Origin of the sequence: Oribacterium sp. WCC10 (genome assembly GCF_900113415.1) — a bacterium.
Classification (GTDB): Bacteria; Bacillota; Clostridia; order Lachnospirales; family Lachnospiraceae; genus Oribacterium.
Genome location: NZ_FOPH01000014.1, coordinates 57,672 through 99,450 on the forward strand (window position 1 = coordinate 57,672; position 41,779 = coordinate 99,450).

52 protein-coding genes, 14 tRNA genes and 1 pseudogene (1 of these 67 running past the window's edge) are annotated in these 41,779 nt (G+C 39.6%); 62 read left to right on the top strand and 5 right to left on the bottom strand.

Going from position 1 to position 41,779, the window contains the following annotated elements; translation table 11 throughout:
- Positions 1-659, top strand: partial view of an oxidoreductase gene (locus BM294_RS10765; RefSeq protein ID WP_242944514.1) — the 3' portion only. It extends 1,273 nt beyond the left edge of the window; the window shows 659 of its 1,932 coding nt (coding positions 1,274-1,932); its start codon lies off the left edge, out of view; the stop codon is at positions 657-659.
- Between the two features lie 187 nt (positions 660-846).
- Positions 847-1,137 carry a hypothetical protein gene (locus BM294_RS10770; protein WP_091208055.1) on the top strand — a complete coding sequence of 97 codons (291 nt, stop codon included), beginning with the start codon at positions 847-849 and terminating at the stop codon, positions 1,135-1,137.
- 49 nt (positions 1,138-1,186) lie between these two features.
- Here the strand turns inward: BM294_RS10770 and BM294_RS10775 are convergent, their stop codons facing one another.
- Both BM294_RS10775 and BM294_RS10780 read right to left on the bottom strand, forming a co-directional pair.
- Positions 1,187-1,900 carry a GntR family transcriptional regulator gene (locus BM294_RS10775; protein ID WP_091208057.1) on the bottom strand — a complete coding sequence of 238 codons (714 nt, stop codon included), beginning with the start codon at positions 1,898-1,900 and terminating at the stop codon, positions 1,187-1,189.
- A 14-nt stretch (positions 1,901-1,914) separates the two neighbouring features.
- Positions 1,915-3,114 carry an enolase C-terminal domain-like protein gene (locus BM294_RS10780; protein ID WP_091208060.1) on the bottom strand — a complete coding sequence of 400 codons (1,200 nt, stop codon included), beginning with the start codon at positions 3,112-3,114 and terminating at the stop codon, positions 1,915-1,917.
- A 337-nt stretch (positions 3,115-3,451) separates the two neighbouring features.
- Between BM294_RS10780 and BM294_RS10785 the strand changes: the two genes are divergently transcribed.
- From BM294_RS10785 to BM294_RS11000, 46 genes and pseudogenes are all read left to right on the top strand, one after another.
- Positions 3,452-4,846 carry a PTS transporter subunit EIIC gene (locus BM294_RS10785; protein ID WP_091208063.1) on the top strand — a complete coding sequence of 465 codons (1,395 nt, stop codon included), beginning with the start codon at positions 3,452-3,454 and terminating at the stop codon, positions 4,844-4,846.
- Positions 4,847-5,244: 398 nt separating this feature from the next.
- Positions 5,245-5,883 carry a hypothetical protein gene (locus tag BM294_RS10790; RefSeq protein WP_091208067.1) on the top strand — a complete coding sequence of 213 codons (639 nt, stop codon included), beginning with the start codon at positions 5,245-5,247 and terminating at the stop codon, positions 5,881-5,883.
- Between the two features lie 42 nt (positions 5,884-5,925).
- Positions 5,926-6,282 (top strand): helix-turn-helix domain-containing protein, encoded by a 357-nt coding sequence (locus BM294_RS10795; RefSeq protein WP_091208070.1) that lies wholly within the window; start codon positions 5,926-5,928, stop codon positions 6,280-6,282.
- Positions 6,279-7,028: a hypothetical protein gene (locus BM294_RS10800; RefSeq protein ID WP_091208072.1), complete on the top strand. Its 750-nt coding sequence runs from the start codon at positions 6,279-6,281 to the stop codon at positions 7,026-7,028. Before BM294_RS10795 ends, BM294_RS10800 begins: the two co-directional genes overlap by 4 nt.
- A gap of 16 nt (positions 7,029-7,044) precedes the next feature.
- Positions 7,045-7,746 carry a metallophosphoesterase gene (locus BM294_RS10805; protein WP_091208074.1) on the top strand — a complete coding sequence of 234 codons (702 nt, stop codon included), beginning with the start codon at positions 7,045-7,047 and terminating at the stop codon, positions 7,744-7,746.
- 11 nt (positions 7,747-7,757) lie between these two features.
- Entirely contained in the window at positions 7,758-8,372 is a 615-nt protein-coding gene (locus BM294_RS10810; protein WP_091208077.1) for a metallophosphoesterase, read from the top strand.
- 450 nt (positions 8,373-8,822) lie between these two features.
- The gene (locus tag BM294_RS16460; protein ID WP_255407196.1) at positions 8,823-8,957 is read left to right on the top strand and encodes a hypothetical protein; all 135 of its coding nucleotides are present in this window, start codon (positions 8,823-8,825) and stop codon (positions 8,955-8,957) included.
- 99 nt (positions 8,958-9,056) lie between these two features.
- Positions 9,057-9,389 (top strand): hypothetical protein, encoded by a 333-nt coding sequence (locus tag BM294_RS16340; protein WP_242944509.1) that lies wholly within the window; start codon positions 9,057-9,059, stop codon positions 9,387-9,389.
- A 426-nt stretch (positions 9,390-9,815) separates the two neighbouring features.
- Positions 9,816-10,460, top strand: coding sequence for a hypothetical protein (locus BM294_RS10830; protein WP_031553910.1), 645 nt, complete (start codon positions 9,816-9,818; stop codon positions 10,458-10,460).
- A 78-nt stretch (positions 10,461-10,538) separates the two neighbouring features.
- Entirely contained in the window at positions 10,539-10,901 is a 363-nt protein-coding gene (locus tag BM294_RS10835; RefSeq protein WP_091208085.1) for a hypothetical protein, read from the top strand.
- 420 nt (positions 10,902-11,321) lie between these two features.
- A complete protein-coding gene (locus tag BM294_RS16830; protein WP_442950781.1) occupies positions 11,322-11,414 on the top strand; it encodes a hypothetical protein in 93 nt (30 codons plus the stop codon).
- Positions 11,415-11,418: 4 nt separating this feature from the next.
- On the top strand, positions 11,419-11,616 hold the full coding sequence (locus tag BM294_RS16835; protein ID WP_031553902.1) for a hypothetical protein: 198 nt from the start codon (positions 11,419-11,421) through the stop codon (positions 11,614-11,616).
- A complete protein-coding gene (locus BM294_RS10845; protein ID WP_091208091.1) occupies positions 11,597-12,172 on the top strand; it encodes a hypothetical protein in 576 nt (191 codons plus the stop codon). The genes BM294_RS16835 and BM294_RS10845 overlap by 20 nt, the downstream gene beginning before the upstream one ends.
- A gap of 663 nt (positions 12,173-12,835) precedes the next feature.
- Positions 12,836-12,919, top strand: a tRNA-Ser gene (locus BM294_RS10850).
- Between the two features lie 4 nt (positions 12,920-12,923).
- Positions 12,924-12,995 (top strand) — tRNA-Trp (locus BM294_RS10855).
- A 4-nt stretch (positions 12,996-12,999) separates the two neighbouring features.
- Positions 13,000-13,081, top strand: a tRNA-Leu gene (locus BM294_RS10860).
- A gap of 56 nt (positions 13,082-13,137) precedes the next feature.
- On the top strand, positions 13,138-13,368 hold the full coding sequence (locus BM294_RS10865; protein ID WP_026509198.1) for a helix-turn-helix domain-containing protein: 231 nt from the start codon (positions 13,138-13,140) through the stop codon (positions 13,366-13,368).
- 38 nt (positions 13,369-13,406) lie between these two features.
- Positions 13,407-13,480, top strand: a tRNA-Glu gene (locus BM294_RS10870).
- 4 nt (positions 13,481-13,484) lie between these two features.
- Positions 13,485-13,558 (top strand) — tRNA-Glu (locus tag BM294_RS10875).
- Positions 13,559-13,562: 4 nt separating this feature from the next.
- A tRNA-Tyr gene (locus BM294_RS15935) sits at positions 13,563-13,646 on the top strand.
- Between the two features lie 5 nt (positions 13,647-13,651).
- Positions 13,652-13,740 (top strand) — tRNA-Ser (locus tag BM294_RS10880).
- A gap of 4 nt (positions 13,741-13,744) precedes the next feature.
- Positions 13,745-13,827, top strand: a tRNA-Tyr gene (locus BM294_RS10885).
- 346 nt (positions 13,828-14,173) lie between these two features.
- Positions 14,174-14,395, top strand: a complete 222-nt coding sequence (locus tag BM294_RS10890) for a helix-turn-helix domain-containing protein (RefSeq protein ID WP_027206587.1) — start codon at positions 14,174-14,176, stop codon at positions 14,393-14,395.
- 10 nt (positions 14,396-14,405) lie between these two features.
- Positions 14,406-14,476 (top strand) — tRNA-Gln (locus BM294_RS15940).
- A 4-nt stretch (positions 14,477-14,480) separates the two neighbouring features.
- Positions 14,481-14,552: transfer RNA gene (locus tag BM294_RS10895), tRNA-Cys, on the top strand.
- Positions 14,553-14,556: 4 nt separating this feature from the next.
- A tRNA-Phe gene (locus BM294_RS10900) sits at positions 14,557-14,628 on the top strand.
- Positions 14,629-14,632: 4 nt separating this feature from the next.
- Positions 14,633-14,704 (top strand) — tRNA-Lys (locus tag BM294_RS10905).
- Positions 14,705-14,708: 4 nt separating this feature from the next.
- Positions 14,709-14,781 (top strand) — tRNA-Lys (locus BM294_RS10910).
- A 4-nt stretch (positions 14,782-14,785) separates the two neighbouring features.
- Positions 14,786-14,858 (top strand) — tRNA-Gln (locus BM294_RS10915).
- 150 nt (positions 14,859-15,008) lie between these two features.
- Positions 15,009-16,055 (top strand): RNA ligase (ATP), encoded by a 1,047-nt coding sequence (locus BM294_RS10920; protein WP_031553881.1) that lies wholly within the window; start codon positions 15,009-15,011, stop codon positions 16,053-16,055.
- A gap of 18 nt (positions 16,056-16,073) precedes the next feature.
- Complete coding sequence (locus BM294_RS10925; RefSeq protein WP_091208093.1) at positions 16,074-16,661, top strand: metallophosphoesterase; 588 nt, start codon at positions 16,074-16,076, stop codon at positions 16,659-16,661.
- A complete protein-coding gene (locus BM294_RS10930) occupies positions 16,658-17,233 on the top strand; it encodes an RNA ligase (RefSeq protein WP_091208096.1) in 576 nt (191 codons plus the stop codon). Before BM294_RS10925 ends, BM294_RS10930 begins: the two co-directional genes overlap by 4 nt.
- 42 nt (positions 17,234-17,275) lie before the next feature.
- The gene (locus BM294_RS10935) at positions 17,276-17,764 is read left to right on the top strand and encodes a hypothetical protein (protein ID WP_091208098.1); all 489 of its coding nucleotides are present in this window, start codon (positions 17,276-17,278) and stop codon (positions 17,762-17,764) included.
- Positions 17,765-17,804: 40 nt separating this feature from the next.
- Complete coding sequence (locus tag BM294_RS10940; protein WP_175494645.1) at positions 17,805-18,716, top strand: AAA family ATPase; 912 nt, start codon at positions 17,805-17,807, stop codon at positions 18,714-18,716.
- 392 nt (positions 18,717-19,108) lie between these two features.
- Positions 19,109-20,200: pseudogene (locus BM294_RS16710) on the top strand (PDDEXK nuclease domain-containing protein).
- Positions 20,201-20,301: 101 nt separating this feature from the next.
- Entirely contained in the window at positions 20,302-21,291 is a 990-nt protein-coding gene (locus tag BM294_RS10955; protein ID WP_091208106.1) for a YdcF family protein, read from the top strand.
- A 44-nt stretch (positions 21,292-21,335) separates the two neighbouring features.
- A complete protein-coding gene (locus BM294_RS10960; protein WP_242944510.1) occupies positions 21,336-21,824 on the top strand; it encodes an HD domain-containing protein in 489 nt (162 codons plus the stop codon).
- A gap of 30 nt (positions 21,825-21,854) precedes the next feature.
- A complete protein-coding gene (locus BM294_RS10965) occupies positions 21,855-22,610 on the top strand; it encodes a DUF6429 family protein (RefSeq protein ID WP_175494646.1) in 756 nt (251 codons plus the stop codon).
- Between the two features lie 37 nt (positions 22,611-22,647).
- Positions 22,648-22,932 carry an L-2-amino-thiazoline-4-carboxylic acid hydrolase gene (locus tag BM294_RS10970; protein WP_091208110.1) on the top strand — a complete coding sequence of 95 codons (285 nt, stop codon included), beginning with the start codon at positions 22,648-22,650 and terminating at the stop codon, positions 22,930-22,932.
- 28 nt (positions 22,933-22,960) lie between these two features.
- Complete coding sequence (locus BM294_RS16355) at positions 22,961-23,203, top strand: hypothetical protein (protein WP_242944511.1); 243 nt, start codon at positions 22,961-22,963, stop codon at positions 23,201-23,203.
- Between the two features lie 260 nt (positions 23,204-23,463).
- A complete protein-coding gene (locus BM294_RS10980; RefSeq protein WP_036611181.1) occupies positions 23,464-23,874 on the top strand; it encodes a peptide deformylase in 411 nt (136 codons plus the stop codon).
- Positions 23,875-23,927: 53 nt separating this feature from the next.
- Positions 23,928-24,266, top strand: a complete 339-nt coding sequence (locus tag BM294_RS10985; protein WP_036611179.1) for an arsenate reductase family protein — start codon at positions 23,928-23,930, stop codon at positions 24,264-24,266.
- 96 nt (positions 24,267-24,362) lie between these two features.
- Positions 24,363-25,598, top strand: a complete 1,236-nt coding sequence (locus tag BM294_RS10990) for an RNA-guided endonuclease InsQ/TnpB family protein (RefSeq protein WP_091208113.1) — start codon at positions 24,363-24,365, stop codon at positions 25,596-25,598.
- Positions 25,599-25,741: 143 nt separating this feature from the next.
- Complete coding sequence (locus BM294_RS16585) at positions 25,742-26,761, top strand: NUDIX hydrolase (RefSeq protein WP_330389863.1); 1,020 nt, start codon at positions 25,742-25,744, stop codon at positions 26,759-26,761.
- A 160-nt stretch (positions 26,762-26,921) separates the two neighbouring features.
- The gene (locus BM294_RS15950; RefSeq protein WP_175494647.1) at positions 26,922-27,083 is read left to right on the top strand and encodes a hypothetical protein; all 162 of its coding nucleotides are present in this window, start codon (positions 26,922-26,924) and stop codon (positions 27,081-27,083) included.
- A gap of 131 nt (positions 27,084-27,214) precedes the next feature.
- Positions 27,215-28,831, top strand: coding sequence for a sensor domain-containing diguanylate cyclase (locus tag BM294_RS11000; RefSeq protein ID WP_091208116.1), 1,617 nt, complete (start codon positions 27,215-27,217; stop codon positions 28,829-28,831).
- Positions 28,832-28,918: 87 nt separating this feature from the next.
- On the opposite strand, the gene BM294_RS11005 is transcribed toward BM294_RS11000, so the two are convergent.
- Entirely contained in the window at positions 28,919-29,317 is a 399-nt protein-coding gene (locus BM294_RS11005; RefSeq protein WP_091208119.1) for a helix-turn-helix transcriptional regulator, read from the bottom strand.
- A gap of 414 nt (positions 29,318-29,731) precedes the next feature.
- A complete protein-coding gene (locus BM294_RS11015; RefSeq protein ID WP_031555611.1) occupies positions 29,732-30,079 on the bottom strand; it encodes a winged helix-turn-helix transcriptional regulator in 348 nt (115 codons plus the stop codon).
- 119 nt (positions 30,080-30,198) lie between these two features.
- Here BM294_RS11015 and BM294_RS11020 point away from each other — a divergent pair, with 119 nt between their 5' ends.
- The 9 genes from BM294_RS11020 to BM294_RS11060 all read left to right on the top strand — a co-directional run bounded on the left by BM294_RS11020 (position 30,199) and on the right by BM294_RS11060 (position 37,923).
- Entirely contained in the window at positions 30,199-30,894 is a 696-nt protein-coding gene (locus tag BM294_RS11020) for an AzlC family ABC transporter permease (RefSeq protein WP_091208124.1), read from the top strand.
- The gene (locus BM294_RS11025) at positions 30,887-31,210 is read left to right on the top strand and encodes a branched-chain amino acid transporter permease (RefSeq protein WP_031555616.1); all 324 of its coding nucleotides are present in this window, start codon (positions 30,887-30,889) and stop codon (positions 31,208-31,210) included. Before BM294_RS11020 ends, BM294_RS11025 begins: the two co-directional genes overlap by 8 nt.
- Before the next feature lie 168 nt (positions 31,211-31,378).
- Positions 31,379-31,894 carry a hypothetical protein gene (locus tag BM294_RS11030; protein WP_091208127.1) on the top strand — a complete coding sequence of 172 codons (516 nt, stop codon included), beginning with the start codon at positions 31,379-31,381 and terminating at the stop codon, positions 31,892-31,894.
- A gap of 66 nt (positions 31,895-31,960) precedes the next feature.
- Entirely contained in the window at positions 31,961-32,413 is a 453-nt protein-coding gene (locus BM294_RS11035; RefSeq protein ID WP_036612234.1) for a DUF4869 domain-containing protein, read from the top strand.
- Positions 32,385-32,804, top strand: a complete 420-nt coding sequence (locus BM294_RS11040) for an ATPase (protein WP_175494648.1) — start codon at positions 32,385-32,387, stop codon at positions 32,802-32,804. Before BM294_RS11035 ends, BM294_RS11040 begins: the two co-directional genes overlap by 29 nt.
- A 3-nt stretch (positions 32,805-32,807) precedes the next feature.
- Complete coding sequence (locus BM294_RS11045; protein ID WP_242944512.1) at positions 32,808-33,293, top strand: hypothetical protein; 486 nt, start codon at positions 32,808-32,810, stop codon at positions 33,291-33,293.
- 417 nt (positions 33,294-33,710) lie between these two features.
- Positions 33,711-34,031 (top strand): class I SAM-dependent methyltransferase, encoded by a 321-nt coding sequence (locus BM294_RS11050; RefSeq protein WP_091208130.1) that lies wholly within the window; start codon positions 33,711-33,713, stop codon positions 34,029-34,031.
- Positions 34,032-34,118: 87 nt separating this feature from the next.
- On the top strand, positions 34,119-36,362 hold the full coding sequence (gene recD2, locus BM294_RS11055) for an SF1B family DNA helicase RecD2 (RefSeq protein WP_091208133.1): 2,244 nt from the start codon (positions 34,119-34,121) through the stop codon (positions 36,360-36,362).
- Positions 36,363-36,939: 577 nt separating this feature from the next.
- Positions 36,940-37,923 carry an alpha/beta fold hydrolase gene (locus BM294_RS11060; protein WP_091208135.1) on the top strand — a complete coding sequence of 328 codons (984 nt, stop codon included), beginning with the start codon at positions 36,940-36,942 and terminating at the stop codon, positions 37,921-37,923.
- Positions 37,924-38,267: 344 nt separating this feature from the next.
- Here the strand turns inward: BM294_RS11060 and BM294_RS11065 are convergent, their stop codons facing one another.
- Positions 38,268-38,537 carry a YbbN family protein gene (locus BM294_RS11065; protein WP_091208138.1) on the bottom strand — a complete coding sequence of 90 codons (270 nt, stop codon included), beginning with the start codon at positions 38,535-38,537 and terminating at the stop codon, positions 38,268-38,270.
- A gap of 517 nt (positions 38,538-39,054) precedes the next feature.
- Here BM294_RS11065 and BM294_RS15955 point away from each other — a divergent pair.
- From BM294_RS15955 to BM294_RS11090, 5 genes are all read left to right on the top strand, one after another.
- Positions 39,055-39,282, top strand: a complete 228-nt coding sequence (locus BM294_RS15955) for a hypothetical protein (RefSeq protein WP_175494637.1) — start codon at positions 39,055-39,057, stop codon at positions 39,280-39,282.
- Between the two features lie 32 nt (positions 39,283-39,314).
- Positions 39,315-39,584: a hypothetical protein gene (locus tag BM294_RS11070; RefSeq protein WP_242944513.1), complete on the top strand. Its 270-nt coding sequence runs from the start codon at positions 39,315-39,317 to the stop codon at positions 39,582-39,584.
- Entirely contained in the window at positions 39,577-39,810 is a 234-nt protein-coding gene (locus BM294_RS11075) for a hypothetical protein (protein ID WP_091208141.1), read from the top strand. The genes BM294_RS11070 and BM294_RS11075 overlap by 8 nt, the downstream gene beginning before the upstream one ends.
- A gap of 208 nt (positions 39,811-40,018) precedes the next feature.
- On the top strand, positions 40,019-40,408 hold the full coding sequence (locus BM294_RS11080) for a hypothetical protein (RefSeq protein ID WP_139225877.1): 390 nt from the start codon (positions 40,019-40,021) through the stop codon (positions 40,406-40,408).
- Positions 40,409-41,366: 958 nt separating this feature from the next.
- Positions 41,367-41,779 (top strand): hypothetical protein (locus BM294_RS11090; RefSeq protein ID WP_207648058.1); only part of this gene is annotated, 413 nt, incomplete at its 3' end.

Sequence of the window (41,779 nt, forward strand, 5' to 3'; positions counted from 1 at the left end):
TCCCGCCCGGAAAAGGCGAGCTCTCCACTTTCGTATCTTCACTGCGCAAGAGTCTCATTGATTTGAAGGTTCCGGTCAATATGGGAGTAGAGGTCACTGAGGAAATGATCCGTGACGAGAAGCCGGATGCAGTCATTGTTGCAACAGGCGCGAAGCCGCTTACACCTCCGATCAAGGGAATGGACGGCAGCAATGTCGTGAATGCGGAAGACGTACTCTTAGGTAAGAAAGATGTCAAGCCCGGTCCGGTCGTCGTCTGCGGCGGCGGCGAAGTTGGCGGAGAGACAGCGCACTTCCTGACCCAGTCCTGCCAGGACATCACACTGATCGAGATGCGCGATGACATCCTGGTCGATATGTTCCCGCTGATGAAGATGCAGCTGATGGAGTACATCAGAGACGCAGGCATCAAAGTATTGACCGGTGCAAAGGTCGCAGAGATCACGGAAGACAGTGTAAGCTACACAGATTCCAAGGGAACTCTCCACAGTGTACCTGCTTCGACTGTAGTATCTGCATTCGGATATAAGGCATACAATCCGCTTGAGGAAGCGGCAAAGAAATACTGCGACAATGTCAAAGTTGTTGGATGTGCTGTAAAAGCCGGCAACGCGCTGGTTGCTGTCAGAGAAGGTTATGAGGCCGCATTGGCTTTATAATATACCGTCATCATATGAAAAGCCCGGGGTCCGACCCCGGGCTTTTTGACCTCTGGGGTAATTTGTCCACATATTCATATGCTAGCGTAAAGTTTTTGTAGGTTTAAGAAAATAGAAAAGAGAACGATCTCGAATAAGTGATAAAGTTATTGCGACGAAACAAAACTTTAGGTAGGAGATCGTTCTCATGTTTAACAGTATACAGCAGTTTGAAAGTGAAGGCATTAAAAATCTTAGAAAGGCTTATGAAATATTTAAAGGTAGACATCAGACTTTAGATGAAATTGAAGCATATGTTTACAACCAAATTGAAATCACAAAGGACTGCTATAAACTTGGAAAAAATCTTATTTATGACTGGAAAAACATGGCGGTTTCGCAATCAGAAGATGAGTTTGAAAGACATTCGAAAATCTACTTTATTGTAAACGGAATATCAATGATGAAGGGAAGGTACATTAAAAAATACTCCCTCTAAGTAGAACAAGGCCCTAATTAGTTCTCTTGTATACTGGGGAGGGAGCATATCATTTTCTGCGTCCTTTATAAACTTCCTTATTGAACGGAATGACATAAGTACATTCATAGTGAATGGCACTTATATTCGAGTAGATATAAATAGTTCCGTCTTTCAATATTCCTCGACTTGTAATGGACATTGCAGGGGTATTTTTCTTGCAGTTCAACAGTTCTGATTCCTGCTTAGACAGTAGTGTGGGATGGTAAGCTGTCATGTAATGAGATATCTTGAATCCTTTTTTCAAGACATAGTTCTGGATAGAATCCTCTATAGTCTCGCGATTCAGATCCGGAAATAGTTTTACAGGCATATAACTTGTCTCAATCTGTGATATCTCATAATTTACGATTCTTATTCTTTGAAATTGCCATATCTTATCATCGGGAGACAAGTTAAATATGCTTCCGAGTTCAGTGCCGGCAACGATCTCGTTCAGAAAAAGCATCCTGGAACTAAGCTCACGATATGACACTTCAGTAAGAGAGTTATATACCATAGGATTATCCAAAGCCTTATCGCGAATATAGATACCATCACCCTGTATGGCAGTAACAAGTCCAATGTTTTGAAGCTGCTTCATGACCTTTTGAACAGTGAACCGGGAAACGTGATAAGAACTTGCCAGATCACGCTGAGTTGGCAACTTGTTATCTGAAAACTGTTTTTGATATATCTTGCTTATAAGATCTGTTAGGATAAAAGCTGTTTTTCCGGAACGCATATATCTCCTGTATTTTAAGGGGTGACCAGAGTTCCGTCGGGGATACGACTCTGTGTCCATTCATGGGGTCTGTATGTAACTGGGTGATGCAGGATTTCTTCTTCGTCAATATCTACACCTATTCCGGGGGCATCGATAGGATAAAAATATCCATTTCTTGCTTCATTATAACCCGGAAAGGCTTTCTTTGTTGAGTCCTTAAGCTCAATATTCTCCTGAATTGCCACATTGTGCAGATGGATATTAAGATGCGTATTTACCGCAACTCCAATAGGTGTGATGTCAGAAGGCGTATGCCAGGCGATTCGGATTCCGAAAGAATCACATAATGCAGCAAGCTTCAATGCAGGGGTAATGCCTCCGAGTTGTGAAACATGGCATCGCAGGAAATCAATGCTTCTACTTTGAATAAGCCCTTTCCACTCCATAGGATTATTAAATAATTCTCCTGTTGCGATAGGTGTTGAGCACTGACTTCTAAGCATTTGAAGCCATTCGTTCTGATCTGGTGGCAGAAGGTCTTCAATAAAGTAAGGATGATACTGTTCTACTTCTTTAGCAAATCTTATAGCCTGATCCGGAAAAAGACGTTCATGAACATCATGAAGTATATGGAAACTTTCTCCATACTTTTCACGAATCTTTGCAAACATATGAAGGGTTTTTCTTATATAGTCATATTGGTCAAAATATGTTCCTGAAATAGGGTCCTCCGGAGTATGAAGTGCATCCGGAATGCCACCATAAAAACCTAACTGGCAGCGTATGTGATTATAACCTTCAGATCTGATACGATCTATTTCCGAATACAGGTCTTCGAGATTATCTGCAACAGCATGTGTATAGGCAGGAATCGCCGTACGGGATTTTCCTCCGAAAAGCTGGTAAAGAGGCATATCCGCGAGTTTTCCTTTTACATCCCAAAGAGCCATATCTATACCGGCTATTGCATTATTTATTACAGGACCGTTTCTCCAATAAGCATTTACCATCATAAGGTGCCACAGATCTTCTATATCATTAGCGTCGCGACCTATGAGAATGGGCTTTAAATATTCATCTACCACAGTTTTTACTGCCAGAGGTCTCTGCTGGAATGTGGCACATCCTACTCCGTATACGTCTTTGTCTGTCATTATCTTAACACAGACCAGATTATGTCTATCAGGTCTTGTGATATAACAAATGATGTCTTTTATTATTGTGGGTCTCATCACTTTCTCCTTTTCTCGGCAATATCAGTCTGTTGATATTTTAATTTGCAAACTGACATAACGATTGTCGGTGGAGTATCTCCACGCCTTGATTGTAGACCTATTAAAGCATCCAGAAATGTTTAAAGTCAATGTGGCTTGTAAAAAGCTGTATATATCAAAAAATAACAATCCAATTCGTTTGAAAAGGTATAAAAAACCACGATTTTAAGCCGCTTTTAGATTCTATCGGCCTGAAAATGGGCAGATTTACAAACACTTTCTGCTATGTTACGATTCAGAACATAAAACAAAGCACGTGCAATGGTAAAACATGAGAACAGGAGTAAACTTCACAATGGAAAAGAAGGAAGTAGTGCAGAAAATCGTCGACTATGTCGGCGGTAAAGAAAATATCGTTAATGCATGGCATTGCATGACCAGATTGCGTTTTGACCTAAAAGACAGATCACGTGTTAATGAAAAAGCCATCAAAGACCTTGAAGGTATTATGGGTGTTCAATATGCTAAAGAACAGTTGCAGATAGTGATAGGAACAAGTGTACATAAGTACTACGACATACTGATGCAGATGCTGGATCTTTCAGAAAATACGATCCCTTCAAAGGATGAAAAAGCAGAGAAGAAAGATTTTATAACCTGGTTTATGGATATGGTATCAGGTGTCTTTGGTCCCATAGTTCCGGCTATAGCAGGTGCCGGAATGATCAAAGGTCTTATGGGAGGTCTGGTTGCTCTTGGAGTGATAACCAATACAACGGATACATATAAGATAGTTGATATGCTGGCAAGTGGTGTATTTACATATCTGCCTTTCTTTATTGCAGCATCAGCGGCAAAGAAATTTAAAACCAATCAGTATCTTGCAGTAGCTATGGCATCTATTATCATGTATCCAACAATGATAGATGCAGCTAAAGCCGGTGAGATCAGTAATTTCATGTTTGGAGGGGTGCTTCCGATTCCTGTATTCAATTACAGTGGTTCAGTTATTCCAATCATTTTTGGCGTTCTTGCCATGAGCTTTATTCACAAGAACGTAGATAAAATTGTTCCCGAAGCAGCAAGAACAGTAGTTACTCCAACATTAACAATCCTTATCTCCGGATTCTTTACCCTGGCTGTTATAGGACCTGTTGGCATCTACTTTGGTAAGGCTCTTGCTTTTGTACTAGATGGACTTTTCGGTATTTCCCCTGTCTTGGCCGGAATCATCATGGGACTTATTCGTCCGGTATCCATTCTTACAGGAATGCATCATGCCATGACTCCTATTGCATTGGAAAACTTTGCAACAAAAGGTTATGACATGCTTATGCCTATGATGTTCATCGCGAATCTTTCAATAGTTGGTGCCGCACTTGGCTGTTACTTTAAAGAATCCACTCAGAAGGATAAAGCTATTGTCCTTTCAGCCGTACTCTCAGGAATCCTCGGAATCACTGAACCTGCTTTGTTTGGTGTTCTCACAAAATATAAGAAAGGATTTCTTGCAGCGACCATAGCAAGTACGGTAGGAAGTGCATTTATCGGAGCATTTGGTGTAAGACTTTTCGGATACATCACTTCCAGTATTTTCAGTATTCCTGCATATATCGGACCGTATTTTATATATGCAGCTATAGGCTGGATAATTGCTTTCGGTCTTTCATTCACATTGTCCTATATCTTTGTAGTTAAGATGGATTCAAGTTCAAAAAAAGCTTTAGGGAATGTATCTAATGCCGCCTGAACATTCCCGAAGGGATAGGAATAAAGGCGGTACTATATCTGGAATTAACAGAAAAGCTGTGAAGTAAATGATTACTCATTTTTTCACAGCTTTTTTGTTGTGAAAGTAAAGATAGATAAGTGAATTAGATGCTTATCAATTACTTTCCAGGATAGCGGGGGAGGTAGAGCATCCGCTTCATACGCGGAAGGTTATGGGATCCCTCGCAGAGCTCGGAGTCGCAAGCATGGCATCCCACGGATGCCTGCTACCCGTTCCTGGGACTATTATTTAATCATTTTGATAGAGCGATTTTCTAATTTATCAACCACGGGTTTATATACAATGGAATTAATCTCCAATACAATATATATGAGAAAAGGGCATAAGTTTATTGATTACATGGTATAAGAAGCGAAATGAATATTGAAAAAACAGGAAAAACATGCATTGAGAAAAAGTATAAAGGTTTTGAGAAGCCGGTTGATAAGATAAAACGATGGAAACGCAATATTAGGTTTATTTTTCAGCGTGTAAAGTATGGCTATTGTGATTCCGATGTATGGAGCATTGATTACTGGTTTTTGATGGTGATGCCTGGGATGCTGAAACAATTGAAAGACACAACTCATAGCTATCCGGATTTTTGCGGAAACACTTCACATGCATTGTTTGGTACAGGTAGATCAGACAATGTTGATAATGCAGGTATGAAGAAATGGGATGACATCTTGTCGGAAATGATATTTCTTTTGAATGAATCGAATGAGGATACCTGTACTAAGAAAAACAAATATGAAGAGGATTATCATAAGGCATATCAGGAATTTAGAGAAAAATATGGGAAGCATGGACAAAAACTAAGAACAGAGGATGAAATTGCCAGGGAGAAACAAGAGGGCTTGTACAGGTTGTATCATCCAGGAGATGTGCCTGAATATAAAGAGATAGAAGACCGATATTTTGAAGAAAGTAGGAAACTTGACCAATATAGAGACGAATGCAAGGACAGAGCTATTGATATGTTTAAAGAATGGTTTTGGGACCTTTGGGATTGATGAAAAGATTACATTCATAGTAGGCATAGAGGGAAAATATTTATGGATGAAGGATATGAAAAAATAATGGAAATCATTGAAATGAATAGATTTCGGCAGAGACTGGGACTATTGGATTACATAGCATGCTGGGAAGAACCTGACAGGGTAAAAGGACTTGACATTGAAGCTACAAAGAATAGGGTGTGCGATCTGATTAAATCAAAGGGATTAAAAGACAAGACTATTGCTGATAAATTGGGTATTACTCCACAGGCAGTTAATAAATGGCGCCATAAAGGATCATTTTTTGTGATTGAAAACCTTTATGTTCTCAGCGGTCTCTTGGGTGTAAGTGTTGATAATCTTTTAGTCCCTGTGGCCGTAAAGAAATGGGAAGTTTTGATTGAGAAAAGATGAGAGATAAGAATAGAATATGGCCATTTTTAAACAAAATAGCAGAAGAATGGGAGAAACAGCCGGGTCTTAGATTCGGTCAATTTGTGATGGATGTGATTCCTGATCAGGATAAACTGTGGAATTGTGAAGAAAGCGAATTTTTAAGGCGTCTTGATGTTTTTGCCAATAGAGCAAGCACAGCAGATAATAATCGTCCTGTGATGACGAAGGATCTTAACACATTTGACAATACACCAAGAAAGATCAGATGCATAGGAAGGAAGCATGATTTTCTTGGCGATGGTAATTATTTTACTGAGGAAGAACTGGAGATTGGCAAGGAATATACTATAGTACCTCATGGCGGACGACATGATGGGATGTTCATTCACATAAAGGAGCATCCCAGGCACACAGGATACCCATATTATCTATTTGAAGAGCTTGAGCCCTATGATGAGGAAATCGGGAAGACTACCGCGCTGCTTGGTCTTATGAAATCTCTTGACGAGGCGGAAGAATCCATAAGAGAAGGGAAACTATATTCCGAAGAAGAGGTGTGGCAGGAATTTGAAAAAGTAATAGAAGGTAAAGATGAAGCAAGGGATCCTGCAAGAATAGAAGTATGCCTAAAAGCTATTTCAAACGTATGGAAAAAGCATCCGGATATGAGGCTTGGACAAATCCTGCAGTACGCGCTGGGGGATTCTGATCTGTGGGATGTAAAGGATCTTGATATTAGTGAAGCACTGAAACAGATGGAATAATTGGAGATTTTTTGAAATGAGCAGAGTACTTGTGATTCCTGATGTACATCTAAAGCCATGGATTTTTGATGTGGCTGATAGAGTTGATGAGAACAGCTACGACGACATCGTAATACTCGGGGACCTGGTAGATGACTGGGGGAAAGGAAATGATTTAGACGCATATAAAGAGACGCTGGATCGTGCTGCTGAATTTGGCAAAGAGCATGATCAGTCATTGTGGTGCTATGGTAATCACGATGTATCTTATCTTTGGGATGCCATGGAATCGGGATATTCTGTCCAGGCAAGGATAACTGCTATTGAAGGCATTACCAGACTGGAACGTGTTCTTGAAGAACGTTATAGATTTGTCCATAAAATTGATGATGTGCTATTCAGTCATGCCGGTCTTACGGAGAGTTTTGTTTTCCAAACCTGCGGATATCATATGAAAGAGATTGATGATATTCTTGCAAGGATTAACCGTATGGGTAAGCAGGAACTGTGGAGGGATAATTCACCGATCTGGGCAAGACCTCAGGCTGATTTTTACAGAATGTTCAGGGACAATCTGTTTTACCATGTTGTGGGACATACACCGGTAGAAGAACCTCTTGACTTGGGAGAAGTGTTGACTTTGGATCTTTTCTCGACTTACTCAAATGGGGATCCTTTCGGGAATCAGAAACTTTACATCGTTGATACTCTGACGAGGAAATTCGAAGAGGCAAAGTAGGGACTGATACGATGATATATTTTACTGCAGATATGCATTTTGGACATAGGGCAATAATAACAATGCAGAACAGACCATTTGAATCTGTTGAGGAAATGGATAAAGTTCTTTTGCAGAATTATAATGCTGTTGTCCAAAAAGATGACACTGTATATATCCTTGGAGATATCTGTCATCATATGAAAATCGAAGACGCTGATAATTTGATAAAGAAGCTGAATGGAAAGAAATATCTTATTCGAGGTAACCATGATAAGAATTATGATCCGCGACTTTTTGCAGATATTCAGGATTTTATGAAAATCTCTGTAGATGGGAAAGCTTTTTCTTTAATGCATTATCCGATGTTATCTTGGCCTAAAAAGGGTAGCGGAGGTTACCATCTCCATGGACATATCCATGCACGTATGGAGTACAACGAGACTAATAGGTCTGATGGACAGAGAAGATATGATGTTGGTGTAGATGCCAATAACTTTTTCCCGGTATCAGCTAAGCAGATTGTGAGTTTTTTTGAAGAACAAAGTACTGACGAATTTTCTATATCTAGGAACACGTTAAATGTGATGGATGCTGCAATTTCTAATCTAAATGAAGGCAAAGTTTCAGAACGGATAGAAATTTGATGTTTCGTGATTTTGTAAAACAAGCTTTACATTTCATATTACAGGTGCTGATTTAGGTTCATAGGAAGTGCCTGTCCTATTTATTTTGATGCAAAACATCAATGTAAATATGTGGTCGCTTCCTTTTTTGTTAAACAGATTTAGTGATGAGATAGAAAGGCAAGGTAGAAAGCTTTCAATGAAACAGATGATGATTTCTAATTTGACATTCACAACCGCGACAAAGGCGTATGGCTTTACAGCAGATACGTTTGTTATTGGTGCGCAAATTTCAGGATCATCAGAATCAACATGGGGAATAGAAAAATATATCAGGACAGATGACAAAGTCCGATGTTAGAGGTTAATAGTGGCATCGGAATAAACTGTAGATTTTTGGGATCTGTCCGTGTTGGATAGTGGATGCTGGATCATTTGCTGGATTTTTGTGGTTATGAGAAGGTTCTAACTTTGTATAAACAGGTTTGCAGAACATTTGTCTATAGGTATCCGGAATGTATTAAAGATTATATAAAGCTTTATTTTGAGTTCTATGAACCGGAAAAGCTAAAAGACATTACAGGCGAAGATCCTGATGAGGAATAAAAAGACATTTTTTGAACCAGAGGTTTAGCGACAATAGCTTCTGCGTTGACTAGAATCATATTATCAGATGTAAACACATGAGCAATGGAGGGTATTGTTATGGCAAAGATGACATCAGCATTTGCAAATAAGGTTTTGAGAAGGCTTAACGATGAGAAGGACTTCTATCTAAGTAAAGAGCAGGAAGGACAGGTCTATGTGGCTTCACTTGATGAAGAACCTGTGATTCCTGACTATGATTATTCAGAAGTTTCTACCAAGATTGCTGAGATTGACGAAAAGATAGTAAAGATCAAGCATGCTATCAATGTAACAAATGTTAGTAGCACTGTTAGGGTTGGAAATGCTGATATGACCATTGATTCGGTGCTTGTTAAGATGGCGCAGCTAAATAAGAGAAAAAGTATTCTTGATGGGATGTGCAAACGCTAGGAAAAAACAAGAGTTAGTGCAGGGTACTTTAGCGCTAGGAAGACTGCGCTTGAATATCAGTACATTAACTATGATCTTGATACTGTTAACAAAGAATATGAGCGAATTGATGGAGAAATAGCAGAAATGCAGATAGCTCTTGATAAGTTCAATCAGACTTTTGAATTTGAGGTAGAGGTGTAATAGTCTTTCCGTGTAGCAGGTGTGAATTAACCGAAGAATGGGTGAGTTAATCAAGATTCAAGTTCAAAGTTGAAGTTCCTGGTTATCTGTTATTCTTTATTGAATTATTGTTTACTGTTTCGGCTACAGAGGATGCATTGAAAGCATATATCTTACACTTGTTTACAGAAAACTTGTACCAACGGTACACGGGGCATGGAAGTTCGGTTTCACATGCCCCTTTTTATATGAATGGAGAACGAGATGGGTAAGACAAATAAAAAGACCGGATATTCCTGCATTGAAGAGAAATTTGGTAAAAAGGAGAGCCTTAAAGAGAAGATAAAGAGGTCGCTTCGCAATGTCAAATATGTTTATCAAAGGGCAAAGTATGGCTACTGTGATAGTGATGTATGGTCAATTGATTACTGGTTTCTTAGAGTTATGCCGGGAATGCTCCAGCAACTCAAGGACACCACTGATAGCTACCCAGATTTTCCAGAAATGACTTCCCATGCTGTTTATAGGACAGGGAGACCTAAGGATGTGGAAGATGAAGGCATGGCAAAATGGCAGGATGTTTTGCAGGAGATGATATTTCTTTTACGTGAAGCAAACGAAGAGACCTGCACGAGAGAAAACAGATATGAGCATGAATATGATGAAGCCACTCAACGGTTTGAAGAAAAGTATGGCAGCTTAGGTGAAAAACTAAAGACCAAAGAGGATATGGAAAGAGAGAAGACGGAAGGGCTTCATAAAATGTTTATGCCTGGAGATGTACCTGAGTTTAAAGATATTTCAGATAGATACTATGAAGAATATGCCGCTATCAATGAATACAGAAATCAGTGCAAGGACAAAGCACTTGAGCTGTTTGGAAAATGGTTTTGGCATCTATGGGATTAGGGTTTCAACCACGCGTTGAATGAAAAAGGCAAGGGACAAGGATAGAATAGGATTAGGCAAAAATTTTGGAGAAGGAAAATGAATTCAAAGATATTCAGTCATGCTGGATTAACAGAGAAATTCGTCCTTCATTCATGTGGATACCATATGAATGAAATAGAGGATATATTGGCCAAAGTAAATCGCATGGGTAAGCAGGAATTATGGAGAGACCGTTCTCCAATATGGGCTAGACCACAGCATGATTTCTATCGAATGTTTAGGGATGATTTTTTTTATCAAGTGGTGGGGCATACTCCTGTAGAAGAGCCACTTGATGCATGTGGGGTGTTGACGTTAGAACTATTTTCTACATACTCTGATGGAAGTCCCTATGGAAATCAAAAACTATATATTTTGGATACAGAGACAAAGAAACATGAGGAAGCAATTCTTCTCTAATTATTGAGCTGAATATACAAATCTATAAGCGGAACTTTAGTGTAGTCGGCATACGTCGGCACGAATGACGAGTCGTCATTCGGAAAAAGAGATTAGTACCATTTTAATTGCAGCTGCTCCACTGTAGCAGGAGGCACGTTTCACGTGCTTAACTACAGCTCCGCAGCAGTGATATTCTTAATGTTTTGTTCCGCTAAATCATGAAAAGGAGGATACCTTGATTTCAAAAGATATGGTGATTGAACTAACGAATATCGTGTCTTTTACATAAACCATGAGATTGCTAGTATATCAAGAAATTCAGGTCAGATGGCCCATGCTCCAGAGCCACCCAAAGAACTACTCGGATAATATAAGAATTTAAATAGTCCATACTATACGGTGGATTATGCAGAGCTTGAAAATGGTTCTTGGCGGATTGTGGAAGCTGGTGATGGAGAGGTATCAGGGCTTTCTGATAACCAGGATTACGAAGCCTATTTCAGAGCTTTATATCAGTGCTTTAAGGAGTAATGACATGGCTTATATAAATCTAGGCGGAAAGATTTGTGGAGAGATTCCTGACGAAATGGCAAGAAGTATTATTGCGGAAATACGAGCGTCTGAAAAACCTGATTATGAAAAGATGAGGCGAGTGTCTGATGAGTTGAAGGTTAGAATTTTAGAGCAGGAAGCTTCTAGAAAGCAGGATAATAATGAAACAAAAGGAAATTGAGAAACAAAGGCTAATCGGAAAACAATTAATGCTTGTAGATTTAATTCATGAAGAAAATGACTCAAATACTAGGTTTTCCTTTGTTTCAAAGGATGATCTGAGCAAATGGTCAAGAATTGAAAAAGAAGAAATCATTAAGCTTGTAAACACATGCGCTTATATGGACGATTTTACGATGCAGTGCAATGCGGCCAAGGACCTTGCTTATCATAAGGATGGCTCAGTGGGAAGCAATGCTTACTTATTTTACTTAAGCACTTACAGGCGGTTTTGGTATTTTGCATTGATGCTTATTGATAAAGACTCTATTGATGGATATAGTCACAAAAATGCTCAGAAAAACTATGAAGAATACATGAAGAAACATCAAGAATACCCAGTAGATGAGGGGATGGCTAATGCTGAATTCTTTAAAAATGTCTTAGAGCATTATGTAAGATGGTTTGTAGATTGCTTTAATAATGCACTAGAAGATGGATATGATTGGGATGTTGTAACCAGAATGGCAAGAATTGATTTATCTCAAGAAAGATTTAAGGTATTAGAGCAGATATAGAAGAAAATGACAGAAGGATCATGGATAAGAGAATAGCAGTTGCGTCTATTTTGCTTGCAGGAGTAACCAAGAAGATGGCAGCCTCTCGTTTTCTTATGATATGCAGGAGACTCTCGCTCCTACATGGAGTGGTTTTATTTTATCATGAATGTATTGAAATTTTTCTAAAGATGGAATTAAATTATTGAAATTATGTAAAAACCAATAAATTATGGAGGTCTCCAGGTTGGGGACTAACAGTTAACGGACAGATCATGGTCAGACTGCAATTAACGGTCAGATTGCTGTTCTAATTTGGCAGAGATGGATTTGGAGCTGATTTTTTATACTACAAATATAATGACAACTAATCTTACCGGTGTTATCATTCGATATATAAGAGAGATAAGCGGAGCAGATAGACGCTCCCGGAAAGGAAAAGAAAGAGACATGACAACAATGAATCGCAATTATTGCCTCTATAGCGAAAGTTATGAATCATCACTCCAGAGCAAATCAGAGTGGATGTTTAATTTTATGCGCTCATTTAAGGATAGGCAAATGCGAGAAAATGTTGTTTGGGCAGGATTGTGAGAGACAGGATCCGAGCTTATAGATAAACATGTTTAGCAGCTGCTTACCTCTTATATGAGGTAGGCAGCTTTTCTTTTTGTCTAAAAATATGCAGAGCTGGCTCAATTGGTACAGCATCGGTCTTGAAAACCGACATTCTTCACGGATATCTGGGTTCGAATCCCAGGCTCTGCGCTAAAGATTCGTGGTGTAATTGGCAGCACAGCAGTCTCCAAAACTGTTAGTCCGGGTTCAAGTCCTGGCGGGTCTGTTTTGCACGAGTGGCGAAGTTGGTAGACGCACCTGACTTAGGATCAGACGCGGTAACGCATGTGGGTTCGAATCCCACCTCGTGTACTTGGCCAGAGGCCAGAAAGGAGTCGGAAATGACACAGAATATTCCAGCGGTCGATATGGTCGCTACGGGACAGAGAATTACAGATTTAAGAGTGGCAGCCGGTATGTCTGTGAGGGATTTACAGGATGTGTTCGGTTTTGCTACTCCACAGGCGATTTACAAGTGGCAGCACGGAACTGCCATGCCAACACTGGACAATTTAGTCGTATTAGCAGCTGTTTTAGGTGTTGCTATGGATGACATTATCGTAGTCGAAGGGGAATGGCTTTATTCAATAAGCGCATGAACTGAATATAGATTGCAGGCGTTAAAGTGCCTGCGTATGGTCCCATAGTCTAATGGTTTAGGACGCTGGCCTTTCACGTCAGAGATACCGGGTTCAAGTCCCGTTGGGATCACTGTGGCTTCTTGGTCTAATTGGTAAGGACGTCAGCCTCTCAAGCTGGAAATGTCGGGTTCAAGTCCCGCAGGAGCTATTATGGGTGGGTATGCCTAGAAGCGAGGGCAAGAGTCTGTAAAACTCCCACATTAGAAACACCGCAGGTGCAATTCCTGCTTCACCCACTTATGTTTGCGTGACCGAGATGGCTTATGGTATCGCTCTGCTAAAGCGAAGCACGGCTAAACTGTGCCGAAGGTTCGAATCCTTCCGCAAACGCTCCGGGTAGGTATGCCTAGTGGCGAAGGCAGGGGTCTGTAAAACCCTGACAAGGAAACACCGTGAGTTCGAGTCTCACCCTGCCCACTTAAGTGTCATCTGATGACACTATACAAATAGGTCCGACAGGGCGATAATACTAACAGAACAAAGATATGGAGCTGCGGGGAGCAGCAGAAAGTTAAGAGGATTTATTGTAAATGTACTACGTAACTATCAACAAGCAATTTAATAACAAACAGTTTATGCAGTTCTGCAAAAATCAGAAGTGCTTTGTTAGTTATGCAAATTGCAAGTTGGTGGAAAGTGGTCCTGGATATGCCAAATGATGGATGATCTGGAGCATTAAGAATAAATGAGGTCATTGAGATCTGTAGCCACTTAGCTTGCAAGAGTTAAGTGGTTTTTTAATGCGAAAAAGGAGAATGGAAGAATGGATTATCCAGTAATTGATATTGAAGGAACAGGAATTAGGATTAGGGAACTGATCAGAGAGAGCGGACATACAGTACCAGAGGTTTCTGAGTACCTGGGAGCAAGCACATCCCTTGTATATAGATATCTGCGAGGGGAAGTGCTTCCAAGCATAGATAGGATTGTAGCGCTTTCAGTTTATCTGGAAGTTCCGATTGATGACATAATTGCAGTCGATTAAGACTGCACAATACGGCATGGGGTAATGGTAGCCCACAGGATTTTGGTTCCGGTAATCTTGGTTCGATTCCAAGTGCCGTAGTTAAGACATGGTAGCCAAGCTGGAAAGGCAGCGGACTGCAACTCCGCCATCGTGGGTTCGAATCCCACCTATGTCTCTTAGGGCTTGTAGCTCAACTGGTAGAGCTGGGGACTGAAAATCCCTGCGAGGTGGTTCGACCCCACCCGGGCCCATTATGCTTCCTTGGCAGAGCGGATATGCACCGGCCTTTTAAGCCGAGAGATGCGGGTTCAACCCCCGTGGGGAGCACTAAGCTGTTGTAGCTCAGTTGGAAGAGCAACGGTCTCTTAAACCGAAGGTCGTGGGTCCGATCCCCACTAACAGCATTATTGCGGTATAGCTCAATTGGTAGAGCACCTGACTCTGACTCAGGGCGTTGCAGGTTCGAATCCTGCTCCCGCGACTAAGCTATAGAAAACTTGCAGGTTTCAGCTTCATGTTTTATCAACCACGGGTTAACTGACAGTCAGTATGTATAGGGATATCATTTAATTAAATGGATTGTGCGCCGTCACAGTCGGATTTAAAGAGAAGATAAGGAAGGTATAGAACAATGAGAAAATTAGCATCAATACAGAAGATAAAGGAAGTCTTTCCAATACCCGATGCAGACAGACTGGAACTTGTTCAGGTTCTTGGATGGAAGTGTGTCGGAGGAAAGGGAGAATTTCATGTGGGAGATCTGGTGGTCTATTTCGAGATAGATTCCTTTCTCCCTGTATGTGAGGAGTTTGAATTCCTGAGAAAGAGTTCCTACAGAAGTAATGATTTTATGGGTGAAGGATTCAGATTAAAGACTATGAAGTTCAGGGGAGAGATATCCCAGGGATTATGCCTTGGGATTGATAAGCTCTCAAAGCTTCAGGGGATGAGTCTTGAAGAAGGAATGGATGTGACGGAAATCCTTGGAGTTCGCGAGTGGGAAATGCCAGAAAGGGCAGGATCAGGAGGAACCATGATAGGTGATAGGCCCGGATATATACCTAAGACTGATGAGACAAGGATACAGTCAGCGCCGGAGCTGCTTAATGAGTTTAAGGGGCTGCCTTATTACATAACAACCAAGATGGATGGTTCAAGTCATTCTATAGGTGTAAGGGATGGAGAAATTTCTTTTACCGGCCATAACTTCACTTATAAGGATGACGGAAAGTCAGCGTTTGTGGAGCATGTAAAAACAGCAGGTATTCCAGAAAAGATGAAGACATATGCAGAGGAACATGGACTGAACTCTTTGGTTCTCCAGGGAGAATGGTGCGGGGAAGGAATACAGAAGAACAGACTTAGGCTTAAGAAGCCAGAGTGGTTTGTATTTACGGCAAGAGCTGATGATAAGAGAACTGACCTGACAACGCTTAAGGAAATCTGCAGATATGTCGGATGTCAGATGGTTCCGGTGGAAGAGGAAGGCGATGATCTCTTAGCAAAGTATCCTGATGAGGCGGCTCTATTAGCAAGGGCAGAAGGTGTTGGATACAATGGGACAATAAGAGAGGGAATAGTAATAAGACCTGTTACGCCTGTTCACTCTTATACACTTAGCGGACCTTTATCAATGAAAGTGATAAACAACAAGTATCTAATGAAAAATGATGAGTGATCATAGACGGGAGGCAGCATGATATCAACTTTATATGAACCATTCAGGCACTGGTCAGAAAATGGATCTGTTTATATCCTGTCTGATACGCATTTTAAAGATTCTGATTGTAAACTCATGGACCCTGACTGGATAGAACCAGATGAACAGGTTAATATCCTGAATTCTGTGATCATGAAAAATGACACATTTGTCTGCTTGGGAGATGTTGGAAGTCCTGAATATATAAAGAAGCTCAGGGTCAGAAAGAAGATACTGCTTTTGGGAAACCATGACAGAAGGGGAGATTACAAGGGACTGTTTGATGAGATATATTTTGGGCCGCTATTTATAGCAGACAAAATCCTTTTGTCGCATGAGCCGGTATACGGACTTCCGTGGTGTCTTAACATCCATGGACATGACCACAGTAACATGGAGATGTACAAGGAAGGCTGCAAGCATTTAAACCTTGCAGCCAATGTATGCGGATATACTCCTGTCAATCTTGGAAAACTGATAAAAGACGGGATTCTATCTGATATCGACAGTATACACAGGATCACGATTGACCATGCCGTAGAGAAGAAGGAAAAGAAGTGGTTTAGCAAAGAGACACAGACATGAAGCCAAGAATATTAGAATTCATAAAGAATAACCCGGATACCTGGGAAGAGAAGCTGAATAAAAAATTTATACGCACAAACCATAACGGAGATCTGGTGTGCTTCAAATATGCAACTGAAGCTGATTTCTCAGATCCGCTGGTATGCGAAGCAAGAGGAATTATAATTGACGTGGTTCAGCGCGTAGTGGTCTGCTGGCCGTTTGATAAGTTTTTTAATGTACAGGAACAGTATGCTGCAGATATTGACTGGAATAGCGCCAGGGTGCTGGAAAAGATAGATGGCTCTATGATAAAGCTTTTCTGGTACAAAGATGCTTGGAGATTTGCGACAAGTTCTACCTGTGATGCTAAGGATGCAGCTATTCCAGGGTATAACGAACTGACTTATGCGGACATAATTGCCCGTGCTAAAAACGTAAATGAGATTCCTTTTGAGGAACTGAATAAAGACTATACCTACATTTTTGAGCTTGTTTCTCCACTTAGTCAGATTGTTGTCAGATATGAAATGACTGCTTTGTTCTTCCTGACCGCAAGAAATAATCTTACAGGTGAAGAGTTGGATACATAGCTTCTGCAATTTAAGAGACCCAGGAGCTTTGCACTAATATCTTTGAATGAGTGTCTTGTTGCTGCTCTTGCGCTAAATAAGGGTGGCGAGATAGAGGATGAGGGCTTTGTCGTGGTTGATGAGAAACATAACAGGGTCAAGATAAAGTCTCCGGCATACGTGGCTATGCACAGATTATCTACGAATAAAGTGTTCACTGTAAAGAGAATGGCTGAGTTTTTCTGTAATGGTGAGGATCTTTCAAAACTGGCAAAAGATTTTCCGGCTAATGCCCATATCATTAAGTACTATGATTGGCAGTTTGCTGAGATGAAGCATAAAGCAGAAGACATGATGCTCTATTCCAGGCGCCTTTATGAAGAATACGACCACGACAGGAAAGCAGTAGCAATGACCATAAAGGATTCTCCATATGCATGGGCTGGATTCAAGGCAATTGGGAACGAAAAGGACATCACTGATATTATGGGGGTGCTTGTGCCGGCGAATGTTGAAAAGCTGATTGCAGAGTATCCTGAGATAAGTAATTGAAAGCTGAGAAATTATTATGGACGTTATAGGGAGGGACTTAATGAGTTCTATAACTTTTGTGATCGGAGCAACTGCTTCTGGAAAATCATTTTATATAAATGAAATGTTTTCGCAGGAAGACGTAGACATTTTAAATGCATATGATTATCAACAAAGAGCATATGATGAGGCAGGGTATGAAGACGCAAGTCCAATTTCTGTGCAGAAGAAATGTGTTACGAAGGCTAATAGTATGCTTCTCGAAGATATTTTGAGAGACGTTAAGGCAGGCAAGAAAGTTGTTGTAGAGCAGACCTTCTATAAGGCCAAGCGACGTATTGCATATATTGATGAAATCAGGAAGTGCGGTGATGTGACTATAGATGTCCATGTAATGTGCCCTGATGATGATCGGTGGAAGATGAATATCCAAAAGCGTGGATTAGATGATCGGTTTGAATATTATAAAGCTATTGAAGCAGAAATAGAGTTTCCAAACCCAAGTGAAGGGTTTGACAATATCTTTGCTGTAAAAAATGGCAAAACTGTCCTTAGAATGGATGATCCTAAGCCTGAAATAGTTGATATAGCAAGAAAAGAGCTACAGAAAGAAGCAGAGATGATTAAGGCTGAAGATGCTAGGAGAGAAGAAAAGGAAAAACTCATAGAGTCTATGAAAAAAAGACCTTTTTGGCATTATTGTGAGGTCTGTGGAAAAAAAGAATATATAACTGCTGAGCAGGCATATATGAGTGGATGGGATTATCCTCCTCACATTGGGATGTTTGGAGTGCTTAGTCCAAGAACATGTGGTAATTGCTCTGACATGGATACTCTATGGGCAAAGTTTATTGCAAAAGATGAATCGAATTGTTTTACTACATCAGAATTAAATGAGTCAGAACGGAAGACATTGCAAAGAATTAAGGGAGAACCTGAAAGCTTGCTGACAGAAGATGCGTGGGATTTATGAATAGCAGTTAAAAGAATGTAGCTTATGAATTCGGGAATCGAAAACAATAATAGAAATAGTATTAAATATCGCCCTATTACATTTGATTCAGCTAAGAAAATGTTCACATACTTGCAGGATGTTGGGGATTTATATAGTCCTGATGAACGTATCTATGTATTTAACTATAGTGAATCTGGAGCGCTTGCGGTGTATAGGATTTGTGAGCTAAGAGCCAAGGTCATTAAGGGTTCCGGTGGACATGCCCTCTAACTTCAAGTCTGTCGATCTAATTGAATATTGAACGTTACATAGCAGTTATCTCAATCGAGGTAGCTGCTTTTTTACACTCGAAGAGGTAGATAATCACAAGGTGTAATGATATTATTGAAGGGAATTATGGAGATTATTGTATGAGTAGTTTGATTAAAATAGATACTGAATATAAAAACTGGATTACGGAAATATCGAATCGCTTCAGGCAGACGCAAATTAAAGCCGCTGTGAAAACTAATAGTGATATGCTCAGGTTCTATTGGTCTCTTGGCAGAGATATTGTTGGAATGAGTGAGAAAAATAATTATGGATCTGGCTTTTATAAAACAATTAGTGTGGATTTAAAAGATATTTTCCCTGATATCAAATCCTTTTCCCCAACAAATCTTAAATATATGCGTTATTTTTATGAAATGTATCCAACAGCCCCAAATCGTCAACAGACTGTTGATGATTTTGATAATATAGTAAATCGTCAACAAGCTGTTGATGATTTTGGGTAGGATATAATTTTTTATATTCCGTGGGGACATCATGTGCAGATACTTGGAAAATGCAAAAGCAATCCTCAGAAGGCGCTATTCTATGTAAAGAAAACATTAGAGAACAACTGGTCACGAGATGTTCTCTTGAATTTCCTTGCTACTGATTTATATGAGAGAGAAGGTAAGGCAGTGACCAACTTCGCAATGACACTGCCAGCAGAACAAAGTGATCTTGCGCAGGCTATGACAAAAGATCCATATAGATTTGATTTCTTGACTTTGAGAGAAAAATATGACGAAAAAGAACTCAAGAATGCGCTTATCAATAAGGCTGAGAAGTTTCTCATAGAACTAGGTACTGGTTTTGCGTATATGGGAAGAGAGGTCAGAATTGAAGTCGGTGAAACTGAAAAGTTTATTGATATGCTCTTCTACAATACCAAAAGACACTGTTATGTTGTATTGGAAGTGAAAACAGGTAAGTTTGATTCTTCGTATGCAGGACAGCTTGGCACATATGTTGTAGCAGTAAATCATCAGATAAAATCAGAGCAAGACAATCCTACAGTTGGATTATTAATATGTAAGGATCTTGATAAAGTAGAGGCTCAATATGCATTGGAATCAAGTAGTCAGCCAATCGGTGTATCTAGTTACGAGCTCTCAAAATTGATTCCTGAAGAGTTCAAGGGAAGTATGCCAACTATTGAAGAAATAGAAGCAGAATTTGGTGACATTGATTAATAATGAATGTTGCATAGAACAGTTATTTTGAAAGAGATAGCTGTTCGTTTTTTATTGCAACTTTTGAATGTGTATTCCGTGATGTAGGCGGATTCGATATAATGATAGACAGTGACATAAATAAATCGGCAGTTTGTATGGCTCTTTTGCTAAAGAAAGAGCGCGGCAACTTCAAGTTTGTAAGAGGCAAGCTCTTGATAAAGTCATCAAATAATAATATGAAACACATGATTAAATTTATATTGATGCTCTGTGTTGTTTTTTCTCTTTCAGGGTGTTGGAGCAGGAACGATAAAACATCTTACGATCCAAAGCTTATAGAAAATATTGTCGAAGAAATGGCGGTGGATTACGGTACCTACGGTGCGGAGGCAAATGACAGAATAAATAAACTGTTAAAAAAACTGGCCGAAGAAGATGAAGTAGCAGGAACAAGATGGAATGAAATCATGGATTTATGGAGTTCCGATGAACTCGGTCAGCCAATTCATTACGGTGTCCTGCCGGACGATCTACCTGATACGGATGAGCTTTGTATCGTTGTCCTGGGTTTTCAGTTGAATCCTGACGGAACAATGAAAGAGGAACTTGTTGAGCGCCTTACCGTTGCTCTTAACAGTGCAAAAAAGTATCCGAATGCGTATATTGTCTGCACGGGAGGAGGAACAGCTTCCGAGAATGAATCCGCTTCAGAAGCCGGTGAGATGGCGAAGTGGCTTATTGAACAGGGAATTGAGAAAAAGCGTGTCATTGTGGAGGACAATTCCATAACCACTGCCCAGAATGCAATTTTTACCTATGACATTCTGACATCGCTCTATCCTTCAGTAAAGAAACTTGCAATCGTGTCGAGCGACTATCACATTGCGACTGGGGAGCTGCTTTTTAAGGCTGAGTCGATCCTCAGGGCAAATGCTTCTGGCAACGAAAAACTTGAAGTAGTTTCAAACGCCGCGTGGAAGGCTCCTTCCGGTTCACTTTCTACCATGTTTCAGGCGGGAGCGTTAATAGAGCTGTTCGGGGACGTGGAAACGGCCTTCGATATCTACTATGACAATTATGATATCCACGGGCTGCCTCTGCTTCATTGAGATATTATACAGATTAAGCATAATTACTATCTGGAGGAAAGATTGTGACAATAGCAGAGATTTTGAGAAAGATGATTGCTTATTCCAATGGCAACATTCATGATATCGACCATCTTATCCGCGTATGGACATATGCAAAAACCATCGGAGAATTAGAAGGGATTGATAAGGACACACAGTTTATCCTTGAAGTTGCCGCAATTGCCCACGATATTGCCTGTCCCCTCTGCCGTGAGAAGTACGGAAATACAAACGGCAAATATCAGGAGGAAGAAGGTGTTCCACTTACGAAAGAATTACTTTCCGACTGTGACATGAGCGAAAGTCAGATTGAACGTGTTGCCTATCTTGTTGGGCATCACCATACCTTACAGGAGATCGACGGCATAGATTATCAGATCCTTATAGAAGCAGATTATATAGCAAATGCTACGGAAAACGGGTACAGCCGGGAAAACATCGAGAATTTTATGAGTAAAATAATGAAAACAGAAAGCGGAAAAAGACTGGCACAGGACATATTTTGTCTGTAAGAGAAGTCCAGCTTGAAAGGATAAAGGAAAATGAGGACACGGGAAGAAGCTATTGATGACATGATACTGGCACTTATGTATCTTACACGTTTTAATGACGGAGAAGGCAGGACTTTTAATGAACTTGCGTGGAAGAACTATGATTTTGATGCGATAGATAGGCTTGATAAGGAAGACCTTATAATTAATCCAAAGAATAAGTATGCATACCTTACGGAAAAGGGCCGTGAGAGAGCAAGACGTATGCTGTCAGAACTTGATGTAAAAGAACCGGGGATATATAAACGTTTTGAGTTTTGTGAAATCAAACCTGAGCTATCAGATGAAGTTGTGAAGATCGAACAGATATGCTTCCCTCCAAATGAAGCATGCACCCCGGAACATATGAAGGCACGTATCAAAGTTGCGCCGGATCTGTTTTTGGTGATTAAAGACAGGGAAAATGATGGAAAGATTGTAGGATTCCTGAACGGCATAGCAACAAATGAACGTATATTCAGGGATGAATTTTTCACTGATGAAAGCCTTCATGAGCCTGATGGAGAAACAGTAATGATTATGGGCCTTGACGTCCTTCCGGAGTACAGAAAAATGGGCCTCGCCAGGGAGCTTGTTTTCAATTATTGCAGGAAAGAGCAGGCTCGCGGACGGAAGAGACTTGTACTGACATGTCATAAGGAAAAGATAAAAATGTACAGGAAGTTTGGATTTGATGACCTGGGAGAGTCCGCATCCGAGTGGGGCGGTGAAAAATGGCATGAGATGGAGATAAGACTTAATTTCTAGATGAATTGAGGCGAAAGATACATAATCGAAAGAACATATGAGATTTTTTGGAATTCCATTAGGTATGTGGCTTTTGTATAAGCAAAGCTTTAGAGATAATCTGGTAAGCGTTCTTGGTTTTTCTGATACAGAGGCTGACGAAACCATAAAATCAGCGAAACCAAGATATAAGAAAATCATTGGGGAGCTTCCTGAGTTTGTTCCTGCTATGTGTCATCTGGACTATACAATGAATGACATGGGCGGAACGTCTACGTTTGTGAGAAAATATACACTGGCATCAGGTGGACAGTATTGTGACTACGGGTACAAGAAGAAATAATAGAAAATATCGGACGTGGAAAATTGTAATGGCGGACAAGATTCAGAAAGCATATAGGGCATCAAAGAACATATATGATGATGTGATCACTCAGGGAAGGTTCCTAAGCAAAATGTATATTAAGATCTTCTGGAGCGGAACTGATGACAATGAGATAGCTCGTAAGGTTCTTTCTTATATTCCTGATAATATCAAAGGAACAATACTTGAAATGGGTTCCATGCGTTTCCTGATAAGGAAAAAGCATTCAGAGAGACGAACAGAGTATTAAAAACTGGCGGGAAATTCATCGCTTGTTTTTACATAAAAGGAAAGACAAGTTTATCAGACTGGCTTGTAAATACCATACTTTCAAAGAAAGGCTGGTTTACTCCTCCGTTTCATACCGAGGAAGAGCTTATAAAAATTCTGGAGCATATGTACAAGGACATTGACATTCATGTTGATGGTTCAATGGTGTATTTCTGCTGTACGAAGTAGCAAAACAGTAGATATTAGAAATGATAGAAAGTGTTTAAAAGGAGGTAATCGATGGTTAGAAAGATAGTACGTGATCCCATGTTCCTACAGCAGAAGTCAGAACCAGCAACAGAAGCTGATAAGGAAATAGTTCAGGACCTTATAGATACTTTAAATGCAAATCTGGAAAGATGCGTCGGCATGGCAGCAAATATGATTGGAGAACGTAAGCAGATCATAGTGGTTGCGGTAGGGCCCATAATTATCCCGATGATAAATCCTGTGATCACAAATAAATCAGGAAAGTATGAGACGGAAGAGGGATGCCTTTCTTTAGATGGTGTACGTTCATGTACCCGATACAAGGAAATAGAAGTGGATTTTCTGGATCAGAACTTCCAAAAGCAGCACGGTAAGTATAGTGATTTTGTTGCACAGATAATACAGCATGAGATCGCACATTTCGAAGGCACGTTGATATGATGCGTGTTGGATTTGTACTTTTACAAGAAGTTCAGGTTTGAGAGGGTAATGAAATGATTCAGATATTTGGTACGAAGAAATGCAACGACACTAAGAAAGCACAGCGTTTCTTTAAAGAACGAGGCATAAAGTTTCAGTTTGTTGACATGAATGAAAAAGGTCTTAGCAAGGGGGAATTTACTTCCGTAGCACAGGCTAACGGTGGCATTGAGAACATGATAAACTCTGATGCCAAGGATAAAGATACCCTGGCACTTATAAAGTACATCGCAGAAGAAGACAAGCTGGAAAAGATACTTGAGAATCAACAGGTGATAAAGACTCCTATAGTGAGAAACGGAAAGCTTTCTACTATAGGATATCAGCCGGATGTATGGAAAAAGTGGGAGTGAGATAAATATAGTCACTAATTACAATAAAGAATGATTATAAATATATAAGATTTTTTATATTCAATGTTGTGGCTATTTTTTGGGGGGTAGAATAAGATGATAGCTCAGAGAGTAGAGAAACATCTGATAAAACATAATAGTCCGTTCTACTCAATGTTCTGTGACTTTACCCATAAATCAAAGAATCTCTATAATCATGCAAACTATCTAGTCCGTAGCGAATTTGTCAAAAATGATAAATGGCTTCGGTACGGAGATATGGATAAGCTGTTAAAAGCAGATCTTGAATTTGATGATTACAAACAGATGCCTACCGCTCAGTCGGCTCAACAAATCCTTCGCTTATTGGAAAAGGACTGGAAGTCATTCTTTACGGCTATTAAAGACTGGTCTAAACATAAAGACAAGTATCTGGGGAGACCAAAACTCCCCAGTTATAAGCCAAAGGATGGCAGGCATCTTCTGATACTCACAAATCAGAATGTAAAGCTGAAGGGTAATGTACTTTGTTTTCCAAAGGCATTTAATGGCTTTGCATTAAGACCAAGATTTGTAGTATTAGAGAACTTTCAGTCGTTTCAACAGGCTAGGATCATCCCAGGCTACAGACATTTTGTTGTAGAGCTTGTCTACAACATCAATGTTCCTGATACAGCGATGGATGATAATGGAAAATATCTCAGTATTGACATTGGCGTAGATAACTTAGCAACCATTACAAACAACATTGGTAAAACACCAGTTGTCATCAATGGTAAAGGTCTTAAATCAATGAATCAGTACTATAACAAGATGATTTCACATTATCGTGAAGTTGCCAAAAAGATGAATGATTCTGATTTTACTAACAAAATGGCTGCTCTAACGAGAAAACGTAATCACAAGATTGATGACTATATGCATAAAGCAAGCAGATATGTCATTGAGTATGCGGTTTCCATGGGAACAAATACTATTGTGGTCGGCCATAATAAAGAGTGGAAACAGGATTCCAAACTCAGCAAGGCCGTAAATCAGTCTTTTGTAGGGATACCTCAAAAGCGGTTTATAGAGATGGTACAGTACAAAGCTCAGGACATAGGATTAAATGTAATCCTGCAGGAAGAGTCTTATACAAGCGGTACAAGCTTCCTGGATAAAGAAGAACCTGTAAAAGCTAATTACAATAAGTCAAGACGGGTCTCAAGAGGATTATTTGTAAGTAATAATGGTATTAAGATAAACGCCGATATAAACGGCTCGTATCAGATACTAATGAAGGTATTCCCTAATGCGTTTGCAGAAGGGATAGAGGGTGTTGCGTTACACCCGGTTAGAGTAAACGTAGCGTAAGCTCGTTGACTAATAAATATTTTATTTATCAAAGTTCTTTAATATTAATTAACATTGATGAATAAAACAATAACGTAGGATGGCGAATTATATAAATGCTGTTTCAGGCATTTACACCAAATTATCCAAAGGTAAACGAATATATGGATTTTAAACACTTTAACTGCATAGTGGTATTCAATAAAGAAAAAGATTCAGTTCTTTTTTGCAAACGAATGAAAGATCCTTATAAGAGTCTTTACAACTTTGTAGGCGGAAAGGTTGAACCCGGAGAGTCCTCTGATAAAGCGGCATACCGTGAGCTTCAGGAAGAGACCGGAATAAGCGAAAAAGATATAGACCTGTATCGTTTAATGGATTTTACCTACTATCACCAGCAATTTGTTCTTGAAATATATGTTGGGATCCTTGAGAAGGATATTGATCTTCGGGAAGAGATAAATCCACTTGAATGGCTTAGTTTCGATCATGATTTTACGGACAGGACCCGCTTTGCTGGAGATCAGAACATCGGGCATATCATAAATGTTGCGTTGATGTATCCTATTCCTGAGAAGACCACGGTGAATAATGAGGGATGTAATAACGAGGATGGTTGTAGAACAACTATAGAAGAATATTTTGACATCACGGATGAAAGAGGCTTTCCTACCGGAAAGATTGTTTCAAGATCTGAGGCACATGACAAAGGAATTCTCCACAGGACTGCACATATCTGGATCATAAGAAAAATGGGTGATTCACATCAGGTGCTTCTACAAAAGAGAAGTGCCAATAAGGATTCATTCCCTTCTATGTATGATACTTCTTCTGCCGGCCATATAACGGCTGGAGATACACCTTTAGAGTCTGCAGCCAGAGAATTAAAAGAAGAGCTGGGCATAGAAGCAAAGCAGGATTGTGAGTTCAAATTAGTCGGCAAATTTCGTATAAAATACGAGAAAGAATTCCACGGAAAGATGTTCCGTGATAACGAGGTGGCTTTTGTCTATATTTATGATGAACCGGTTGATGAGACAAAGCTTGTGCTTCAGGATAACGAAGTTGAAAACGTAAAGTGGTTTGATGTAGAAGAGGTTTATGAAGGGTGCATCCACAGGGATGGGACATTCTGCGTGCCGATGGAAGGCTTGGAACTTATAATGGAATATCTGAAAAGATAATAGGCAAGAGTGTTTCCTACCGGAGAGGAGTACTCCATGAATAAGAAAAAAGGCAATAACTGGACTGCATATCATGATAAGGATACAAATCGGTATTTTGCAGAAATTTAAATATGAGATGCTTGAGTATACCATTGAATAACATTTCATCGTACTCATAATGAATTTTGCAAATGTTCAGATCTTCGCAGGAGCTCCATTCCCTGCATTTCTGTTTGCATTTTTCGGTACATTTATTCCGATGTATGTTCTTTGCTTTGTGATAGCTATGATATTTATTCCCATCGCTCAGGGAGCAGCAGGAAAAGCCTGTACAAAATAATAATGCATAAATCCGGGAGATAAATCATATTTCCCTGATTTTTGTCGATATTAGAATAAGCAGATATTATAGATCATCCAGTAAACGGGGTTTTAGAGCAGATCTATGATGGTATCAGAGGAGATGCGCCGATGCGTTCGTTGCGAACAAGGATAACTGTTACAGTGCTATGGGTAATATTCGTGGCCCTTTTGGTTGCCACGTTATTAAGCGCGCTCTTCATACGAAGGACTGAGAGGCGGAAGTCAAATCAGCTTTTGCTATTGTTGTGTGAAACCGGTGAACGGAGTCTCGATTACTATTTTGACAGCGTCCAGAACTCGGTTATAAAGGTCACCTCCTTCGTGGAAGAGGACCTTAACGGAATAAGTGACGAGCAGCTTGAGCAGCATATGGAAAGAGCCAGAGATTATTTTGGCATGATGGCTTCCAAGACAAAAGGCGTCCTGACTTATTACTATCGTATCGATCCGTCAATCTCTACAAAGGTAAAAGGGTTCTGGTATACGAATCTCACAGGCACGGGTTTTGAAGAGCATGAAGTGACCGATATCACTCAATATGACGTGGATGATACTTCAAAGCTTGTATGGTTCACTGTTCCTAAGCATGAAGGGAGGTCCATATGGCTGCCTCCTTATGTCACGGATAATCTCGATGTACGTGTTATATCCTATGATGCACCGGTTTACTATAATAAAAAGTTCATCGGTGTAGTTGGCATAGAAGTCGACTATTCGACTATGGCCGACGAGGTCAACGGTATCCGGCTTTATGAAAACGGATATGCCTTTCTTAGTGACACTGATGGTAAGCTTTTCTATCATCCGCGTATAGATGTAACGGAACAGACGGAAACAGTCTATGAAATTCCCTACAAGACCATAGGTGATGGTAATTTTGTACAGTATACTTACGATGGAGTGGATAAGGAGGCTGTCTGGCTTCCGCTCAGTAACGGCATGCGTCTTAATGTTACGGTGCCGGTTTCCGAAACGCAGGGTGACTGGCAGGGGATGGTTTTAAACATTGTCATAGGCGCAGTTTTAGTGCTTGTGGTAGCGAGCCTGTTTTTGATGTACTACACAAGGCGTATAACCAGACCGCTGGAACAGCTGACCGAGGCGGCAGAACAGGTGGATAAGGGAAATTATGATTTTGTTCTGTCCTATGATGAAGATGATGAACTGGGCAGACTCACCAGGGCTTTCAAAAATCTGTCGGGTAATGTAAAGGCTCATATCGGCGACCTGAATGAGCAGGTATATATCGATGCCCTGACCCATGTAAAAAACAAGGGGGCCTATAATAAATTAGTCGAAGAACTGCAGGAAGAGCTGGATAACGGGGATGTAGCTCCAAAGTTCGCAATCGGGGTATTTGACTGTGACGGACTAAAGATGATCAATGACCGGTACGGACATGATAAGGGCGATGAATATCTGAAAACTGCATGCCGTACGATAAGTGAGATTTTTAAGCACAGTCCTGTGTTCAGAATAGGCGGAGATGAGTTCTCTGTTATTCTGATAAATAAGGACTACCGCAACATGGATTCGCTTTTTGAGCAGTTCGACAAGATGACGGATGAGATCAATGCTTCGGCCATTGAGCCGTGGGAGCAGGTATGTCTGTCAAAGGGCTTTGCAGTTTTCGACCCGTCAGATGACAGTACGGTTGTCGCTGTGGCCCAGCGTGCAGATAAGCTCATGTATGAGAATAAACGGCAGAGGAAAAGCTGCAGGTAGATATGTCATAATGACTTCGAAGACTGCCATCGGGGATGACCCCTGGAAGGTTTTTGACATTTAACATTTCCATCGATATTCTCTTGGTTACATTCCGAATTTCTCCCTGAAGATTTTATGGAAGTAGCTGGTATTTTCATAGCCTACCGTAAAGCTGATATCCATGATGGAGAGACTTGTGTTCTCCAGAAGAAAAGCCGCAGTCTTCATACGCTTTTGAATGAGAAGGTCCTTAAAGGTCATGCCGGTATTTTTCTTTATGATACGGCTCATAGTGTAGATATCTATGCTGTTCTTTTCGATAAAAACGGAAAGGGCAGCATTTTTGTATTCTGTCTCGATGTAGTTCAGAAGCCTGATGATGAGGTTTTGTTCATAGGAGTTTTCTGGTACGCGAATGTTTACCGCCTGCTCAACCAGATGATCAAAAAGCAGCGTCATACTCTGCTGTGCAAGATTTCTCGTATAAGCCGGATTGTTAAGCATTATCCAGATGAGGCTTTCCGAGCTTGAGGGACAATGGAAGAAATATCAGAAAGCCTATCTGTATTCAAAGGATATTGAGTATTCAGATACCTGTAAGGCTGTATATGAAATAATGAATAGATTGAATAATCTACTCAAACTTCCCACATTAAAAGTGGGCCTTGAACCTTGAAAACTCTATATTCTAGGCTATAGAAATAATCTTACGCCACTTTATAGTTGCTCGTTAGCGCATCCTGCATATATTCAGGTAACCTAAAGAAAAAATACTTATAGATTTCCTCAACCTTTTCATCAGTGATGTGTAGTGCATTTTTTATACTTAAAGTTATTGCCTCAATCAGTATAAAGACCGAATGCTGGTAAGTAACATCATCCATTTCGCTAAGAAGCATTGAAATAAAAAAGCTATGGCTAATCCTGCTCACAAGGATTTGGCTGATGGGTGTACTCGAAATAATACCGGCCCCACTCCCGCAATTCAGTGATCAGAGGAATCAGTGTTTTTCCGAGTTCTGTAAGTGAATACTCTGTCTTTGGCGGTACGATGGGATATACCTCACGATGAATCAGCTGATCTTCCTCAAGCTCACGCAGCTGAAGCGTCAATGTATGCGCTGTTGCTTTAGGAATTAATCGTTGAAGCTCATTGAAGCGTTTTTCTCCATCGATAAGGTGCCACAGGATGATGGGCTTATACTTTCCTCCGATAAAGCACATAGAAGCTTCAATTGTGCAATTGAATTTTTTGCCAGATTTCATATTTCCTCCTCACAGTATCAAAAATGATAGTACCTATCTATTTTTAGAGTACTTGTACAGAACAATGATATGCCCTAAAATATAGCAAATCTATTTTCATGTCAATGGGAGCGAAGTCAATGAAAGAGTTTCGTTTTGCAGTCAAAAATACGATTCCTATTTTTTTTACATATCTGTTTATCGGTATTGCGTTTGGTATACTGATGAGCGATGCTGGTTATAGCATTTTACTCACCACTGCTTCCAGCTTATTTATTTTTGCCGGATCTATGCAGCTTCTGATGGTTCCAATGATGACTTCCGGAGCATCCCTGACCTCACTTGCGTTTATGGCTTTCTTCATCAATGCCCGCCATATTTTTTATGGCATCGGTTTTATCGAGAAATTCCGCAGAATGGGCTGGCGTTATCCGTATATGATCCTGACTCTGACCGATGAAACATACTCTGTTCTCTGTTCTGTAAAGTATGAGGCAAACCTTGATGAAGATAGGGCCGCGTTCATGATTGCCATGCTTGACCATTTATACTGGGTATTCGGATCTTTCATAGGCGCCTGTGCCGGACAATTCCTGCAATTTGATATGAGTGGGATTGATTTTTCCGCTACAGCATTTTTTTTGATTGTAGTCGTTAACCAATGGCAGCAGTATCGTTCCAAATTACCTTTCTTAACGGCGGCTGTCTGTGCGCTGGGATTTTACCTCTTACTCGGAAAAGAGTATTTCCTGATTCCCACCATGATTACCTGTCTTATCGCACTGATACTGCTCCGCAGACCCATTGAAATAAAGGAGGGCATCCCGAATGAATAATACGGCTTATCTGATTGCAGTCATTTCCGTTATTACAATTGTCACATGGATTCTTCGTGCCTTCCCGTTCTTGCTATTCGGCAGCAGACCGTTGCCTAAAACGATACAGTATCTAGGCAGTGTGCTTCCTCCCGCAATTATGATGGTACTTGTAATTTATTGTCTTCGGAATATGAACATCGGACAGTTCCCATACGGGATTCCGGAACTCATCGCCTGTACATTAATTGTCATCCTGCAACTCATAAGGAAAAACATGTATTTGTCTATCATTGCCGGAACTGCTTGTTATATGGTATTAATTCGTGTTGTGTAAGTACCTTACTTAAACTACTTCCCACACCCCAAAGGTGCGATGTCCACTATTTATGTGGGAAGTCTGAGTAATCTATAATTTAATGAAAGTATAGTCATGGTAAGAGAAATTCTGGAGAAGTAGTCTATACCCGAGATTTCTCATAATAAACCTGAGCCAAAGGTGGATATGCTTCTTGATATCCAGGCAATGATAGCCAAGGGAAAAGGATCTGGCTATGAACGCTGGGCCAAGGTTCATAACATCAAGCAGATGGCACAGACACTTCTGTTTCTGGAAGAACATGGTCTCAGAGATTATGATGAACTCTCAGAAAAAGCCAAGGTAGCCACCGAAAGATTTGGAGAAATCACTGAGAAGCAGAAAGCTCTTGAAGAAAGACTTGTGGAGATAGCTGCACTGAAAAAGCATATCATAAACTATTCCAAAACTAAGGACACTTATGCCGAATATCGCAAGAGCGGTTATAGCAAAAAGTTCTTTGAAGAGCACAGGGAAGCTATCACTTTCTGCAAAGCAGCAAAGGAAGCCTTCTCCAAAATTGAGGGAAAACTTCCTAAGATCAAAGAACTGAATCAGGAATACAGCGAAGTCCTTCAGGAAAAGAAAAAGACCTATGCCGAGGGTCCTCGGTGCCCTGCTTGCCACGATTTGCCAAATAATGTTGGACAAACGGAATATTAAAAAGAGCAAATTTTTGTTATAATAATTTTTTGAAAGTATTATGTTAAATATACAATAGGTGGCAGTATGATAGATATATATACAGAGAAAAAAGAATCAAAAGACTGGATTCTTCAAAATGATCTATATTTTAATCTAAATACAAGTAATGAAGACCTTTCCGATGAAGACATTAAACTTATCAAACAAATTGATGGTGCCAAGATAACACCTGATAAGCATATAGAAACAAAGTATGGCATAGGAACAATTCGTAATTTGTCTTCCGGGTGCAAGACATTGCTTAATATCGTGAAACATCCTGAAAAAGTAGTATGTGTTGAAGAATGTGGTCCAAATGTTTTGCAAGTAATATTCACTATGGATGATATCAAGATATATATGTCGAGGCCTTCTCTTTTTGCTATACCTAATGATGTAAAAATCAGATTTAACGATACAGATGTTGTCACAGGTGGAACCGGATATCAAAGATGGTGGAGCAGAGAGTATGAAAGGAGAGAAGCACTTGATTTATAAGAAGATAATATTTAAAGCGGATCCATTTTCATATGATCTGGAGTTTGATGACAGAATAACACTTGTAGGTGGGGATAGTGGAACAGGGAAAACGGTTCTCTATGAAATCCTGGAAGATTTAAGACTTACCGATGAATATAAAGCTATTAAACTTTTTAACTATAAATCAGATGATATTGTTACATCCATAAAGCTGTGCAGACATAATTTTATAGTGGTGGATAATGCAGATATTTTGCTTGATGATGATATCAAAAAATTTATCAACTTTGAATTTTCCAATCAGTACATGCTTTTTTCAAGAAATTGTGATGGATTAAATGTATCTGATAAAAGTTTTAAGGTATTAAAACTTAACGATAACAGGATCACATTGGAAGAGGAGCTTTGATATATGAAATATCTGTGGACGGAAGATACCGGAGCGGGACTTCATTTCTGGGAATTAGTCAACAGACTTATTTTTGATGGAACTCTTAAAGTTGAAAGCAAATTTAGTAATCAAGGTATTTTGGATGCACTGGATGATTTAAACCTGAATGATGAAGATAAGTACTATATTGCATTTGATTATGTGGTTGACAATCAAGACATTCGCAATAAGTATAGACTGTTGAAATCTATTTCCGATGTATCTGATGGAAAGATCATAATACTTGATATGATTTGCTTTGAGTACCTGATTCTGGCATTTGATAAACTGGTTCAATGGACCGGGTCAGGAAAAACAGATAAAATCAGAATGAGAGAGGATATACTAGCTGCTGTTGAGAATCATAGGATAAATCTGTCAAAAATAGAAAATGAAAAGACTCTACAGTATTTATCCGGATTCAAGAGATTTTCAACAGAACGTGTGATGAAATCTCTGACAGGTTAATTGACGGAAAACGAAAAGTGGTCTATAAAGGGAAAGCTAATGGGCGAATGTTGGTACAAAGACTGCTGTGTGTCTGATCGCCCTGAAAAAAATAAGTGTGGTAATCCAGAAATCAGAGATGGAAATGAGAAGATGAAGGAACTGTTTCAATCGGAAACCATAAATAGAATTATCTCTACTATATGAAGCAGCATTATGCCGGATAGTAAAATGACAAGGATAGTACAGAATGATTCTTGCAAAAAAAACAAAAGATCTATGGTGAATACAAGCTAAGTTTCCGGGTGGATGGCATTTTCAAATGCTATTTGCCCGCTTTTTAATTCTCAATTGAGCTTGCCACGTTTGTCCCGAATTCCAGATGACATTTACAAACCTGTCCTTTAAATCGTGCAGGATGATATAATAGGAAACATTATGAGCGAAACAACAGAGTATTATGATAATAATGCTGAGAACTATGCTGATAGCACGGCGAATATCGATTTCTCCGAAATGCAGGATGCATTTCTTTCAGAAATAAAGGTGGGAGCTTCCATCCTTGACTTCGGTTGTGGCAGCGGACGGGATTCACTATATTTTCTGCAAAAAGGCTATAATGTTACTGCTCTGGATGGCTCATCCGCAATGTGCAGAATTGCCCGGGAGAAGACCGGAATTCCCGTAATGGAAATGGACTTCAATGATTTTGATGAGCTAGATAAATATGACGGTATTATGTATGATAATGAAAGCTGAGGGATGTCTCTCAGCTTTTTGAAATCAGAAAAAGCTTTTTGACTTGTATGTTATTGATGTAGTCAAAACGTAAATGGATGGTCATTGATGCAGAAAATCAGGTGCGTAGTTGAGAGAATCACATATCAGAATCCTGAGAACGGGTACTCAGTTCTTAAGTGTAAAGTGAAGGATTATACAGAACTGGTCACAGTCATTGGCAACATGCTGGATGTCAATGTGGGATCAGTTCTTTTGATACACGGAAACTGGAAGGTTGATACTAAGTACGGTAAACAGTTCATGGCAGATACTTGGGAGGAAACACTTCCGGCGACTGTTTATGGGATGGAGAAATATCTCGGTTCAGGGCTCATAAAAGGAGTAGGTCCAAAATTTGCTCAAAGGATCGTAAGAAGATTTGGTATTGATTCCTTTACTGTGATCGAAGACAACATTGAACTTCTTATAGAGGTTGAGGGGATCGGAACCAAACGTATACAGATGATTGCCGAGTCCTGGCAGAAACAGAAACAGATAAAGAACATCATGTTGTTCCTTCAGGATCATCAGGTCAGCACATCCTATGCTGCAAAAATATTCAAACAGTATGGCAATGAAAGCATTACAGTCATGAAGGAAAATCCATACAGGCTCGCTGATGATATCTGGGGCATAGGTTTTAAGACGGCCGACCAGATCGCAATGAAGCTTGGCTTCGGGAAAGAATCCTACATGCGTCTACGAAGCGGCCTGATGTTTACATTATCTGAGCTTTCTAATGATGGTCATGTATATGCAGAGCGAAAGCAGCTTATTGACAGGGCAAAAGAGCTGCTTGAGGCATCAGAGGAAACAGTCATAAGTACCCTCGATGATATGATCAAGAAAGAGGAGCTGATCCTTGAACAGAATATCATAAAGAAAGATGCTGAGGGAAACAGCATTATACCGATATACCTTCCGCCTTTTTACTATGCAGAAATAGGTGTTGCATCAAAGCTTAAAAAGATTAGTGATTCCCCGGCACAAGATAAGCTGTATGCAAGGCTTACGGAAGCAAGGAAGAAGACCGGGAACAATGAATTATCCGTTGATGTTGGTGCCATAGAGAAGATAACAGGTATGTCTTATGATGACATCCAGGCAGATGCCATAAGGAAGGCTGCCACAGCCAAAGTTATGGTACTTACAGGCGGCCCCGGTACGGGAAAGACCACAACAACTCATGGAATAATCTCTGCTTTCAAGGCTTATGGGCTTAAGATACTTCTTGCAGCACCTACAGGGCGTGCGGCTAAAAGGATGACAGAAACTACAGGAATGGAGGCAAAGACCATCCACAGACTTCTTGAGTTTAAACCGCCAGAAGGATATCAGAAAAATGAAGAAAATCCACTTGAAGGTGATGTTCTTATTATCGATGAATGCTCTATGATAGACATTATTCTGATGAACTCCCTCCTTAAAGCAATCCCGGCAACCATGAGACTTATATTGGTTGGCGACATTGACCAGCTTCCGTCAGTTGGTGCCGGTAATGTCTTACGTGATATCATAGATTCCTCTGCATTTCCTGTGATAAGACTAACCCGGATTTTCAGACAGGCGCAGACCAGCTGTATCATCATGAATGCCCACAGGATCAATGAGGGTAAGATGCCGGACATAAGTAACCGAAAGGATACGGATTTCTTTTTTATTCAGAACGAAGATGCCGAAGCAGTTTCCGGTGAGATAGTAAAGCTTGTTCAGAACAATCTTCCGAAATACTACCATGTGGAGCCATCACAGATACAGGTGCTTACTCCAATGCAGCGAGGTGTTGTTGGAGCCACAAGCCTAAACCTCTCACTTCAGGAGGCACTTAATCCTGCTGATGAAGAGATATTTATGAAAGGCAGGGGCAAAGTCACCATGCCTAAGCCAAGCCTTCACCGCAGCGGTTATGTCTACAGGGCAAACGACAAGGTGATGCAGATAAAGAATAACTACGATAAGGAAGTCTTTAATGGAGATATCGGTATCATTGAGTCTGTAAATGACACAGACAGAACCCTGAAAGTTAACTTTGACGGACATATTGTGGAGTACGATGTCAGCGAACTGGATGAGCTTGTCCATGCCTATGCCACAACCATACATAAAGCACAGGGTTCAGAATACCCTATCGTCGTCATGCCGATCCTTATGAACCATTACATAATGCTCCAGAGGAATCTTATCTACACAGGTATAACTCGTGCAAAAAAGATCCTTGTGTTGGTCGGCACAAAGAAGGCCTTGTCATATGCAGTCAGAAATGTGACAGTGTCAAAGAGAAATACTATGCTGAAAGAACGGCTGAAATAAAAAAATTCGGGATAAATACATGCGGATTAACTGTATTGATTTATAAATAATTGCAAATATTCAGACAATTTAAGTGGCCTTTTTAAAGTACACCTCATCGTTTATTGTATAGTCAGAAACAGATCAGAAATGAAATCTGATAGTAACTGGTATATAGAACGAGGAGGTGTTTTTATGTTGAATGAAATGCCAGAGGTACATAGAGAAGATAATGACGAGAAATAATTCCGGGAGGCGGCAGATGATAAGGCGTATTATCTACTGGTTAAACAGAAAGAAAAGAATCCAGGAGAAGAGATGCGGACAGTGTTGTCTGACATGTCCATTTTATGAAGAGTGCAGCGGGGACAGATAGAGTTCGGTACAAGGATGTTAACGCCAATTCATTGTATGAGGTGAAATCATGGAAGCATGTTTAGGGATAGGCAGCTAATAAGTAGTAAATGAGCTATCAAAATCACTGATGATTATTCGGATTCAGCCGATATATCTAATGATAAGCATTATGTAATTATTTTGAAGTAAATCATTATAGTTATTTAAGCATAACAAACGAAAACTGGATAATTAAATCATTATGTCAAAAATAGAAAAGAAGAAAATATTACTACCTTTAATAATAGTTCTTTTTTGTGTTTATATAGGATTCAGTATCAGCAATAAAAAAGTACCTGATTTTCAAGATGATATATCGGAATTGACATACAGCTATGAAGAGATACCGCTTGAGAGAAATGGCATAGCTCTGCATCTTGATTGTACGAAGACAGAAGGAACAGAAATTGATAACAATATCCTTTTGATACATGGATTGACTTATTCATCTCATGAATTTGATATCGACTATAAGGATTATAGCCTTGTACGGTTCCTTGCCAGTAAAGGATATGCTGTGTGGAGACTTGACATTGCGGGATATGGACGATCAGGCGTAGTTACAGATGGCTTTATGCCTGATTCTGATTATGCAGCTGAAGATATCGATGCTGCTGTAAATAAGATTTGTCAGGTAACAGGACAGGAGAAAATCGACCTACTCGGATGGAGTTGGGGGACAGTAACAAGCAGCCGGTTTATAACAAGCCATCCGGAGCATGTAGAAAAGCTCGTTTTATATGCGCCCATTCTATGCGGAATTGGTGAATATGAAGTAACGGAGCCATTTCATCATAATACATGGGAACACGCTGCTGATGATTTCCAAAAGAACGAAGATGGAACATTTGACCAAACGATTACAGATCCGATAGTGATAGAGCTCTTATGTTCAAGCTCATGGCATTACGATGGTGAATCAAGTCCTAACGGTGGTCGTCAGGATCTTTGTGTGGACAAATCGCAGTCTTTGATAGATCTTGAGAAAATCTCTGTTCCTACACTTGTCATATGTGGCGATAAAGATCCGTATTTAAACAATGAACAGATAAATTCCTGTCTTGCCTACCTTCCGGAAGGCTCAGCACTGAAAATTATCGAAGGGGCATCACATGTTGCTTTCATCGAGGAACCATATTACAAGGAATTTCACGAGAGAGTTATACAATTCCTGAATCAAGAATAGGATATTGAAGCAAACAGCTTATAAAAGATGATTTAGAGAAAAAATATAACCGTTATATCGAAATACGTTTCATAACAAAGGATAAGGTTCATAAAATCACACAAAAGACAATTAAAAATGATTCAGATATTGCCAAAGGACTATCTGCTATATTTGGCTTATTAAAATGAACTTTGGCAATTATGCACAAATAAACAATAATGTCCTCAAAAGCACATGGCAAAGCAGTAGACTATAACTTCATTTGTCTTTGATACTGTAAAGTCGATTGAGTCAGGCCACAGACAACGTGTTTGATAGCTATTATATTCATCATTGTATAATTGGAAAACAGAAAGCCGGGATCACTCCTGGCTTTCTGTTATTTCAAGGATTCTTTCAGCCTTTGCAAAGAATTCTTCAAGGCTGTAGTACCCACTTTTACGAAGGATTTCTTTCCCTTCAAAGTAGAGGATAGTTGTTGGAACTCCAAATACTTCATGCTGAGCTGTCTCGGTTTGGAAATCTTCTACAGGTACATATCTTTCTACAACTGAAGGATGTGTGGTGCCACATCCTTTTATCTGTGAAAAAAATTCATTGAAATTCTTGCCCTTAACGGGTTTCATAATCATCAATAAGTCTCGTTGGATTCTTCGCTTTAAGGATTCATAAAGCAATGACTGTCTTGATTCCATACTGTCTTACTAAAGTCTATCCTGTCGATAATATGTACATGAACTGTTTACTTTAATTCTATGGTGGCTATCTAAATTCCGGAATTGTCTGATGAGATTCCATAGCTGTCTAATTAAATTACATTGAAAGTTGAAAACTGTCTAAAGAAAGTCCTTGCTTTTCGAACCGGTATACTTCCATTTCCGTTTTCTTTTATTGTAGACATTCTGTTGAATCAAGAGAAATGTAACTAAATAAGGCCAACAAAAAAAGAACCTCGAATCAATGAAGCACACGCCATTTCATCTACCGTTCTTAGTTTCATCACGAATCGTTTCAGATCTGTGAAGCACACGCCACAGCTCTTTGACTTGTTTACATTGTATCGGTTTTTATACAATGAGTCAACGTGAAAATAATTTTTATTTTTCGCCAAAATGATTTCATATAGTAAACCAGGGAGGCTGCTAATTAATGGAAAAACCAAATTCCAAAGGACGTATATTAGCCCTATTACGATATCTGCAGGATGAAACAAATGAGGAACATCTGGCAGATAAGAAAACCATAATGAAAGCCCTTCAGGATAAAGGGTATTCGATTACCAGAAATACATTGGATGACGACATTGATCTGTTTTGGCAAGAATACGTTCAAAAGGTGACTAGGCTTTGTTCGGTGGATTTACTACCAAAGAGATGAAATAACGTCTTGGAGTCAAGGATTCAAGACCCTTGGCAGATTTTTTGCCTACACTTACAACAGCAGCCAAGAATCTTGCAACAGAGATGACAAATTACAATGTTGAAGAAAAGGATTTACAAGGGGAGTCTGCTATAACGGTTGAACATGTTGACAACAACAGTTCAGTAAGAGAGATGCTGGGGCAAAGGGGAATCAAACCGGAGAATCTTCCTCCTTCTGAGGATATTAGAAAACTGGAAAGAAGAGTACAAAAGGAAGATAAGCAACTTGCTAAGAAATCGGGGAAACTTCATGAATAGAATCAGTCTGTTTAGAACCACAATATTGATTGAAGACAAGGTATACTTATTAGCAAAGGATGTCTGGAAAGCACTTGGATGCAAAAGCATAGAACAGTTACAAGGTGAATATCCTGAAATAGTTAAACATATTAAAGAATTACCAGCCTTGGTTTTGGAATGCGATTTTAATACTATCTTAACGTCCGATATAGAAGCACTGAAAGCTTTTGGAATGATTGCTTAAAAATCGTGGATAACCTCCACGATGATACAAAAATAACATATAAGACGTTTATAAAAGACACGCCGGAGAAATGAATTTGACATTCTCAGACGTGTCTTTTTGTGTATTTCAGAGGAGGATGAGACGTTATACTTAACGTAATAATGCCGATAATTTTTCTATATAATTAATTATCTTGAAAAATGGTCATTGATTTAATAGGAGGAAAATGATGAAGATCACAAGCTTTAACCCGCTGATATGTACGAGACACGCAGATGAAATTGTCAAAATATTTGAGGAACTGGGATTTGAGACGACCCACGTGAAAGAAAAGCTAAATGACGAGGATATTACAGAATTCCGCATGAAGGACGCAAATGGTTTCCATGTCGATGTCTCTTCGGCCGGCGATAAGCTTCCCATGCCGAATGACATTACGGTGATTCGTATCAATGTCGATGATTTTGACGAAGCAATGAAATATTTTACGGACAAAGGATTTTTTAATCCAATGGGAAACAGAATCATCGACGGTGGATCTTCGAAGGATGCGATTCTGTTTGCACCTTCCGGGTTTGGAATCAGGATCATTCAACATATCAAGAATCACGATTGAGGAAAGAAACATCATAATAGGAGGAGAATATTATTGTTATGTATGAGTTTTAACCGGAGTGCTTTTTTATATTCTCAGACGTGTCTTTTTATGTATTCCAGATGAGTATGAGACTTTGTCTGAAGATACATAGAGATTAGGTATTTGAGGAGTCAGTATCCTGCATCATGCCGGTTCTTTTCGCTACGCAGAAAGATCCTACATGTACACTGCTCATGCTAAAGCAGGAGTTGAAAAAATGAAGAACAGTGTGACATTAATTAGAGAATTTTGCGATCTCATATTAGCTACTCATAGCTATTTACACAATTAGGGCATTGATTTCACATTGTCTGGCAAAGAATTCAGGAAGAATGGTATCTTAAAAGGGATAAGTGAAACCGGTATCATTCGGAAAATAAACATACCTTTAAATGTCCGATTTAGAGTGAGTTCCAAATTGAGTAAAAGACGTCAGATAGATTTGTATCAGGGAACATATGGATGCTATTCATAATGATCTCATTTGGTATCCTTCGTATATTCAGATTAATAATGTCATTACAAGAGGAATTACATTTAATACATTTTGGATGGCTGCTTTATTTATCGAAGAATTGATAAAACAAATGGAAAATGCGACTATTGATGATTTCGAAAACGGTATGATCATACATAATCGTCACTTCACATTCAATAAAGCTCAGTTTAAATCAAAACGTGTAGGTATATGTTATGCCTAATATGTGTCTAAAACTTTGGTACAGTGTTACATTCAAATCTGTTAAGTGTCTTGAATTATCTTATGGAACAAAAAACTTAGATTGGTGAATTATGGATGTAATATAAAAATGGAACAGTGCCGGAATATTATTTTTTGTGAGTTATAAAAACACAGTCATTACTATAGAAATTAATTCCATTTCGTTTATAATAAAAAAAGATAAGTTAATGTCTTTTTTACGAAAGGGATTTGAGTATGGATAATGAAGACGTAAAGGTTGTAGAGCAGCCAAAAGTTGAAGAACCAAAGAAGGAAGAAAAACCAGCACCAAAAACAACAGTTAAGAAGAGAGGACCTAAGCCAAAGGCAGATTCAACTCCTAAGAAGAAAACTACAAGAGCAAAGAAAGATGCAGCTGTAGAAGCAAAGAGGGATACTGCTACTGAGAAGAAAGCTACTGCAAAGCGTGGTCCTAAGAAGACTGCAGACAAGAAGCCAAAGACAGCTGTAACAGCAAAGAAGACTGCAACAGTTCCGAACTATAACTTCACAAGAACTGTATTTGAGTTCGATAAGAAGCAGTTCACAGAAGAGACAATCAACAAGAAGGTTCTTGAATACCTTGTTAAGCATCCGTATATTCATGCTGAAAAGATTGAGACATTCGT

What these genes read in the sequence shown, in the direction of transcription:
- BM294_RS11005 (WP_091208119.1), bottom strand. Translation starts at nt 29,317, where the DNA reads ATGCTTAACAATCCGGCTTATACGAGAAATCTTGCACAGCAGAGTATG.
- BM294_RS10845 (WP_091208091.1), top strand. Translation starts at nt 11,597, where the DNA reads ATGAAACAAAAGGAAATTGAGAAACAAAGGCTAATCGGAAAACAATTA.
- BM294_RS10980 (WP_036611181.1), top strand. Translation starts at nt 23,464, where the DNA reads ATGGTTAGAAAGATAGTACGTGATCCCATGTTCCTACAGCAGAAGTCA.
- recD2 (WP_091208133.1), top strand. Translation starts at nt 34,119, where the DNA reads ATGCAGAAAATCAGGTGCGTAGTTGAGAGAATCACATATCAGAATCCT.
- BM294_RS11080 (WP_139225877.1), top strand. Translation starts at nt 40,019, where the DNA reads ATGATGAAGATCACAAGCTTTAACCCGCTGATATGTACGAGACACGCA.
- BM294_RS15955 (WP_175494637.1), top strand. Translation starts at nt 39,055, where the DNA reads ATGGAAAAACCAAATTCCAAAGGACGTATATTAGCCCTATTACGATAT.
- BM294_RS16585 (WP_330389863.1), top strand. Translation starts at nt 25,742, where the DNA reads ATGGATTTTAAACACTTTAACTGCATAGTGGTATTCAATAAAGAAAAA.
- BM294_RS11045 (WP_242944512.1), top strand. Translation starts at nt 32,808, where the DNA reads ATGAAATATCTGTGGACGGAAGATACCGGAGCGGGACTTCATTTCTGG.
- BM294_RS10965 (WP_175494646.1), top strand. Translation starts at nt 21,855, where the DNA reads ATGAGGACACGGGAAGAAGCTATTGATGACATGATACTGGCACTTATG.
- BM294_RS10785 (WP_091208063.1), top strand. Translation starts at nt 3,452, where the DNA reads ATGGAAAAGAAGGAAGTAGTGCAGAAAATCGTCGACTATGTCGGCGGT.
- BM294_RS11000 (WP_091208116.1), top strand. Translation starts at nt 27,215, where the DNA reads ATGCGTTCGTTGCGAACAAGGATAACTGTTACAGTGCTATGGGTAATA.
- BM294_RS15950 (WP_175494647.1), top strand. Translation starts at nt 26,922, where the DNA reads ATGAATTTTGCAAATGTTCAGATCTTCGCAGGAGCTCCATTCCCTGCA.
- BM294_RS10770 (WP_091208055.1), top strand. Translation starts at nt 847, where the DNA reads ATGTTTAACAGTATACAGCAGTTTGAAAGTGAAGGCATTAAAAATCTT.
- BM294_RS10780 (WP_091208060.1), bottom strand. Translation starts at nt 3,114, where the DNA reads ATGAGACCCACAATAATAAAAGACATCATTTGTTATATCACAAGACCT.
- BM294_RS11065 (WP_091208138.1), bottom strand. Translation starts at nt 38,537, where the DNA reads ATGATTATGAAACCCGTTAAGGGCAAGAATTTCAATGAATTTTTTTCA.
- BM294_RS10985 (WP_036611179.1), top strand. Translation starts at nt 23,928, where the DNA reads ATGATTCAGATATTTGGTACGAAGAAATGCAACGACACTAAGAAAGCA.
- BM294_RS11050 (WP_091208130.1), top strand. Translation starts at nt 33,711, where the DNA reads ATGAGCGAAACAACAGAGTATTATGATAATAATGCTGAGAACTATGCT.
- BM294_RS10925 (WP_091208093.1), top strand. Translation starts at nt 16,074, where the DNA reads ATGATATCAACTTTATATGAACCATTCAGGCACTGGTCAGAAAATGGA.
- BM294_RS16355 (WP_242944511.1), top strand. Translation starts at nt 22,961, where the DNA reads ATGGCGGACAAGATTCAGAAAGCATATAGGGCATCAAAGAACATATAT.
- BM294_RS10865 (WP_026509198.1), top strand. Translation starts at nt 13,138, where the DNA reads ATGGTCGCTACGGGACAGAGAATTACAGATTTAAGAGTGGCAGCCGGT.
- BM294_RS11075 (WP_091208141.1), top strand. Translation starts at nt 39,577, where the DNA reads ATGAATAGAATCAGTCTGTTTAGAACCACAATATTGATTGAAGACAAG.
- BM294_RS10930 (WP_091208096.1), top strand. Translation starts at nt 16,658, where the DNA reads ATGAAGCCAAGAATATTAGAATTCATAAAGAATAACCCGGATACCTGG.
- BM294_RS11015 (WP_031555611.1), bottom strand. Translation starts at nt 30,079, where the DNA reads ATGAAATCTGGCAAAAAATTCAATTGCACAATTGAAGCTTCTATGTGC.
- BM294_RS11025 (WP_031555616.1), top strand. Translation starts at nt 30,887, where the DNA reads ATGAATAATACGGCTTATCTGATTGCAGTCATTTCCGTTATTACAATT.
- BM294_RS10830 (WP_031553910.1), top strand. Translation starts at nt 9,816, where the DNA reads ATGGGTAAGACAAATAAAAAGACCGGATATTCCTGCATTGAAGAGAAA.
- BM294_RS11035 (WP_036612234.1), top strand. Translation starts at nt 31,961, where the DNA reads ATGATAGATATATATACAGAGAAAAAAGAATCAAAAGACTGGATTCTT.
- BM294_RS10800 (WP_091208072.1), top strand. Translation starts at nt 6,279, where the DNA reads ATGAGAGATAAGAATAGAATATGGCCATTTTTAAACAAAATAGCAGAA.
- BM294_RS16835 (WP_031553902.1), top strand. Translation starts at nt 11,419, where the DNA reads ATGGCTTATATAAATCTAGGCGGAAAGATTTGTGGAGAGATTCCTGAC.
- BM294_RS10970 (WP_091208110.1), top strand. Translation starts at nt 22,648, where the DNA reads ATGAGATTTTTTGGAATTCCATTAGGTATGTGGCTTTTGTATAAGCAA.
- BM294_RS16340 (WP_242944509.1), top strand. Translation starts at nt 9,057, where the DNA reads ATGGCAAAGATGACATCAGCATTTGCAAATAAGGTTTTGAGAAGGCTT.
- BM294_RS10790 (WP_091208067.1), top strand. Translation starts at nt 5,245, where the DNA reads ATGAATATTGAAAAAACAGGAAAAACATGCATTGAGAAAAAGTATAAA.
- BM294_RS10805 (WP_091208074.1), top strand. Translation starts at nt 7,045, where the DNA reads ATGAGCAGAGTACTTGTGATTCCTGATGTACATCTAAAGCCATGGATT.
- BM294_RS11030 (WP_091208127.1), top strand. Translation starts at nt 31,379, where the DNA reads ATGCTTCTTGATATCCAGGCAATGATAGCCAAGGGAAAAGGATCTGGC.
- BM294_RS10890 (WP_027206587.1), top strand. Translation starts at nt 14,174, where the DNA reads ATGGATTATCCAGTAATTGATATTGAAGGAACAGGAATTAGGATTAGG.
- BM294_RS10920 (WP_031553881.1), top strand. Translation starts at nt 15,009, where the DNA reads ATGAGAAAATTAGCATCAATACAGAAGATAAAGGAAGTCTTTCCAATA.
- BM294_RS10835 (WP_091208085.1), top strand. Translation starts at nt 10,539, where the DNA reads ATGAATTCAAAGATATTCAGTCATGCTGGATTAACAGAGAAATTCGTC.
- BM294_RS11060 (WP_091208135.1), top strand. Translation starts at nt 36,940, where the DNA reads ATGTCAAAAATAGAAAAGAAGAAAATATTACTACCTTTAATAATAGTT.
- BM294_RS11040 (WP_175494648.1), top strand. Translation starts at nt 32,385, where the DNA reads ATGAAAGGAGAGAAGCACTTGATTTATAAGAAGATAATATTTAAAGCG.
- BM294_RS10810 (WP_091208077.1), top strand. Translation starts at nt 7,758, where the DNA reads ATGATATATTTTACTGCAGATATGCATTTTGGACATAGGGCAATAATA.
- BM294_RS10795 (WP_091208070.1), top strand. Translation starts at nt 5,926, where the DNA reads ATGGATGAAGGATATGAAAAAATAATGGAAATCATTGAAATGAATAGA.
- BM294_RS10955 (WP_091208106.1), top strand. Translation starts at nt 20,302, where the DNA reads ATGATAGACAGTGACATAAATAAATCGGCAGTTTGTATGGCTCTTTTG.
- BM294_RS10775 (WP_091208057.1), bottom strand. Translation starts at nt 1,900, where the DNA reads ATGCGTTCCGGAAAAACAGCTTTTATCCTAACAGATCTTATAAGCAAG.
- BM294_RS10940 (WP_175494645.1), top strand. Translation starts at nt 17,805, where the DNA reads ATGAGTTCTATAACTTTTGTGATCGGAGCAACTGCTTCTGGAAAATCA.
- BM294_RS11020 (WP_091208124.1), top strand. Translation starts at nt 30,199, where the DNA reads ATGAAAGAGTTTCGTTTTGCAGTCAAAAATACGATTCCTATTTTTTTT.
- BM294_RS10990 (WP_091208113.1), top strand. Translation starts at nt 24,363, where the DNA reads ATGATAGCTCAGAGAGTAGAGAAACATCTGATAAAACATAATAGTCCG.